This window comes from Paenibacillus gyeongsangnamensis, assembly GCF_027533625.1.
Classification (GTDB): Bacteria; Bacillota; Bacilli; order Paenibacillales; family NBRC-103111; genus Paenibacillus_G; species Paenibacillus_G gyeongsangnamensis.
On sequence record NZ_JAQAGZ010000018.1, the window covers coordinates 1 to 57531 of the forward strand.

Consider the following 57531-nt stretch of genomic DNA (forward strand, 5'->3'; position numbering starts at 1 on the left):
TTCAGATAGGACAGCGTAGTGAATTTCTTGACGTACTTATCTTGGTTCGTTTCCTTCACTTTTTCCGTGAACGATTTCGTACAAATGGGTGCTAACCATTTACCAAATGAAGAAAATAGAGTATCCTTGTCCATGGGCTTAATCCTTTTCAGTGGATTATGGACAGGAACTACCTGCCATTTCATTGTAAAGGATTTTTTTATGCCCTGATGATAGAAAGGCAGAAGATTATGAACATTCAGAGAAAATTAATGCAACGCCAGTGATTTAGATAATAAATAATTTTCTGATTATTTAATTTCAGAATCTTTACTTCTATTTAAAAAATCTTTACTTCTATTTAAAAAATCTTTACTTCTTTTCGATTCAAAAGCGAAAAAAAGCACAGCCCCTCAACCCTAGAGAGAAGCTGTGCTTTCTTACCTCATAATGAACCGGATACGATACTTCCGCGATAGATAACCGCTTGCCGTTCGGCTCTGCGCGCCACCGCTTGCGCTGAGCAGCTTGCATGAACCAGAACCATGCTGGCCTCGTCGCCGATAGCCGGCCAGACGCGTTCGCCTTCCTTCGTTAACGGAAGCTTGCCGCCTGTAATAAAGCCGAGTGCCTCTGACAGCGACCGCTCATCGCTCCAGCGGAAACGCTCTGCCAGACGCCCGGCTCTTTCCAAGCTGTCTCCTTGGCCGAATGGGGACCAATGATCCGTGATGCTGTCGTCGCCGAGCGAAACCGAGACTCCTTTTTGCTTGAGCAGCGGGAACGGAATCGTCGCCCGGTTGATCGGTACGGTCGATGTGACGGAAATGCCGAGCCGGGCAAACAACTCCGCCACCTCGCTCTGCAGTTCAACCGGAACATCGGCCAGACCAAGGGCGTGGCTCACCGTAACGCGTCCTTGCCAGCCCGCTTCCTCCGTCAGAGCGGCTAGTCTTTTGAAAGTAAACATGCCTAGATGACCCGGATCGTGAATGTGAATATCCACACCGGCGTTCGCCTCTACAGCCAATTCCATAATCGTGTCGAGCGATTTCTCGATGTTTTGATCGACGGTAGCCGGGTCTACGCCGCCCATGAAATTCGCCCCCATACGCAGCGCTTCCCGGGCCATATTCACTACGTTGCTGCGCAGCAGGCCATGCTGCGGGAAGACTACGATTTCATGGGAGAGCTTGCCCGAAAAAGTTTCCAGCGCTTGCAGGGTAGCTTCAAGATTTTTCAAGCCGATGTGGGGGTCAATATTGCAATGCGTTCGGATATGCGTACTCCCGTTCTTCTGCAAAAGACCCAATACCGCTTCCGCCCGCTCTCTGGCTGTCGGCAGCTGACGAGGAAGCAGTGTCTCTTCTTCCTTGATGCGTTTAAAGATATTCACTGGAGGCGTACATGCTTTCCACGGCCCTTCGTAATACGTTTTATCGATGTGAATATGCATATCGCGGAACGCTGGGAGCAGCAGCAGGTTCTTGGCATCCTGTCTCGGCGTTACGTCATCTATCACAGTATTCCCAGAGACGATCTTCGCAATCTTCCCATCTTCAATAAGCAGGTGGCAGATTTCCGTTTCCGTTTCGGCGATGATTCCATTCTCGTAACGGTAGCCGCTCTCCAGACGCACATTAGTCAACCAATAAGTCGAAGCCATGACCATGACTTTTACACCCTTTCTATTGAAGTTCTCTTACAGCAGCTCGGGATCAAAACGTTTCTCGTCCACATAAACCCGTGCATGGCCCCAAAAATATTTGGTCGGTTCCATATACTTCTGCAGGCCCGCACGCTCAATGGTCCGCTTCGCTTCATCATTTGCTTCATCGAGCGCCAGCAGCTCATCTACGGTGAGCACTTTGCGGTCTTCCATTACCAGCTGCCCATCCACAATGACGTTGTCGACGTCGTTCGCTACGGCTTGATACACCAACCGGTGCACATACATGTATTCAGGGGTCAAATGAGGCTGCCGCATGTTCACCGTAATGACATCCGCTTTCTTCCCTGCTTCCAGTGATCCCAGTTCATCATCCCACCCTACGCAGCGAGCTGCGTCTATGGTTACCATTTCCAGCAGCTTGCCGGGAGGCAAATAGTAGTAATCCTTTAGTGCCGCCTGATGCAGCATCTGCGTTTTGCGCATCGCTTGAAACATATCGAAGCTGGCCGATGGCGAAGTGCCGTCCGTCGTAATCGCCACAGTCGCTCCCATCTCGATAAGTTCAGTGATCGGCGTCCGTGCGTTGACTTGTCCAAAGCCTGGAGCGGAACTGACATTCGTGCCGGTTTCGGCCAGAATGCGCGCTTCGTCAAAGGAGATACCGCGGCAATGCTGCAGATGCACGTCAGGCCCCAGCAGCGCGTTCTCTTTATCCTGAATCGCCAAATGGATCATGCCTCCGAAAGCGTCGGAGTGAATCCGCGTGCCATACTTTCTGGCGATCTCGCGAATTTTTTTCGCTTGATATCGGTCATGCTCGGTCAAACCGTACAGCTGATCCGCCGGTGTCGGAGCCGAAGGGTTGACGGACGTGACGATGACAAACGGCGTGATAAAGGCGCGAATGCGATCGTTGTGCGCATGATTGAGCGCTTCAATGACCGCCTCGGCTCCATTCAGCACCTCTTGATACGTCACCTCTCTCGTTATACGCTTGCCGTCTACCCAGCGGCTGAACGGATGAGGCCACGGCGGATTACAAGGACCTGTGCACACAATTTCACGCACGCCGACCTCGGCATAGGCTTTGGCATGATTTAAGGCAAAGATCGGATCGTCCGAGCGCGGCATCGAGCCGAGTACACAGGCCCCCGTCGTCACCCCGGCCTTCAAGCGTTCAAGCGCATTGAGCTTCCCCTCGTAATACCAGAACTCATCCGTGACCATATGCTTATACGTGTGCGTCATAATCGGCATCCAAAAACTGATGTTGTCCATCGCGATCGTCTTGAACATCGAATGGCCGCCATGTCCGTGCGCATCAATCAGTCCGGGCAGCACACAATGATGATGGCAGTCGATTGTTTTGGTCGCTTCATACTTTTCCAGTAGCCGTGCTGTATCGTCTACTTCCAGAATTCTTCCATTATGAATGGCAACGGCACCATCCTCAAGAATGCGCCTTTGTTGATCCATCGTAATGACGACACCGTGAACAAGCTGCAAATCAATCATTCGCGCACCTCTCCCGCGACGATTTGTCCTTGGTAGAAGACAGCCCTGCGCTTCGCTCTTCTTGCGACCGCCTCCGCCGTACATGCGGCATCCACCAGCACCATGTTCGCTTCATCGCCAATCTTCGGCCATGCACGATTGCCTTCCCGATCCAGCGGCGTCTTGCCGCCGGTGATGAAACCGAGAGACTGCGATAAGGAGCGCTCATCAATCCAGCGGAACCGTTCCGCTAAGCGGGTTGCCCGCTCGAGGACGTCGCCGTTGCCGAAAGGCTGCCAGGTATCGAAAATATTGTCGCAGCCGGCGGCAACCGAAACCCCTTTTTCCTGCAGTAATGGAACCGGCGGAATTGTTCTGCTGTGAGGAACACTGGTGATAATCGTAATGCCTGCTTCCGCGAGCATGGCTGCCAGATCAGCCGCCTCTCCGGCAGGCACTTCACCCAGACCGAACGCGTGACTGATTGCCACTCTCCCTTGCATACCCGCTTCCATTGTTAACGCTGCCAAACGCCTCATCGTAAAAGTACCCAAGTAATCCGCATCATGCAGATGCAAATCCACGCCCGCATTCGCCTCAATCGCCAGCTCCATCATTTGCTGCAAAGACCTCTCGATGTCTCCGTCCACGGTTGCAGGATCGACGCCGCCGATTAAGGTAGCGCCTTCACGAAGTGCCGCTCTCACCAGTTCTCTGGACTTGGAACGCAGCAAACCATGCTGCGGAAAAGCCACGATTTCATAAGAAAGCTTCCCCTGATACTGCTCTAACGCCTGCTGCACCGCTTCCAGGTTGCTCAGCCCTGCTTCCGGATAAATATCCACATGCGTCCGCACTTCAGTCGAGCCGGCCCTCAGCAGCGTACCCAGCAGGCCCGCTGCCCGTTCCTTGGTTGTGGTCGGCAGCGAAGGCAGGATCCGTTTTTCCAATTCGCAGCGTTCCACAAGATTGGCTACAGGGATCACAGCGCGCCACTTATCCCCGATCAGGGTCTTATCCAAATGAACATGCTTCTCAATAAACGATGGCAGCAAAAGCAGCTTCTTTCCATCATGCCTCGGAAGATCGGTCTGCAAAGGTGTTTCAGCCGAAACGATTTCACGAATGATACCGCTCTCAATTCGTAAATGACAGATTTCTGTCTCTGTCCCGGCTATCGCCTCATTCTCATACAAATAGCCGCTTTCCAAACGAACGTTGGTTAACCAATAAGCAGAACTCACGAATTGTTCATCCTTCCTTTTCCAAAATTCGGTTTGATTCGCACGTACAACCTCAATTATAAAGAATATTCTGTGTTTTATTTTCAGTATCTTTACCTCTATTTTAAGTATCTTTACGAGTTCATCAAAGCTTATTTACTTCGCATCTTTTTCTGATAACTTTAACTTAACAAAGGAGGTTTGCTGTTATGAATGTTGATTATACCGCACAAAAGCAAGCGCTACCAAAACAGGAACGATCGGTTCGCACGAACAAATGGAGGACGTTTTATCTTAAGTTTCGAAAAAATAAGCTGGCCATGGTCGGCGGGTGCGTCATCCTTTTCTACATCTTTGTCGCGGTCTTCGCACCGCTGCTGGCTCCGCATGACCCTTATCAGATTGAATTAGCGAACAAATTAAAACCGCCCTCAGCCGAGCATTGGATGGGGACAGACGATAAGGGGCGGGACGTGTTAAGCCGGTTGATTTTCGGGACACGCCTCTCACTCTCAGTAGGGTTTGTCGCCGTCTTTATCGGTGCCTTCTTCGGCATCATTCTCGGGTTGTTTGCAGGCTATTACGGAAAATGGCTGGATACGATCATCATGCGCATCATCGACGTGCTGCTTGCCTTTCCCGGCATCTTGCTCGCCCTCGCCATCGTCAGTGCGCTAGGTCCAAACTTAATCAACGTGATGATTGCGATCGGCGTGTTTTCCATTCCGATGTTCGCCCGGATCGTCCGCGGATCCACCCTGTCGGTCAAAAAGCTGGAGTACATCGACGCCATTCGCTCATTGGGAGCCAGCGGTCTTCGGATCATTTTCGTTCACATTTTTCCGAATATTCTTTCTCCGATTATCGTTCAAATCACGCTCAGACTCGCAACCGCCATTCTGTCTGCAGCGGGCTTGTCCTTCCTGGGACTCGGCGCACAGCCGCCATTGCCTGAATGGGGCGCCATGCTGAGCAACGGACGCGATTTTCTTTTTTCAGTGCCATTTTTGGCTTTGTTTCCGGGACTTGCCATCTCGACGTTGGTTATTGGCTTTAACGTATTTGGCGACGGACTCCGGGACGCCTTGGATCCAAGAATGAAACATTAAGCTTATGCTTTCGAAGCAAGTTTTCTCACGAAAACTCTGAGGAGGATATCCATGTTCGTATACATCATTCGCCGGCTGCTTCAGATGATCCCGGTGTTGTTAGGCGTCATTTTAGTCGTATTCCTGATTATGCAGCTCGTTCCGGGGGATCCGGCCGTCTTACTGGCAGGGGAAGGGGCTTCAACAGAAACAGTCGAACGCATCCGCCATCAATTAGGGTTAGATCAGCCGCTTATCATTCAGTATTTCCAATATGTTGCCGATGTGCTTCGGGGTAACTTGGGCATTTCCCTGCGCTCCAATTTGCCTGTACTCAGCGAAATCATGACCCGTCTGCCAATTACGATCGAGCTTGCCGTGGCCAGTATTTTCATCACCATCGTGCTTGGGATGCTCGCAGGCATCATTTCGGCAACCAAGCAGTACACAACAGCTGATATTGCCATCATGATCATTGCATTACTCGGCGTATCCTTGCCCAGCTTCTGTCTCGGTCTTTCACTCATCTACTTTTTTTCCGTAAAATTGCACCTCTTTCCAGTCGCCGGCTGGGGAACATGGAAGCATGTCGTACTCCCTGCTATCACCTTAGGCGCTTCAGGCGCCGCTATTGTCGCCAGGATGACGCGCTCCACCATGCTGGATGTCATTCGCCAGGATTATATTCGCACCGCTAAAGCCAAAGGGTTAAAAGTTCGCGTCGTCATCTATAAGCACGCACTCAAAAATACCTTGATTCCTGTCATTACCGTTGTGGGACTGCAATTCGGAGTATTGCTCGGCGGAACGGTGCTGGTGGAATCCGTGTTTGCCATTAACGGACTCGGACGGCTCATTGTAGATGCCATTCGCATGCGCGACTTGCCTATGGTACAGGGCGGCGTGCTTGTCGCCTCGGTCATTTTCGTCATCGTCAACCTTGCCGTCGACGTACTTTATCGCAACTTCAACAAACGGATCGAGCTGGATTAAATGGGGGGAACAGGATGCTTAAACAACAAGAAAAGGTTTTGGAAGTCAGCAATCTTCAGACACATTTCTTTACCAGTGAAGGCGTAAGCAGAGCGGTCGACGGCATTGACTTTACGCTTTACAAAGGGGAAACCCTGGGGCTTGTCGGAGAATCCGGCTGCGGCAAAAGTATTACTTCGCTTTCCATCCTGCAGTTGATCGCAAGCCCTCCCGGAAAAATCGTGAACGGAGAAATTCGTTTCAAGGGAGAAGATTTAGTCAAAAAAACAGAAAACGAGATGCGCTCGATTCGCGGCAACAAAATCTCGATGATTTTTCAAGAACCAATGACTTCTTTGAACCCTGTTTACTCGGTCGGAGAGCAAATCGCGGAAGTGTTCCGTCATCACCAAAAGCTTGGAAGAAAGGAAGCCTGGGATAAAGCCGTAGACATGCTCCGCTTGGTAGGCATTCCATCCCCGGAGAAACGCGCCAAACAGGAGCCGTTTGAATTATCCGGCGGTATGCGGCAGCGGGTCATGATTGCCATGGCGATGGCTTGCAATCCGGAAATCCTGATTGCCGACGAGCCGACCACCGCTCTCGATGTCACCGTACAAGCGCAAATCCTGGATTTGATGAAGCTGCTGCAGAAGCAATTGGGCATGAGCATCATCATGATCACCCATGATTTGGGCGTCGTCTCCGAAACATGCGATCGTGTTGCCGTCATGTATGCCGGCAAGATCGTGGAATACAGCACAGCCGGCGAGCTGTTTGATAATCCCAAGCATCCCTATACGAAGGGATTGTTGAACTCGCTGCCTCGTCCGGACCAAGACCAGGAAGAACTGCAGGCTATTCAGGGGAGCGTTGCCCTACAACATGCCTGCCGGATGCCGCTTTGCTCCGCGCTGTCCCCACGCGACAGACCTATGCTTAAACAGACTTCCGGAACTTACCGAAGCCGACAACGGCAGCCAGGTCCGCTGCTGGATCTACACACCGGAGTGGGACGTACAGCCGGAAGCGAATACGATTACGAAGGGAGCACGCATATGACCTTACCTGTGGAGCATCGCCAAGACAAGCACCCTTTAGTCCAAATCAGCCATCTGAAACAATACTTTCCGATCAAAGGCGGCATCTTCGGGAGAACGGTCAACCATGTCAAGGCCGTAGACGATATCAGCTTTACCATCTATGAAGGAGAGACGCTAAGCATCGTAGGTGAATCCGGGTGTGGCAAATCAACCACAGGACGTGCTATATTACGACTGGACGAACCTACGGACGGGGATATCCGCTTTCAAGATCTGGATGTGCTTAACCTGAACAAGAGCGAGCTTAGAAAGCTTCGCAAGCACATGCAGGTCATTTTCCAGGATCCGTTCGCTTCGCTCAATCCTCGGCAAACCGTCAGACAAATCCTCAGCGAAGCGCTGGCGATTCAAGATGTCATTCCGAAGGAGAAACGGCTGGAGCGAATCCAGGAACTGCTGGCCCATGTAGGTTTACGCGATGACCATATCGACAGGTATCCGCACGAATTCAGCGGCGGCCAGCGCCAACGGATCGGTATCGCACGCGCACTGGCCGTGGAGCCTAAACTCATCATCTGCGATGAAGCCGTATCCGCCCTGGATGTATCCATCCAAGCCCAGGTGCTGAACCTGCTGAAAAAGCTGCAGAACCAATATAAGCTGACTTATTTGTTCATTTCTCATGATTTAGGCGTAGTGCGCCATATCTCGGACCGGGTGATGGTGATGTACCTGGGTAAAATCGTAGAAATCGCGGATAAAAAAACACTGTTCGACAATCCGCAGCATCCTTACACCCAAGCGTTGCTTTCCGCGATTCCCGTACTGGGCCAAAAGGAAAAGAAAGAGCGAATCCTGTTAACGGGCGATGTTCCCTCGCCGATCAATCCGCCGCTGGGATGCCGCTTCAATACACGCTGCCCGCATGCCGTCGAAGCGTGCAAAACCAAGGAACCTGAGCTTCGTTTTACCGAAGAAGGACATCAGGTCGCCTGTCATCTGGTAAACGGATAAAGCAGCTCATACTTTATAAACTAATTTAAGATAATATGGAAGCAACCATAACCTGTAAAGCAGAAGGGATCCCATGCTTAGCTTTGAGGGCTTTACCATACTCATTTTGTTTTTCATCTTGGCTCCAATTATTGGAGCTATTACTTTATTATTTCTGTTTGTTTTTGAAAAGCGCATTGACCTGTTGGAAAACAAAGCGAAAAAAATCGAGCTGGAAAAAGAGCTGCAGCAGTCGCTGTACAGTCAGTTAAATCAGCAGATCCAGCCCCATTTTTTATTCAATACCTTGAACGTTATTTTAACTTTGGCCCGTTTGGGACGTACGGAGGAATTAGTTCGGGCGCTGGAAGTCTTTTCCCAATTTCTTAAATTCAAGTACAAATCCACCGAACCCTTGATCCCTCTTCGGGAGGAGATTCGCTACACGGAGTACTACATCGAGATCCAGAAGCTGCGTTTCGGCTCCCGCCTCACGGTAACGCTAGAGTGTGATGAGGCCATCCTGGAAGCTTATATTCCACCCTATGTTTTGCAAACGATCGTCGAGAATGCGTTCAAACACGGGCTGGAGCGGCAAATGGGCGGGGTTGTTCTGAACATCCGCTTTCTCTGTGACAATGAATACGTTATTCTGCTGGTTTTCGATAATGGCCGGGTGGAACCGGAGGCGATGCCGGACGAGAATAAAAGCGGGCATGGCCTCGACAACATTCGGCGCCGGCTGCATTTATATTTCGGGGATCGGGCCGGCATATCCATGCAATCCATCTCTGAAACAGGTACCGAAGTGCAAGTGAAGTGGCCATACATCTCAGAGCTTAATGTAAAAGAGGTGCCCAAATGAATGTATTGCTGGTCGACGACGAGCCCCTTGAACTGGAACAGCTTGAATATCTGATTAATCCCTTATTCCCGTTTTGGAAGCTGTACAAAGCCTCTGACAGTTGTCAGGCTGTAGCGATTAGCCAGAAGGTTAAGATTCACCTTGCTTTTCTGGATATTAATTTGCCGGGAAAGTCAGGTTTGGAGCTTGGAGAAGAATTGCGCCAGCACAATCCGGACATCGAGCTGATCATCGTGACCGCTTATCAAAACTTTCATTATGCCAAGCAGTCTATCCGCCTAGGTGTGGTTGATTATATGACGAAACCGGTCATTCAAAGCGAATTGGTTGATATTCTGGGCAAATACCGTGACCGAATGCCTCATGCCAATTACTCGCACGTTATTTATGACGCCTTAACGATCATCCATGAAAAGTTTGCGGACAAGCTCTCGCTTGCCGACATTGCCGCCGAGGTGCACATTAACCCGACCTATTTAAGCCGCCGCTTTCATGATGAGGTAGGCGTTTCTTTCTCTGAGTATTTGATGCAATACCGCATTGATGTCTCCAAGAAATACCTGATCGCCCACCCGGACTGGAGCATATCTACCGTGGCTGAGAAAGCCGGTTTTAACAGCCAGCATTACTTTTGTACGATTTTCCGCAAGAGCTTGAACCTGACACCTAAAGAATATCGCGAGAGGGAGAAATAACCTTGCAGTACCAATCATTTCGTGAATATGTTCAGGGCGCCGCCAAGATCGGCATAGGTGTCGGTGTCATATCGATCCTGGCGAGATGGGTGACGGGCAATACCATCTTCGCTTCACCCGAGGCACTGGTCAAATATGGCATCTTCGGCGGAATCGGCTACGCACTGATGGGTGCGATCGCTCTCATGTCTTTTGGTTGGCTTGGAAAAAGAGTGCGCAAAGAGCTCGCTGAAGGACAGACGATCGGCGATTTTTTTCAAGTCAAGCTTCACCGACTTGGTTATTGGATGATGATCGCGATCCTGCTGATCATCAGTATCGAAGGCATGTTTGTACAGGGTATGGCCGCGGGCGTATTGACCAACATCTTGTTCGGCATCCCGATTTCCATCGGCATGCTCTGTTTTTTCCTCTGCTGCGTCTTGTACGTGGGGTTCGGCGGGATTGTACTTATTCATCGTTTGGCCTTCGTTCAAGTCATCTTTATGTTTACCGCGGCCATACTCCTTCCGCTTTACTTCTTTATTGAAAGAGGCGTGGAGCATGTATATCAGGGAATTCGCTTGTATCATCCCTACCTGCTTGTGCTGAACAATCATGAGGGGTTATTTTTTATCGTCACGGGCTTACTAATCGGCTTCGGGCAGGTATTTATCGACCAAGCATCCTGGCAGCGTCTCTACATGATTGAAGAGAAAAAAATCGTGCCCACTTTCCTGCTTTCCGGGCTCATTTGGGCAACCGTCCCTTTAGCCTTTTCATCGCTGATCATGATCGTTATTTTTACCGGCGGCTTTCACAACATCTACTCGCTGCTTTATGACCTGATCCGCAAAATCGATACGGTGTTCTTATTGGTCTTGTTCGTCCTCTGTTCTTTCGGGGCCATCATTTCCGCGTTCGGAGCCGGGCTGCATTCGATGATCAGTCTGATCGTGGGCAACGTGTATCCTTACTTTAATCCAGGCGCGGATGAAAAACAGAAGATGCGAATGGGCTACATGATTGCGATTGTTATCGGCGTGCTCTCCTTTGCGCTTACCTATTATTTCACACCGACGCTTTTGGAGCTGCTCCTCTTCTTTGGCATTATTTATGCGGCGCTCATCGTCCCTGTCCTGGCCATTGTGCTATACAAAGGCAAAACTGACAATTTCGTCCCTCTTAGCGCACTAATCGGAATGGCTTCAGGCTACGCTAGCTGGTATAAAGTCGGAAACCTGGATGCCGTGTGGGTTAGCATGATGGTGTCCAGCCTGCTCGTTATGATGCATTTGGGAAGCAAGCTGCTGAAGAAACAATTAGGAAATCATTGAGAGGAATTTACCTGTATGCTTCGTTCCTATTTGCTGTTAATGGTTTGCGTGACAATATGGGGGAGCAATTTTGTGTTCGGGAACCTGCTTGTTAAGCAGTTCTCCCCTCTTTTTCTATGCATGGGCCGCCTGTTTTTTATCTCCCTGTTTTTACTCAGCTATACATGGGTTCGGCGTCGTTTCATCGCTATACACCAACATGAGTGGAAACTGCTCATCCTCCTCGGCATAATCGGCGTATTTATCAACCAGTGGTCATTTTATCAAGGACTTCAAACGGCAGACCCGACCACATCGGCGCTTATTCTCGCATTAACCCCTATCACGACTGCCCTATTAGCCGTATTATTCTTAAAAGAAACCTTCACGATGGCCATGTTGATAGGCTCTCTCGCGGCCATTTCCGGTGTGTTTCTCGTCGTTTATAATGGCACGGAGCTTCACTTTACGATCGGCCATCTCTGGATTTTCGTAACGATGTTGACTTTTGCAATTTCCATTGTACTCGTAAGATTGCTTTCCCGAAGGCTCCCTCCCCTGATTACTACGGTATATTCCACATTGATTGGGTTCGGTACGATCGTACCGGTCGCATTGAGTCAAGGAACAGGCTGGGTGGTCAGTCATGAAGGTTGGGCGTGGGCCTTGTTATTGTTGACCGCCATCTTGATGCACGGCGTGGTTACCCTCATTTGGAACAGCCAGTTGCAAAAGGTCGGAGCAGCCAAAGCAGCGATGTTCTCAAATCTGGAGCCGTTCGTCGCCATGGTCGTCGGCTATCTGGTACTCGGCCAGCTCGTTACTTCGCAGCAGCTGCTTGGTTCCTTGTTCATCGTAGGCGGCGTTACGTTGGCATCATTAACGCTTCCCAAGAAGAAATCGCCAAGCGCGCTTCCGCATTAGCATGCGTGAAAATGCCCGCTTGATACGTTTTTCACGCCTTATGCGTAACCAACTTCAAAAAACTTGCCTTTACTTGTGGTACGGTTCACCGCGCTGTCTGTAACGGCAAGTCATTTGGGTTCTCTCCGTTGTTACTGGTCTACCGTTATAAAATAGCGATAGATTTTATTTAGTTTTTCCTTATGTCTTCCCCGTGGACTCTCCATGCTTCCAAACTCAAAGAACTTCACTTTTTTGATGCCTACAAAGTTAAAAAGCGCTTTTCGCATTAATGTTTTGTGGGCGTTATTCAACCAAATGAATGGATAATGAGTCGGTCCCTTCATACTCGAGATGCAAACTACCGACTTTCCCTTCAGAAGTCCTTCCGGAAAAAGTCCGCCAGTCTCTTTATAAGCAAATCCCGAAGCAAACATTTGGTCTATATATCCCAAGAGCATAGCCGGAGGGCGGCCCCACCAGATTGGATATACAAAAACAATTTTGTCAGCCCACCTAAGTTGATCTCGGTATTTAGCGAGGTCCGGGTCGGCATGCATATCTCTCCTGCGTTTGTTCTCGTTAAAAATCAGGACCGGGTTGAAGCCCTCCTCATACAAATCCAAGACTTTTACCTCTTCTATCTTCGCATTCTCCTTGCATCCTCTAATGACCTCCTGCAAAAATGCATAGCTTAAGCTCTGTTGATTCGGATGCGTGTAGATAACCAGCGTTTTCATCTTCTCGCCCCTTTTACTTATCATTTGATAAGCAAAGACTAGCACACCTCGTTTATACTTGTCAATTGATAATTGTTTTTTGATAAATAATTTGCTACTATGGCAGTAAGAGGTGAGCTTATGGATAACAACGCCATATTTCGTAAATTTGTGGCCTTCACAGCCGCCGTCCACCAAATAACGAACGAGTTGACAAAAGATGTTAAATCTGAAGCGATTACGTTGGTTCAATATAAAATACTCGAATATATTGCCGTCAGTCAGCCTGTTACTCTCAGTGAAATCAGTGAATGTATGCATATGTCCATGCCAAACACAAGTCGCGAGATGAGGAAATTAAGCGAAAAACAACTGTGTGAAAAAGTTACCGTTACCGAAGACAGGCGGAAGCAATTTATTCGGCTTTCCGAAAAAGGGGAAGCGATGATGAACGAGGCTTTTCGACGCATTGAAGCCCGGTTCGTCCAACGCATAGGAACGATTTCCGATGAAGAACTGGAGGAAATTGAGCGTGCGCTCGATCTTCTTCATACCAAAGTGTTTTATTAAAGACGAGCCGAAGGCTCACTTGCCGTTACGATTACGGTTCAGCCTATCATCTCTAAGACGAAATTTTCAGGGCACCCTGAGGCAAGGGTGCCCTGATTCAATCCACTCCATCCCCTCCGCGTGACTTATTTTGACCCTTCGAAGATACCGATCAATCATTGTTACCATCCCCACTAGCTCATGGACGAGGTCCCCCCCTCACCAATGCCACCTTCTAACCTTATCCAACGTTTTCGACATGCGCAGGGCGGTTACCGGCTTCTTCAGATAATCCAGCGCTCCCATCTCGAAAGCTTTGATCGCATAATCGTCACTTGCGGTTACGAAAACGACCTTTATGGAAGCATCGAGATCAAGCAACAAGCTGGACAGCCTAAACCCGCTCATTTCCCGCATGAGAATATCTACAAATACGATATCTATCGAATTCGCCTTTACATAATCATAGGCTTCCAGAGGATTCAAAAACACATGGCATATTTCGATATCGCTGCTCTTTTCCAGTATCTTCTTCAACTGCTTTGCCGATAAAGCTTTGTCATCCACGATCATGGCTCGCAACATGATTCAACCTCCAATACGCCTGATCGGCAGCAGGGGAATCCAGATCATTCAAAAACAAGGCTGCCTTGAATTTGACTTCAAAGCAGCCTTGCAAAATGTTCATTTACTTGCCCTTGTGCGCCAGCATTTTCAGCAGCACCGTAACCGCCTCTGCTCTTGTCGTTTTATCGCCCGGAGCAAATTGGTTCGCGCCTTTTCCTTCGATAATGCCGAGCTATTTCATGGCCGCCACAGAGCCTTTCGCCCAGTCCGGGATGTCCTTGTCGTCCGCGAAGCCTGTTGCCATAGTCGCTGTGCCGACCCATCTCAACGAATCGTCCGGAAAACGACTGACGATACCGGCGCTTGCATCTTGCCGTCAGTCGCCCCAATAACCGTTAATGATGGAGTCAGGTCATCTTTAATCAAGATACCCCGGATAAACGATCATCTCCGGAGCAGCCCTGTTTCAGCTTGGAATTCTACGAATTTCCGCTGTCGATCAGCTTGGCCTTGATCAGCATCCGCTGCACGATGGCCGCCGTCTCCGCTCGGGTGATGTTGCTGGCCGGCTGCAGTCCCGCATCCGAGCCTGAGACGAGTCCGATCTTCACCGTCGCCGCAACCGCCTGCTTCGCCCATGCGTCTACCGCCGAGCCATCCGCAAAGGAGGCAAGCACGGCGTCTGCGTCCGCTTTACTGACGCTTGCATCAAGTCCTGTGATCTTTATCGCCCGCGTGATGATCGCCATTGCTTCTTCGCGGGTGATCGTTTGGCCCGGGCGGAATGTTCCGTCCTCGTATCCGTCGATGATGCCGTACTCCTGAGCTTTCGCCACCGCGCCGGCATACCAATCGCCAAACTTCACATCTTTAAAAGCAGTGGCGTTTCCATCCTCGGCCAGTCCCAGCGCCCGCACGATGATCGCCGCGAACTCGGCGCGGGTGATGGCCGCATCCGGTTTGAAATGCGTTGCATCTGCGCCAGTGACAATCATCCGTGATGCCATATCGTTCACAGCGGCTTGGGACCAGTGTCCTGCCACGTCCGCGAACGTCACCGGGTGCCAGATCAGCGTATACGTGCTGTTCGTCAAACTGTTTACGACCGCGTAGTATTTTCCGTCGCGAAGCGTGATGCGGGTTGGGACATGATGAACGGTTCCATCCGCCGCAAGCACGGTTGCGGTTGTAACCTTCTTCGGATCTACGCCCTCCGGCAGCGGAATTTCGCGCTCCACGTAGGAGCTGAACTTGTCTACCATCACCGTCTTGCCATTATACGTGGCGGTCACTGTGAAATCAACCGGCGGCACGACGATACTGAACTCGCCTTTCCCCGCCGAGCTTTCCACCAGCTTGACTTTCTCCGCATCGCTTTTCGCAATTTCCACATGGACGACAATGTCCGAAAGCTTCGCTTGCCCGCCAAGCTGCGAGGCCAAGCGGTCGATCACGATCTGCTCTGCAGGCAGCTTGTAATTCCCGTTGGGCGTCTGCACTTCCAACGTCGCCTGCTTGTTTTCCATGGCTTTTACCGTATCCCCGGTCAGAACCGCATCCACTTTGTCTGCGTTCACCGTGGCTGCCGGAATCGTGACGACCGGTCTGTCCCCCTCTTGCGCCAGCTGCGCCGCTAAACTGTCGGCATCTACTTTGGCCGTCAGTACGGTCTTCCCGTTCTCTTCGGTTGTAGTACCTGTAGCTATTTGATTATATTCCTTGCCGTTCACCAAGAGGTGGAATGCTGCAGGGATGTCAGACGGGCTGCTGCCCGTTGAGGTCGAGCCGGACGATGACGAATGGGCCGCTTTGCGCGTCACCGCCACGGTGTACGTCTTTGTCGTGCCATCCTGTGCGGTTATAATGATGTTGATTGTGTTAGACCCGACATTCAGGTTTAATGCGCCGCTTGCCTGACCGCTCGCAACCGCTGCGTTGTTCACTGTCATCGTTGCGTTGCTGTCATAGACGCTGGCCGTTACCGTTATGGTGGATACGCTATTCCCCACACTTGCAAGATACTCGCTTGTTCCGGTTGAAAACGCAGGGGTTAGCGTACCGCTCGACAGCGTCAATCCGCTTAGGTCGGTATTGCTGCTCTTTGCACGGTTGAGAGTAAGAGTATACGTATTCTGCGTCAGATCCTGCGCTGTCACCACAATCTGAATCGGGTTAGACCCGACAACCAAGTTTGAAGCATTATAAGCATACACATTGCCCGTTACTGAACTGTAAGTCGCACCAGTAACCGTGAGCGTTTGGTTGGGATCTCCTTTGGTCACGAACATATTGAGACTCGAAACGGTGTACGGCACGCTTACACTATAATTCGATTGCGATGTCGAAAATGCCGTTGTTAACGTTCCTTGATCTACGGACAAGCCCGACAACAACGCATTTGCAGATTGCCATTGAGCATACAACGTCACATTCGACGCACCCATCGGGAACGATGCACCGGGAGAATAGCTCGTTCCGCTTCCATCCGCCGCCGTGTTCCAACCTGCGAACGTGTAGCCCACCTTCACCAGATTTCCGTTGTTGCCATATACCGACACTGTGACTCCCGGCGTATAGGTGCCGCTATCGGTCGGCGCACTGCCGGACGTAGCGCCGTTGCTGTTATAAACCACTGAAAGGTTGGGTTCGGGAGTTGCGCTCGCTTCGCTGGAGTTGCCGCTACTTCCTCCCGCGTTGCTTGCTTTGACCACGAAGTAATAGGTCGTCCCGTTCGTCAGGCCTGTTGCCTGGTAACTGTAGGTCGAACCTGTCACTGTCGCGACAGGGGTGGAGCCATACGAACCAGAAGCCATTCCCTCGTACACACTGTAGGTGACCGCCCCTGAAACACCGCTCCAAGTTAGCGTCACTTGCCCGTTCCCGGCAGTTGCTGAAAGTGCTGTGGGCGCTGAAGGCGTCGCCGGGTTCACCGTCACCGCCACGACGTTGCTCCTCGCGATCGCCGTCCGCCCGTTGTTCGTGTTTATCACTACGACATAGTAGTACGTCGTGCCGACTACAGTGGTCGGTGCCGCGTACGAAGCGTTCGTCGCCCCGCTGACCGCAGTGCCTTCTATATTGCTGTTCGTCGCGTACCACTGGTAGCTCAGCGTTCCGCCGTCGTTCACCGTAGCCGTTATGCTGAGCGACGGGCTCGTGGCGCCCACGTTCACCGTTGCTCCCTTCGGCTGCGCCGTGATGCTCGGCCTCGCCGGGTTCACCGTCACCGCCACGGCGTTGCTCGTCGCGGTCGACGTCTGCCCGTTGGTCGTGTTCGTCACTACGACATAGTAGTAAGTCGTGCTGCCGACTACAGTGGTCGGTGCCGCGTACGAGGCGTTCGTCGCCCCGCTGACCACGATGCCTCCCGCGTTGCTGTTCGTCGTGTTGCTGTACCACTGGTAGCTCAGCGTTCCGCCGTCGCTCACCGTAGCCGTTACGCTGAGCGACGGGCTCGTGGCGCCTACGTTCACCGTTGCTCCCGTCGGCTGCGCCGTGATGTTCGGCGTCGCCGGGTTCACCGTCACCGCCACGGCGTTGCTCGTCGCGGTCGACGTCTGCCCATTGTTCGTGTTCGTCACCACGACATAGTAGTACGTCGTGCCGACTACAGTGGTCGGTGCCGCGTACGAGGCGTTCGTCGCCCCGCTGACCGCGATGCCTCCCGCGTTGCTGTTCGTCGTGTTGCTGTACCACTGGTAGCTCAGCGTTCCGCCGTCGCTCACCGTAGCCGTTACGCTGAGCGACGGGCTCGTGGCGCCCACGTTCACCGTTGCTCCCGTCGGCTGCGCCGTGATGCTCGGCCTCGCTTGGCTCGCGTCTGACTGAAGACTCGTTAGGTAACTCTGCCCATCTCCGTTCGCTGTGACTTTAAATGTATATTTTCCCGTTCCATTGCTCGTAATCAGTGATGAAAAATCGGTTGTGTTTACATTCGATCCTACTAAAACTGGTGAGCCTACAGCGGTGCCATCCTTGTACAGTTGAATGCTGTAACCTGACGCATTTACTACTGAATTCCATACGGCATTTGTTCCATTCCAGCTTAAATTTGTAGGTGGTGCAAGTCTGGTAAACGCTGTCTGAGCTGTCAAGTTTGCAGGAAAAGTGCTGTCAAAAGATGCTTTTAAAGTATAACTTCCTGTACTTAGAGACGGTATGTTGATGGGTGCTGTGAAATTATTAGTCCCGTCTTTAGTGATGGTCGCACTGGCGATATTCCCTACAGGCTGTCCGTTGGAATCAAAAAATTGATAGTAAATGGTAGTTGAAGTGCCTGTATAATACCCCGACGCGGTTGCTGTTATCCCATCAGGATTCATTGAAACTGCTAACGGCGACATCAACGTGTTGAACTTTACAGCCGCTAAGACATTCCCTACTGCGTCATTATCGGGAGAACTCGGAGAAGTACTTTGGTAAACAAAATAGGTATAATTTTGTCCAGCTGGCACAACATAAGTGCCAGATATTAGCTGCCATGTTCCGGCAGGCACTATATCCGTTGTTTTCGTAATATTGCCCCCACTGGTAGCCGCTAAATTCCCAAGTGCCGTGAAATTATCATAAGTGGGATTCGCATCTAGGGAAGAGTCGAAGCCGATAATCGCATTCAATGTTTGTGTCTGACTAATATTTCGTCCCCCATGGTAAAAAGACCACTGAATGACTTCTCCGGGCGTTGTCTTAACTTTTTGGTATAATGCCGTTTGTGTTGTACCATTTGCCTCAGCGACTTGATTAACCACCAGACCATTGGGTAAAGTAGTACTTAAACCATAAATGCCTGGGGCATTGGTTTCGAGACTATGATTGTGATTAAAGTTAGAACCAGTATCAGGCTTCAAAGTATTCCCAGAATTAAGATTTGGTGCGACATACCACCCTAGATTAGGATCGCTCCCGTCTGCAACAGAAAAATGTGGAAAAAAGGTATTATTGGAATAAGAAAAATCCCCATTCACTAGTGCTGCTGGGGTAAAACTTGTTGCTGCTTGCGCCACTCCCCCACCTGGTACAAACGGTAACACTGACAAAGTCAAAGCAGCGGCTACAAGTGTTGATAAAAATCGTTTTCTTTTCATTTTTTCCTCCTCTTTGAAGGTCATTGGTCACTTTCAGCCTTTTTACATCCTCTGGCGATGTTTTAGTTAAGTCCGCTTTTTTGGAAATCATCATTTTGAGGAAGTTCCACTTGGAAATTTTGGAGCCTTCATACTCAACTTTTACGTTATCAAGTCCGGAACCAAACTTTGGTATAACTTAGTTTTCACAAAATTCTTGACAGACTCTTCAAAACCAGTGGCACAAAACGACAATTTCTCTCTATTTCCAAGCCTTTCGAACCATTACCTTCATCTTAAACTGTTCTGGACAAAAAAAATACTACCCGAATGGGTAGGTATGAGGGAGAAAAGGGCTCGCTTATATCCGTTTATTTAATTCCATGACACGCTGCAGAGCCTGCAACCGGTTGTTGACATTCAGCTTTCTGTATATATTCTTAAGATGAAATTTAACCGTTTCCGTCGTGATGTTCAGATGATCCGCCATTTCCTTGTTCGAGAAGCCATCGGTAATCAACTGTATAACCCTTGTCTCCTGTTCGGTCAGCATGACTTGTTCAAATCGTTCTTCAGCCGGTAGTGCAGAATATGAATCGGAGGGCCTCACCGTCTCGTGCCGATGTCTTCTTCTGATCCTGTCCAGCGTCTTTGACATTCGCTCAGTGGTTACAGGCTTCAACAGATAATCCAGCGCGCCCATATCAAAGGCTTGAACTGCATAGTTGTCGTACCCGGTGACAAAAACCACATCTAGGGAAGGATGGAGATCAAGCAGCAGGCTGGACAGCCTTATCCCGTTTATTTCCGGCATAGAGATATCCAGAAACGCGATGTCGACGCGATTCGTCTTCGCGTATTCATACGCATCCCACGGGTTCAGAGAGGTGCAGCATATGTCAATATCGCCGACAGCGGACAGGATCATCTCCATACGTTCCACCGCCAATTGTTCGTCATCCACAATCAAGGCTCGCATCATCCGCTTTATCCTCCATTCCGCACCTGACTGGCTTGCATAGGAAGGTCGAAATAAATCTTGGTGCCTTTTCCTTCCACGCTTTCAATATGTACGCTTGTTCCGTATATCAGTTTGATGCGCTGAATAATATTCCTTAGCCCAACGCCCTTCTTGTTGCCATTCGGTTGGAGGATTTCCGCCAGCTGCCCCTTGCTCATACCGCAACCGTTATCTTCTACGGCAATGCCGACGGCAGCATCCGTCATCCGTTTAACCGATATTTTTACCGTTCCCCCAGTCAGATTGGACATCAGTCCGTGCCTTACGGCATTTTCCACCAGTGGCTGCAGGATCAGCGGGGGCATCCGGATGTCGAGATTCGTATCCACGTCATATTCCGCATTCAATTTCGCACCGAAACGCACCTTTTCGATGTTGAGGTACGCTTGCACCAACACCAACTCATCTTCAAGAGTCGACAAAGAATCCAGATGCTTGAAGTCAAAGCTTCTTCTCAAATACTGTGCAAACTCCAGCGTCAGCTCTTCCGCTTTACCAGAGTCTTTGACGCACAACGCGGCAATCGAATTCAGCGTGTTGTACAGGAAATGAGGTTTGATTTGGGAACGCAAAAAGGCGATTTCCGCCTCCCTGACATCATCTTGCAATTGCTTATTCTTGCTCACCATTTCCCTTATCATCTCGTTCAGTGAGGTGAAGAATAGCACCGCTATTATATTAATAACAATATGAATGGAATGAATATGAAGCTCCGTTAGCAATGAAATCCCTCTGACCGCGCACACAGTTGTTATGCCAACCAGACTATAGAAGGTCAGTAGCGCAAGAGCAATTTGTATCCTTTTGCTCTTATTTGCGAGGGCAAAGAATTTTTGAAAGTATAGGATGACCGGCATGCTGAATAATAAGGTCAGCGTTGTCGTGACAAGCCCCAAATCGATCCCGATAAAGGTTCGGTATAAGATGATAAACGCAGAAAGCGCGAGCCCTGCTCCGCAGCCTGCATATAACGTCCCTAGCAGCAGTGGAACGATTCTGATATCCACACGATAATCGAAAGCAAAAATATCAGGGAATGACATGCACAAAAGGACGGATAACCCATATAATACAGTTAATGTAATCTTCTCGTATTTCTTTCGCTCATACTTCTCAGCAAAAAAAATATGGTAGGAGAATATGAGAATCGCATTAAGCGCCAGTTGCAGCAAAAAGTCTTTCAGTATCGTTATCACTGTTGATCGCCCCCAGTCCGCTTATATTATAGCTGATAGAATCCCGCAATAGCCATAATAACTGTGACCTCTGCGCGAGCAGAACGTGGAAATTTGTCGAAAGGTGTGATTCTTCCATTATTTTTCATGCGATGGCCAAGGAATGCGCGAAGATTGTTATTGTAGACATTAATGAGGAGCAGGGACTGTTCTACGGAGCAAGAGCTTAATGGAATCAGTCAAGAAAAATTGTTGCATGTTACCTTGCTTGGGAGGATTTCCGCAAGATCTCATGTAGCGGTCAATAGGAGGGCCCTGCAAAAGTCCAAGTTTGTCTGTTTAACAAATCAAAATGCCCGTTTCAAGCCACTAAGGTGGCTTTGAACGGGCACTTCGGTATTTTTCAGGTTCGGAAAAGAAAGTCTGATTTCTGTGTCTGCTATTGTATCCCTTCGTTACTTACGTCTCGACTCCAAGCGAATTTTGACTTCTTTATAGGAAGCATAAGGCAGAATGCTAGGGACTTGAATGAGAATGATCCGTGAATCCGCCTGTTCCTCGGACTGTATATGCAAGGTTTGCATGTTTTCCGCTTCGCAAACTGTGAACTCATTGGCGCTTACTTGATGCGAATCGATCCCAAATTGCCAAGTGGACTCACCCTCTACGGCAAGCCCCGCAATAGAATATCCTTCGGGAATCACATGCTCAAACGACTGCCCCGCAGGAAGTATAAGATCCCACATTTGGGCGTCAGCTACCATTCGAACCGGGGAGCCTGCACCTAGAATCGTTTTGACTCTTGCCTTGTTTCGGATTTGAACAGGAAAATCCCGGTCTTCATAATCCGCATAAGTTGGCGTTGCATAGCTCGCCTCACCCATAAAGGGTTCAAACCAGATTTGAAACCCGGAAGTTTCTTTCCCGTACTTTTCGGCATGCTGAACCCCGGTGCCCGTTTGCATAAGTTGCAAACCACCCGCTTGGATCGATCGCTCATTCCCAAGCGTATCCCGATGATGAACGGAGCCCGCTAGCAAATAGGACAAGATCTCAAATCCACGATGGGGGTGCATAGGGAGATTCGCCTCTTCCTTTGTGCGAAACCACGCCCAGTAAAACAACGTTCCAACGCGATCAACGGCTGACCCTTCCCCGGGAAACCCGATCGGCTTTTGCTCCACAATCTTACCTTCATCGAATTGTCCAGAAGCTTGTTCATCAACTGAATAAATCCGAATTGTCACCACAATCATCCTTCCTCTAAAAGATTCTAAATCGTTCCAAAAAGTTGTCCTGTGTCTCTTGTCGCATGGTAACATGATCACAGAACAACGACACACACTCCCTCAATCTATGGACACATTATCAAATTATGATAAAACTTACAATGCAATCGGTTTAAGTATGCACCGATAACGACGCTTGTATAATTAATTGTCAAACTTCGGGGATACTCGGTTGGATGCAAAAAAACTGAACAAAGGGGATATGGACGATGTTGGAGATAAAAAAAGACGAGAACTCTTTTTATATCGGTGAAGCAAGTGACAAAACAGCCGAAATTCACTTTGTACCGAACGGAAATAACCAAATCACCGTGGATCATACATTCGTTTCCGAGAGCCTACGAGGCCAGAAAGTCGGGGATGCGCTTGTGAAACGCATCGTTGATTACGCCCGAGAGGAACAGCTTAAGATCTTACCTCTTTGCCCGTTTGCAAAAAGTCAGTTTGATCGGCACTCGGAATACCATGACGTTTTAGCGTAAGCACCGAACATCTTACCCCTATCAGCATGCTTAGCGGAAGGCAATCGCCTTCCGCCATTTCTTTTATGCATATGTTTCAATACACGATACGTGGGGTAACCAGTTATGCTTCAACCATTGATGCTATACCGACACTTATCCCCCTCTTAATCCAACCCACTCAATTTCGCCTACTTGTGATAGGGTCCAAGAACGCCGTCATCCTGCCAAGCTGACAATAGGTGATAATGCTCGGCACCAGGTAGTAGCAGCCCTCTGCGAGCTTTTCAAGCCTTACCAAACAGAAACCACAGCTTGCGCCCAATACGCCGCTTTCCTCGCCAAATAAGGGTTTCCACCCAAAAAAATCGCCGTTACTTGTGGTAGGGTCCTCCATGTTGATGAAGCAAATATATTGGCTATAAATTGAAGGGTTTTCCAAACAAACCATGATCCTTCAATGTTTTTATCACTCGGGAGGGAAATAATCGCTATTACATTTTGCTTATCTTCGTCAAGCTCCAAATACTTTTGTAGCATCCTTGCGTCAGTATGAACTTCTGAATTTAAAGTCTTATAAGCGGAAAGTCAGAATTGTTCCGCTTAGCGCCAATAAGGTTGCAACCCAGAATGCTGCATTAACACCTTCAATCATATCCCCTGGGGTAGGCTTACCGATTGCCGTAATTGAGTTGGACATTATCGTAACCAAAATAGCGGTGCCAATCGAGCCGCCAACCATACGCATCGTATTGTTCATGGCCGTGCCGTGAGAGATCAGTTTGCGATCCAGACTGTTGATGCCCGCTGTCGCCAGCGGCATCATGATAAGTGAAATGCCCACCATTCGAATCATATAAACCGTCAGTACATACGGGAAGGAAGTGGCGGCTTCCAACCGGGTAAACAGATAACCTGTAATCGTAATGATCGTAAAGCCTACGATAGCTAGCCAGCGGATACCGAATTTATCGAACAGTCGGCCCGTAATGGGCATCATCACTCCCATAAGGACAGCCCCCGGCATCAGCGCAAGCCCAGACTCCAGCGCACTGTAGCCAAGCATGTTTTGCATAAATACTGGGATCAATGTTTCCGCGGCGATCATGGATGTAAAGGAAATCACACTAAGAATCGTCGTTAATGAAAAGTTTGGATCGCGGAACACCCTGAACTCCAGAATCGGCTGTTTCAACCGATTCTGCCGTAGAATAAATGCCGTGAGAGCAATGACACCCAATATCAGGGCCACTATGACCACTGTGCTGCTCCAGCCGCTCGTGCCAGCCTCACTAAAGCCATAGAGTAAGCCGCCAAACCCGATGGTCGAAAGAACAATCGACAACAGATCGAGCTTTGGATACGTACGCTCGGTGACGTTTCTCATGATAAAGACGGCAAAAAGTATATTCAGTACAACAATCGGGAGAACGATATAGAAGAGCGAACGCCAAGGAAAATGCTCCACCATCACTCCTGCAAGCGTCGGACCGATAGCCGGACCCAAGCCGATGACCAATCCGACAAGTCCCATGGCCGCCCCGCGCTTATTGACCGGGTACAGAGACAGAATAACAACTTGACCAAGCGGCATCATGACCCCGGCTCCAAAAGCCTGAAGAATACGCCCAATTAAAAGCATCGTAAAATCTGGTGATATGGCTGCGACCAGTGTTCCCAGACCAAAAAATGTCATAGCGCCGATAAACAGTTGTCTCGTGGAATAAGTACCGATCAGATAAGCGGTAATCGGAATCATTATTCCATTCACGAGCATAAATGAGGTCGTTAGCCATTGCGCCGTGCTTAAATCAATTTGTAAATCTTGCATAATCCGAGGAAGCGCCGTCGCAAGCAAGGTTTGATTTAAGACGGCAACAAAAGATCCGATTAACAATACGAATAGGATAGGACCTTTCTTAAAAGCCGATGGTGTTTCTATTTCACTCATGTTTCGTTACACCCTCTGCCTTATTGAATTTCACGTATTCCATTTAAAACATTACGTCGTCTTTACTGAAGAAAAACAATGATTAGCATGATAACCATCAGTCCAAATGGCGCGATTAGGGACTTGGCTGGGTCTTTGATTCGAACATGAGCAAGCATGCCGAAGAACATCGTAATCGCTAACCACAATCCTGCCCAGAGTACCAGCTTTTCCTCCCAAATGCCAATGATTAAACCTGCTACGCCGACGAGTTGCACGAGTCCAGTTATGAAACGAAACCACTGCGGCAAGCGAAGATGATCAAAAATTTGAACCTGCATTTTATTGCCCGTAACCTTCGAAAGGCCAGTCATCAAAAAAACGAGTCCCATCAATATCTGTAATACCACCGACAAAACGTGCATGATGTTAATCCTCCAGTTTGTATTTGCTTCTTGGCAAGAAACGTGTACACTTAATGAGAGTCACAAAAAATATTAGGGTTTGTAAAAGTGAGGGCCCTCACTAATATTGAAATCAAGCTTACATTGTCTATTAATAATTGTCAAGGGAGACTTTTCATATGGCTAATGAAGATGCCAACGCACCCAAGGCAGCAGAGCTTATTCAGCTTCTATTGCGCGCGTCACACTATATACAACATGAATTCGAGGCCCAGCTTGTTGCGTTAGATATGCCAGTACAGCTATCCGGACCGCGACTCCGTCTTCTGCTTACCGTATGGAAATCCGATACTATCCGAATGAATGAGCTTGCCATCAAATTAGGATTAAAGGCAAGAACAATAACCGAACATGTGGATTCGCTTGAAAGTGACGGGCTTATCACCCGAATTCCGGATCCGAAGGACCGCCGCGCGACGCTGCTGCAGCTTACTGAAGAGGCATTGACTCACGTCAGCCGTGTAAGATACATTCAGGAGCAAATTTCGGAGAGATTACTTCAGAGCTTCTCAGCTGAGCAAAGTAAAGATTTGTACGAACTTCTCACATTATTTTTCGACGGTAAAGAAATTGATTTTGTTTGCTGAATTTTGCAGATTTCGAAATGGGTTCCCTACAACACTCCCCCGCTATATCAACAACGAAATTTTCCACCGTTACTTGTGATAAGGTTCACCTTAACGGTCATAACGGCGAAAAATGCGAAAGGAGCTGTTCGCGAACAGCTCCTTTGAATTTCTCCCAAAATTCGGTTATTTATTTGTTTGCGTATCGGCATTGGTCAAACCAATTTCTTGGAAACTGTCACAGCACGCCATATTTATTCAACCTTTTCAGAAACAGTCCGTGTTCGGCAGCATCAAGCGATCCGTAGCGTTCATCCCAAAAAATGATATATTCCCCCTTATTCATGATCCTTTGGCCGAGGACCCATTCTTTATAAGGTATTGCTTCAATGATAAAGTCTTTTCTAATCACTTCTTCGTGATTTCTTCGCAAATAATTCAGGACCATTTGAAGAGAACAACTATGTTTGCCAATCGGATTTTGCTTATGTTCCTCTATTATTTTCTTTGTGACAAGAGGCTTAATATGCTGTTCCCAAATTTGTTTATCGTTCGATAAATAAACTTCTTTTTCTTTTTCTTTAACAGTCCTAGTTTTGCCATACATAAAATCACTCCTCACTGAATATAGATATGAGTCTATGTTCATGTTTGTGAATTGGAAAAAGTGGATACGTTCTTTAGGGTACGAGTTATTTCCGAGGTGACATCTATGCAAACAAACAGCAAAATTTGGACGAATTGCGCATGCTGTTTACCCACGCTCCCGACCTGCTTGTACGGCCATTTACTTAGTGCGCTGGCCAAGCGGACATTCATGTTTCCGTCAAAGTAACCATAGAAGATGTGGGGGCATCGCGTAGTATCGGGTATTTCCACTCAACGGAGAAAATATAGTTATTGTGGGAACGAAAAAGGATTGATAAAAGGAGCAGCCGCAGATGACGATTACGGGTTATGCCGATAATTTGAGTGTGGAGCAGGGAAAAACAATAACGTTTATGGTGAATTGTGATGGCCATTCGAAATATACCACGACTATCGTCCGGCTCATTCATGGGGATACGAATCCGGCGGGACCCGGATTTAAAGCTGAATCGGTTAAGGCTCATGTGAATGGAGAATATCAAGGGAGAGCACAATCAATCTGGACCGGTTCCTACGTTATCGTTCCTGACAATTCGATATTAAGGGAACTGAAAAGCATGTCCCTTCAGGCGATGATTTTCCCGACCACTCCTGACAAAGGCGTACAAGGATTGCTTACCAAATGGTCCGATGCCGAACAAGCGGGATACGGGCTGTTTATCGATGACAAAAACTGCGTGTCTTTCTGGAGCGGGGACGGCAGAGGCCAAGTTGCAAAGGTCAGTACGGGAAAACCGATAACCGCGAAGCATTGGTATTTTGTTGGCGCTTCATTCGACGCCGCCACCGGTAAAGTAGCGGTTTTTCAGAAGCCTGTTGTCAGAAAAGCAGATGGAATATTGATACAGCCGTATGCTTTGGAAGCTATGAGCGGACATGTTGAACGGCACATCGAAATTTTGCCTCGGACTAATGATCATATCCCTTTGATTATGGCTGGTTACGTAAAACATATAGACCGGAAAACAACGATCATAGATGGACTGTATAATGGGAAAATAGATAGACCTCGCATGGCGAATGTAGCGCTCACTTATGAAGAGATGAAGCTTTGTGCAGAAAATCCCGTCAGAAAAGGAATCGTTGCCGCTTGGGATTTTGCCGCGGGAGGCACTCCGCACGGTTTTTCTCGTCCGAGCGACATCATTGACATTTCGCCAAATCGGATGCACGGAAAGGCGGTTAATCTCCCAACCCGCGCGGTTACGGGGTATAACTGGAACGGCACGGAGCACAATTTTATTCATGCCCCTGAACAATATGGCGCGATTCATTTTCATGATGATGATCTCTCCGATGCCAAATGGGAGGCAGACTTTGAGTTTCACGTTCCGGACGATTTCAGGAGCGGAGTTTATGCAGCCCATTTAATAGCCGAGGATGAGGAAGAATATATTCCCTTCTTCGTTAGACCAAAAAAGGGGACGCATACTGCCGACATTGTTTGGATCGCGCCTACAGCCACCTATTTAGCTTATGCCAATAGTCGCTTTCAAGATCTTCCAATCACTGAAGTTATGTTCGGCCGAGCGCCTGTTGTTACTGGTACAGACCTGTTTCTTCAAAAACATATGGAATACGGTCTATCCACCTATGAAGTGCACTCCGATGGAAGCGGGGTATGTTACTCTTCAGCTCTTAGACCCATACTTACTATGCGCCCCAAATATAGAGCCAATATATCCCCGTCGGTATGGGGGTTGCCCGCTGATCTTCACCTCATCGATTGGCTGACAGTTAAGGGATATTCGTTTGACGTCATTACCGATCAGGACCTTCATTTGGAAGGCGTTGGTATATTGGAATCTTACAAAGTGGCGCTTACCGGAACTCATCCTGAATATAGCTCCGGACCGATGCTGGACGCCATCCAAGCGTACCAACATATGGGGGGGCGGGTTATGTATATGGGGGCAAACGGATTTTATTGGGTCACGCAATTTCATCCTGAAAATCCCAATATTATTGAGGTCCGGAAAAACTATGGCTCCCAAGCATGGAGAGCAAATCCCGGCGAGTTGCATTTAAGCTTTACGGGTGAATTGGGCGGTCTATGGCGCCATAGAGGCAGACCTCCGCAAACCATCTGTGGAACAGGTTGGGCTTCAGAGGGATTTGACGTGTCGTCCTACTACCGCAGAAATCCAGATAGCTTCGATTCAAGAGTTGCCTGGATTTTTAGAGGAATCGGAGACGACGAACTGCTTGGTGATTTTGGACTAGTTGGAGGAGGAGCGGCAGGACTCGAATTGGATATTTGCGACAGTGAACTAGGGACCCCCTCACACGCTTTCATACTAGCTTCTTCCGAAAATCATAGCAACGTTTACATGATAGTCCTAGAGGAACTTTATTTTAATTTGTCCGGAGTAAACGGCATTGAACATCCCAGGGTGCGAGGCGACATGGTATACTACCCGACCCGAAATGGCGGCGCGGTGTTTTCGGTAAGTTCTATCGCGTACTGCGGCAGCTTGTCCCATAACAATTACAACAATAACATTTCAACCATAACGCAAAACGTATTAGATAAATTTAGTTCCATAGTCAAGTATAGAGAACGTGATCCGATATAGTCATCTATCCCTCCTTTGCTCCTTCATCGCGTAAGGGCTGTCTCAAAGCGAATGGCCATTTGGGGATGAATCCCGCGAGCGGCGGAAGTTTTAGGAAAAATAGAGGTTAGCAGAAGCTAAATGGATTATTTGAATGCCCGCCGCACTTCGCGACTTACACTTCTTAATAATTCCTCAGTCCCCACAACATTCCGAATTTTTCGCCCACAAAAATTTTCGCCGTTACTTGTGATACGGTTCCCCCCGCAAAATCTTAAACGCGCGGTACACCTGCTTCACCAGCGCCATACGCCCGAACGAGCCTCGATCGCAAGCACTCATCATTACCTAAACAACGAAAAACAACCTCCCGAGATTTTCCCGGGAGGTTGTTCATTATCAAACATAAGGATTGTTCTCACGCTCGTAGCCGATCGTCGTCTTGGGTCCGTGACCCGGATACACGATCGTCTCGTCCGGCAGCTTGAACAGCTTGTCGTGGATCGAGTCCAGCAGCTCCTGCTGGTCGCCTCCAGGCAGGTCCGTACGCCCGACCGACAGCCGGAACAGCACGTCGCCGCCGAACAAATGGCTTCCGTACAGTAAGCTCACACTGCCGGGGGAATGCCCCGGAGTATGGAACACCTTGAACACCAGGCCGAGCAGCTTCAGCTCCTGGCCTTGGTCCAGTGCGTATTCCGCCGGCTCCGTCAAGATCGGCGCTCCGAGCTCCGGCCAGCGGGCTGAGCCGTTGTATTTCGGATTCGTCAGCCATTCCGCTTCCGCATCGTGCAAATACACCGGGCAGCCCTTGAGCTTCCGCAGCTCATCCACGCCCCCGATATGATCGAAGTGCGCGTGCGTCAGCACGATCGCCTCGATCTCCATATCCGCCACCCGCTTCAGCAGCGGCTTCGGGTTCATGCCGGGATCAATGACGATCCCTTTGTTTTCGCCCGGACGGGAGAGCAGGTAGCAGTTCGTCTGCAGCGGCCCGAGCGAGAACGCTTCGATTTTCAAGTCTGCGTTGTCCATGAAGCCTTGATGCTCCTTTTCGTCTGCGGCGGATGCGGCCTCTTAGAACGAGGACAGCAGCTCGCGCAGTTCTTTGACGATGACCGTCTGATAGCCGGTGCCTTCGCCGTATTGACGGCCCATCTCTTCACGGGCCACTTTAATTTTATCTTGGTAGTCCGGCGCTTCGCGGTCCGGGTTTTCCTTCTTGAATTGGTTCATGACAGCCTGAACGTGAGCCGGACGCGGTCCCCAATGTCCGAGCACATGGCCGCTGAAATCGGTGAAGATGACGATCGGAATCGCTTCGCCGCCGCCGGTGAGGAACTGTGCCATCACATCCGGATGCTCTTCCTTGATCAGTACCTCCGTCGTGATGCCAGAAATTTCCAGCGCACGGAATACGGCCGGCACGTTGCGAACGACGTCGCCGCACCAGTCGGCGCACAGAATCAGGCAGCGCAGGTCGTCCCTGTTGTTGAGCGATTCGAAGAAATCCTTGTCGTCCTCGTTCTCCCAGGAAAACGCATTGTACCATTCCTGAAACTTCTCCTGATTCTTGGTCATGCCGTCCGTAAACTGCTGCGGGGTAATCCCCTTCTTCAGTTTGTCCGCCAAGCTCTTGCTCATGGCATCCTGCCTCCTTTGCGATATGAACCTATGGGTTATTGTACCAAAAAAAAGACGCCGCTCCAACTCACAGCAGACGTCTTGAACCATTTAGCTTTTGACCGGCTTCTTCCGGGCCAGCACCTTCCACAGCACATAGCCTGCCGTCAGGAGCACCGATAAAAGAATGATCGGTTTAATATAGGGAGCCGCAGCCTGATTGATTTGCTCCCAGTTTTCGCCAAGCGTACGCCCTATGTAGACGAGAATAATCGCCCATGGAATCGTACCCAGCAGCGTATAAAACAAAAAGCGTACCATCGACATCCTTGCCATCCCCGCAGGAATGGAAATCGCCTGCCGCAGCACGGGAATGAAGCGCGCCGTAAATACCATGCCTGCACCGTAACGGTTGAACCAGCCCTCCGCAATGTCCAGATGCTTAGGCTTTAAGTGAAGGAACTTGCCGAACTTGTCCAGAAAGGGTCTGCCTCCGTAGCGGCCGATCCAATACAGAATGACCTGCTGCAGCAAGCAGCCGATCGTACCGAAGATAATCGCTCCTACAAGGGAAATCTCTCCTCGGGATACCAGGTAACCGGCGAAAGCCAGTACGATCTCGCTGGGGATCACTTCCAGCATGAGCCCGAGCAGAATGCCCCATACGCCCAAGCCTTCGATAAAATGCAGCGCGGATTGCACCAAATCATGCAATATACTCATAAGTAGGCAGCCTCTTCCTCTCCAAGCCTCACGGCTCTTGCTTATCTCTTAACTTTCTCTATTCTATCATAAGCTTGCGCCTGCTGCACCCCACGGCCTTTCCCGCACGATATGCTCCCCGCAGCGCTGGCGGTGAACCCGGCAAGGGCCGGCCGATCGTGCCGAGCCCCGTATCCCCGGATGCCGGGCTCCCGCCCCTGTCGCACCCTTCTTCCCGCCAGCATAAGATAACCCAGGAAGGAAGGTGTCGTCAGGATGAACAAAGCGAATCAAATGAAGCACAGCCATCCCTTGCCCAGCGCCCGCGGCATACGCCGGACATGCAGCAAAGAGCTGTACCGCGCGCGAAAAAAAATCAACCAGTGGATCTCTCCCGAACTGGTTGATAAAGCGGATGAGCTCTATTATAAGAAGGTGCTGCTGAATTTGCCTTACATTGTCGAGAACGCCAGCAACCGCAGGCTTTTGGCCGACTGGTTTGAAGAGAACGTCTGCCCTGAAATCGCCGCGCTCTGGAACGTCAGCCCCCAGGTGCTGGGAAAAGCGTTCCGCGAATCCTTCGGCGGATAACCGGTGCAAGCAAATAATCGCATTTCGCTTCGAACCGGACTTTTTGAGATGCGTCAAGCCTGCTTGCCGTGATATCGCCTCGGCGGCGGGCTTGACGCATGAAGAGAGCAGCCGCCGACGGATGGTGACGACGGTCGCGTGCGAGATGCCTGTGACATGGCTTGCCAAGTACGTTCACCGGGGCGGGCGCCCTGCTCCATTGCGTCAAATTTGATGCGAGGAGTATACCATGACTCCTTCACGACCGCTCTTGGCCGCCCGGATCATGCCCTCCGCTACCGAGAGCGCGGGGATAGGCCGGTAAGGCCGCAAGCTTCCGACCATGATCTTCGACAGGATGCCGCTTAACGACTGCGCTACCCGCTCCCCAAGCCTGAACTCGCTTCGGTTCCCTAGCAGGAACGACGGTCTGAAGATGTGCAGCGACTTCAGACCCATCTCTTGCAAGCCTTCCTCCACCTCTCCCTTCACCCGGCTGTAAAAGATACCGGACCGCCGGTTCGCCCCCATCGCCGATACGAGCAGGTAGCAGGAAGCGCCGTGCTTCGCCGCCATCCGTCCGAGCAGCAGGGGGTATTCCAGATCAACCTTACGGAACTGCTCCTGAGTCTTGGCCTTCTTGATCGTCGTGCCGAGCGCGCAGAAGACATGGGCATGCCGAAGCTCGTCCCGGAGGGAACGCTCGATGTCTTCGGGCGTCCAGTCCGTAACGATCTGCCGAAGCTTGTCCTGCGGTTCGAAGGCCGGACGGCGTACCAGCGCGATGACCTTGTCATAGTCCGGGTCCTGCAGCAGCAGCCGCATCAGCTCCGTGCCAATCAACCCGGTTGCGCCTGCAACTATGGCGGTATAGGCTGCCACCCGTAATTCATCTCCTTTTTACAAAGTCCACTTCCCTTATTATTCCACGAATATCTCCGGAACACAAAAAAAAAGCCGATTCTCACCATGGCCCGGAAGGCGGTGGGAACCGGCTGCGCCGTCTCTTTACATTAAACGGCCGATAGGACCGTTCGGATCGATCAACTCCTGTACCTCGGCGAATGGAATCTCGAACGTCAGAAATCCATATACATACGGCGCATACTCGTACAGCTGAAAATAAATGACGATCGACTTAGGCGTCAGGTAAAAATCCTGGTTCGGCCGGATTTCCTTGAAAGGTGTCAGCAGCGGAATATCCCGCGCCTTCATTTCCTTCGCGATGATGGCCGAGAGCCTCCCGACATAGTTGCTGCCGGGCTTGAACAGATCGGCCAGCGTATACAGCTGCCCGGTCAAGAGATCAAAGGTTTGCGAGCTCTGATATGTCATGCCGTGCGCTGCGCCCTGGGCATACCCATAGTTGCTGTAGAGCAGGCTCAGCAGCTCCTTCTCATGCAGCTCCACCTTGTAATCGCCGGTGACCGTTTTGGTCGGATCCTGAACATACCCCTGGGTACGAATCAAACCGTATACCGCATCCAGAATGGCGCCGTTGATCATTTGCTGGACAAATGAGTTCTTCAGCCCCGTCACCTTCGGATACTTCACATCTAGCCGGGGCTTCACCAACCGAAGCGTAATGATTTTTTCCTTGAACAGGCGAACCGAACGCGCCTCCTGTTCCATCTTCCGTTCACTCCCCGCTGCACTGCCTAATGTCGGCTACAGCAGTGTATGCGGGCAGCGGCCTAAACGTTCGCCGGTTGGAACAGCTCCAGCCGCTCGCCGTCCGGTCCGAAGAAGAAAGCCAGCTTGGCTCCATTCAGGATCGTCTTCGGCGTTTCGTCGATCATAGTGACGCCGTGCGCCTTCAGCCGCTCGATCTCCGCTTCGATCTCGCTCACCGTGAAGGCGATGTGGTGTACCTTGCCGCTGTCGGACAAGCCGTCCGAGCCGCGGCCGATCAGTTCGATCTCGACGTCGTCCGATCCCGGAAACGATAAGAATCCAAGCTCCACGCCATCCGCCAGCGGGGCCCGCTTAACGAGCTTCATTCCCAGCACTTCCGTGTAGAAGCGGATGGAAGCATCCATGTCATTGACGCGGACGCCGATATGTTCCAATTTATGTATCATGAGATACACCTCCTCGGTTTGACGATACCACGTGCTTGACTCCAGCGCAACGAGTGATTTGAGAAACCGGCGTGCCCGGTACGCGGAAAAGGGAAAATGAAGGATTGTCGGATGGGCTTCTATTCTTTATACTGAACCTATTGTTCATTTATAAAGCGACAAGGGAGAGCTTCACATCATGGAACTACCTGCACTCGATATGCTCCTATTTTTGATCGGCATGGGCTTTGTGGCCGGCTTCATCGACGCTTCCGTAGGCGGAGGAGGGCTAATCTCCGTTCCGGCGCTGCTGCTGACCGGACTGCCGCCGAATATGGTGCTCGGCACGAACAAGCTCGGCGGCACGTTGTCTTCTTTGACAAGCACGGCATCCTTCCTCGCCTCCGGCAAGGTCAGCGGCAAGCTGGTCATCATCCTGTTCCCGCTCTCGTTCGTGGGCTCGGCGCTCGGAACCTATACCGTGCACCTGCTCCCGTCGGATTTTCTAAGGCCGATCGTAGTCGGTCTCCTGATCGTCGTGCTGATCTACAGCCTCATGAAGAAGCAATGGGACGGTACCGGCGCGGGGGTCACCTTCAATTGGAGCCGCAAGCTGGCCGCAGGCGTATGCGCATTGGTACTCGGGTATTATGACGGCTTCTTCGGGCCGGGAACGGGCTCGTTCCTAATGTTCTTCTTCCTGCTGCTCGGCTTCGACTTCGTCCGCGCCACCGCCAACGCAAAGGTGCTGAATCTGGCAAGCAATCTGGCGAGCCTGGGCTCGTTCTTCTTGTTTAAATCCGTAAACATCGGTTACGGGCTCCCCATGGGCTTGTCCATGATCTTCGGCGCCTTGGCCGGGTCGCAATTTGCCATTCGCCGAGGCTCCCGTTACGTGAAACCGCTGTTCATCATCGTCACCACGGTGCTCATCGGCAAGCAGCTGTGGGATTTATGGCGCCCCTAAGCCCGGCGGCGCCGGCTTCGTCGGAATTTTCTTCGTCTGGTTGCTGCGCAGCTCCGCCTCGGGATCGTCTACGAGGTGCGGGTTGCCGACCGGACGAACATCCTCCCACAAGCATTCCACCCCAAGTCCTCCCGCATCCCCCGCATACATCCGGCATCCGGCGCAGAACAGGCTCCGATGCTCCTTATCCAGCACAACCACCTTGTTGCGAAGACAACAATAAATGCGACCGCTGCTATCCGTACGATTGATATGTCTAACCTGCGGCAACTTTACCCTCTCCTTTCACAAGCTGCTTTTCCGAAGGTAATAACCATTATATATGCGCCGCTTCCGAGATATGTGAATTCCTTAAAGGAGCTTGTATACTTTGGTGCTCACCCGGATAACTTAACCGGATAAAGCAAGGGCTTGCGGTTAACGCATTCCGGATGTATAATGAAAGTTGCCTAACGATCGTTAGTTAGGAAAAAAGGAGGCTTCCGCCATGTCGGCGCAAACCATTAAAGCGGCAGCGCTTCGCCTGTTTGCAGGCAGCGGGTACGACGGCGTTCCCTTATCGGAAATCGCCAAGGAGGTCGGGATCAAGACCCCTTCCTTATATGCCCATTTCACAAGCAAGGACGACCTGTTCATGGCCGTTTTCGAGGATGTGCTTGCAGAGCACGCCGAACGGCTGGAAGACCTGATGCGCCGGCTCGAAGGACGCAGCGTGGAGGAGCGGCTGCATACGATTTTGCATGATACGTGCCATACGTATTTGCTGTCAGAGAACCATGTCACCTTCCTGAAACGCACGATGCTGTTCCCTCCGGCTGCACTGAAGGAGAAGCTGCTGGAGCGGTTCGAGGAATCGGAGAAACGGCTTAACGTACTGCTGAAGCAAATTTTTCAAGACGGCCTGCGCTCGGGTCATCTTAGAACGGCGGAATCGGCCGACGATTTGGTCATGTCCTTCTATTGCTTGCTGGACGGCATGTTCATTCAGCAGTTTTATTACCGTCCGGACGACTGGGAGCACCGGCTGCAGACGGTTTGGAGAATTTACTGGCAAGGACTGGCCGCGAAATAATAGGAAGTGCCATCTCAGGAGAGCTTCCGTGTAAAGGAGGCACAATCATCATGATGCAAGCCATTATTCAATACAAATGGGCTATTCTACTGGGCCTGGAGGTGCTCGCGTGGGCGTCCACGTTCTTTATGCTCTATGCCCGCTACCGGGCTCAATCCAATATCCTGTTCCGAATCGGGGCGGCGCTGACCGTGCTGACGGGGGTTATCCCTCAAGTGCTGCTGGGCATTGTCAACCTGGTCTCTTCGCAGACGCTCGACCTGTTCACCGCCATTATTGTTCTCTTGATTCTGTACGGCGCCACGATCGGGCGGAAGCAAATCAAGAGGCTGGATAAGTGGGCCCAAACGAAATTTGCCAAGAGGGAGCAGCATCCCGGCAATGTGTAGGGCAGGCCAAGAAGAAAAGGCGAAGCCCGTGATAAGCGGGATTCGCCTTTTTGGCAGTTCGCCAAATGTTATTTGCGGTCTCATGCTGCCTAGACAAGGGACCGGCCCCGCCGACAGGAAATCTTACGCCGTCCTGCGGACCGACGAGAACTGCTGAAGAATTGCCTGCCCGAGGACGGGGCTCCTGCCGGCTACTCCCCCGCTGCAGGAGTCTGCGCCGCCGCAGCGGCTTCCGCCTTGGCGAACTGCGTCCGGTACAGCCGCGCGTACAAGCCGTCCAGAGCGAGCAGCTCGAGGTGGTGCCCCGTCTCTGCGACGCGTCCGTTCTCGAGCACAACGATGCGGTCCGCGGATAAAATCGTCGACAGGCGGTGTGCGATGACGAGCGTCGTGCGGCCTTGCATCAGCTTGTCGAGCGCCGCCTGGACGTAAGCCTCCGACTCCGAGTCCAGGTGCGACGTCGCTTCGTCGAGAATGAGGATGCGCGGATTTTTCAGAATCGCCCGCGCAATGGCAAGACGCTGCCGCTCTCCGCCGGAGAGCCGGTGGCCGCGTTCGCCCACCGTCGTATCATAGCCTTCCGGCAGCGCGGCGATGACGTCATGGATGTAAGCCTGCCGGCAAGCCTCCTCGATTTCCTCCCGTGAGGCGTCCTGCCTGGCGAAGCTCAGATTCTCCAGCACCGAGGCATGGAACAGGAACGACTCCTGTGTGACGAACGCCACCTGCCGCCGCAGACTCTCCAGCGTGATGCCGCGCAAATCGCGGCCGTCGACCGAAACGACCCCTTCGGTCGGATCGTACAAGCGGGCCAGCATCCCGATCAGCGTCGATTTGCCCGCGCCGCTAGGCCCGACAATGGCGACCATCTCGCCGGGCTCCGCCCGGAAGCTAACGCCGCGGAGCGCATACAGCCCCGGCTGGTACGCATAGCTGACATTGCGGTATTCCACAAGCCCTGCCGTCGTCGGGAGCGAAAGCGCTTGCGGCGCATCGGACACCTCCGGCTCCAGATCGGCGTACTCGAACAGCCGCTGAAATACGCCCAGCGCCGTGCCGACCTCGACATGCAGGTTAAGCAGTGTGCCTACCGGACCGTACAAACGGCCGAGATAAGCCGTAAACGCCACGATGCTTCCAAGACTCATCGAGCCTTCGATCACATTCCATCCGCCGTACAAATAAATGAGCGCCGTTCCCAGCGGTCCGAGCACGCCCAGCGCCATGCCATACCAACGACCTACCAGATTCAGCCGGAGCTCCAGGTCCATGACCCTCTGGTTGAGTCCCGTGAATTGCTTCTGCTGATAGGGCTCCTGTTGGAAAATCCGCGTCAGCAGCGCTCCCGATACGCCGAAGATTTCGCCGAGCTGCGCCGACATATCTCCGCGAACCCGCTGCGTCTCGCCCCGGAGCCGCTTGCGAACCTCGGATACTTTCCGTACCGGCAAAATAAACAGCGGCAAAATGATCGTCGATAGGATCGCCAGCCGCCAGTCCAGCCAGAAGAGAATCGCCACGCTCGTCAGAACGATGACCGATTGCGTCACGGCGGAAACGACGAGCGTCGTGACCACATTTTGCACCGCTTGCACGTCGCCTGTCAGGCGCTGAATGATTTCTCCGGACTTCGCGTCCGTGAAGAAGCTCATCGACTGCCGCTGCAGATTAGCGAACAGCGACTGCCGCAAATCCCGCATGACGCCCTGGGCTACCTTCGTATTCTCGTGATTCTGCCAGATGCCGAGCAGTCCGCTGATCACGGGCAGCGCCACCATGAGCACCACCAGGTACAGCAGCTGCGCTTTGTCCTTATTCGCGAGCGCCTTGTCAATGATTTCTTTCATGACCAAGGGCGGGAACAGCCCGATCACCGCACTCAGTAGCGCCAACAGAAGAATCGCGCCGAGCTGCCAGCGGTAGCCGTTAAACAACCGGTAAATCCGCTTCAGCGATACGTCTCCAAGCTTCGCTCTTCCTCTGGTTTGAAGCGCATGCCTGCCGCCTCCGCCGGAGCCTTCGCCCCAACGCATGCCTCCGTCTCTCATTGCGCTTCTTCCCCCCGATCCCGATTCCGTTCGAGGCCGGCCGGCGCCTCTATAGGAAAGGCTCCGAGGATGGCTTCGACGATCTCGCGCGCCATCGTCATCACCCGATAGAGCGAGGTGCTCTGCAAAATCGCATACTTCTGCCCCGCGTCCACATTGACGATGGCGGCAATCGAGTAGTCTCCGACCTGCGGCAGCTGCTTGCCTACCGATTTCCCCGGCTCAAGCGGCCGGTTAGATACTTGATACCAGCCGAGAGAAGACGATTGGCCGAGGCACGCGTCAATGGCAATGACCCTTCGTCCGCCCGGCATCGTCAGCAGCCTCTCCCGCATATTGCTTGCATCGAACGGATAGGCCAGCGTTCCGATCACCTCCGGATACCCAGCTTCCTCCAGCATGGTGCCAACCAGCGGTCCGAGCGCATCGCCGGTGGAACGGTCCGTTCCGATGCACAGAAACAGCAGCTCCTCCGCCCGAACCCCTCCCTCCCGGATATGGCGAAGAAATTCCGGAAGCTCCGTTCCTTTGATTTTCTTGCGGTACAACGGCACCGGCTGACTTCCTGTCATCCGTTCATCCCCTTTCCTCAGCCTAGCTTTCCCTCCATTGTAGCATACCGCCGGATTTGTTGTCTTTGCATACGGCATGCTATAATTTCAAATAAAGAACAGGCTGCGGCGACCGTCATTTTCGCTCATACGTAAGGGGGCTAGCCCGATGCGCTTTATCGAGGTCTGGGCGCTGATATCGCTGACCTACTGGGTTCTCATGCTTGCCGATACACTTCGCGCCAGGCAGTGGATGCTGAAGCTGCCGGCTTCGGACCCGGGCAAGACGGACTCTGAACAACCGATTGTCTCCGTCATCATAGCGGCCAAGGAAGAAGAGGCTTCCATCGCCGATACCGTGAAGCATCTGCTGAACCAATCCTACCCCCGCGTGGAAATCATCGCCGTGAACGACCGGTCCAAGGACGCTACCGGACGCAAGCTGGACGAGCTCCGCCGCTGGTCCGAGGGCAAACGGGACATTCCGATTCCGCTGCGCATCATTCATATTACTTCGCTCCCCTCCGGCTGGCTCGGCAAAAACCACGCGCTCTACCAAGGCTATCTTCAGGCGCGAGGCTCCTATCTGCTGTTCACCGATGCGGACATCCGCTTCGAGCCGGACACGATCAGGGACGCCGTGCAATATATGCAGCAGCAGCATGCGGATCACTTGACGCTGGCTCCGCGAATGATTTCCCGGGGCTTCTGGCTGAAGGCGTTCGTACAATTCTTCTTCTTCACCTTCAGCTTGTACGTCCGGCCTTGGCGGGCCAACGACGATTTCCAGCACAAGCACGGCATGGGCGTCGGCGCATTCAATATGCTGACTCGCCACGCTTACGAGCGAATCGGCACCCACCGGGCCATCGCCCTCCGTCCTGACGACGATTTGCAGCTTGGCATGCTGGTGAAGCAGGCCCGGCTCCGCCAGCGTTTGGCTGCAGGCACCGACCACATTGCCGTAGAGTGGTATCCCTCTCTGCGGGAAGCGGTTCGCGGCCTCGAGAAGAACATGTTCTCCGGCTTCGGCTACCGGATCAGCGTCGCGCTTCTCGGTGCGGTCGGACTGCTCGGCTTATTCTTGTTCCCGGTCATCGGCATGCTGACGCTCGGAGGCTGGACCGCATGGGCCTTCGGCCTCTCGGCCGTGCTCCTGGAGACGGTTTACTTCTTACTGATCCGCTCGATCCTGGGCCAGAGCGGCCGCGAGATCCTCGTTTTTCCGGCTACGGCCTGCCTGATGTGCTGGGTCGTCCTACGCTCGGTGTGGCTGACGCTTCGTCAAGGGGGCATCTACTGGCGCGGCACCTTTTATTCGTTGAAGGAGCTTAAACGGATGAAGCAGGCCTCTTCATAAAACCTTAACACCGGAACGCGGGCGGATAAGTTACTATGATAGATAGAGAGACAAATTCGGCTATTCTTCGATCTTAAAGGGAGTGAAACGGGAAATGAACTTTACCCAAAAGCAATGGAAATATGCGCTCACTAGCATGCTTCTTACGTTTTTCCTGATCGTTGCATATCAGGGCATGCAGATCTTTCATTAATATGCTGGCGGCCTTGCTCCGAAGGCCGCAGCAAGGCCAAGAAGACGAACACATTGGTGTTCGTCTTCTTGGTTTTTGCAGGCTGTAGAGAAACCAATGAAATAGAGAAATCTGCGTTGGTACCCCGGTGTGATATCCCCCTCCGGCCGCTGTTGTTATCGGAAAATTTTCAATTGATACGCTTTGCAGCGGTCATTTTCCGATAACAAAGGCGGGCGCTATCGCTCCTACAGGGGATACCCCACCTACCTTTTGCATTTTTCTGAATCTCCGGGTTTCTCTTCAATCTGGCAGGACCAAAGAAAACACATTGGTGTTCGTCTTCTTGGTCTTTGGACTCTGTTAAACTTCAGTTTCCGTTGCGAAGGACGGCTTCACCAAGGGGCAGCCCTCAGCCGACTCGGCCCCAGGCAAATATAGCGAGAGCTTACGCATGAAATAGCAGCTCTCGGGCAGATGGTGTTCCAGAAAGCGTAGCGTCGTTCGCGTCAGCACTTTCGCCTCCTGGTAACGGGCGATCACCCGCTGAACATAATCGTAGAACTCCTTCACAAGAGTCAGCACCTCCCCGGCGAACTGCTGCTGAGCAGGAAAGCCCGACGGGGTAAAGCGTTCGTACGATTTCATCTCCCTGTTCTTCACCATCATCCCCTGGAACGCCTCCGCGTAAGCGTCCGCCTGCGCCGACAGCCTCAGCTCGACCGGGTCAAGCACATTGCGAAGCAGCACGGCATGGCCCAGCTGATCCTCCAGCCACAGGTCCAGCAGCGCCGTCAACGGCAGCTCCACCGGCCGTTCGCCGCGGCGGTAAAAGGACAGCAGTCTGAGGTATTCCTGATTCTCGTTCAAGGTGCCGTTGAAGTAGGTCGGCGTCAGGTTCACGTTCACGCAGTTCCACAGCCGCAGGCTCTGCATGCGTCCTTCCAGCCGGAAGTAGCCGGCTACGGCGGGATATACCGCCCCGCTCACTTCCTTCATCTCCGGAGAGCCCTCGGTCAGCCCCGGATCCAGAAGCTCCAGCCGCCTTACGGCTTCCCGGAAGGCACGGATGTAATCGGCAGCCTGCCGAATCCATTCCTGTTCCTGGGGCGCCAAATGGTCATGCAGGAAGATGGCGTGATCCTCCAGTACCTCCAGCCAGAACAGATGCTCTTCATATGGACTCAATTTCCCGTAACCTTTAGCCCTTGCCCCCATCGAATCCAACGCTTCCATACGAATCCAGTCCTCCCCGGTGGACGTATGGAACCAATGTATGACAGCCTCGCCCGTTTCATGACAGGTAAGTCCGTCCCAGCTCCCGTGAAAACGGCCCCCGGCCGCGTATCGGCATTTATCGATCCGCGGTCCGGCTGCGCCTATCCGGCATGCCTATCGGACTTGCTTCGGCTGCTGCGTGTTGGAGTCGACGACGTCGACGCTTTGCTGCATTTGCCCGAGCTGATCCTGAACCTGCGTCAGCTCCAGATGGTGATGGTCGTTATCCTTCGCATCCAGCTGACTCTGCGCCTTGTGCAGCGCATGCTGCGCCGCTTCCAGCTCCGCCAGCGCCGCTCTCAGCTGATTGGGATCGGATTGTACCTGCGCATGCCGCACGGCCATCTCCGCATCCTTGGCGATTTGCATCGCTTTCTCCGCATTGTCGATCACATGGCGCAGCGGCATTTGATGCTGATTTACTTCGGTCATAGTCAAGCATCTCCCTTGTGCATTTCTTGGGATGGTTCCCAGCAATTCAATTCTTAAGATGCACAACAAAGGAACGCCTCATTCCTGCCGGCCGTGCCAAAATGAAACGGACCCCGAAGCATCGGAGTCCGTAAGACGGCTTATTTTCTCTCATACGTGACAAAGGTATAATCGTAAGGATTTTTTTCGTCCTTTACGCCCGGTTCACGCGATACCGCAATCCACTCGCCCGCATCGATCTCCGGGAAAAATACTTCCGCATCGAACGTATGGGCAATCTCCGTAACATACATCCGGTCCGCATAAGGAATTAGCAGCTTGAAAATTTCGGCTCCGCCGATCACGAAGAGCTCTTCGTCCCGGTGGGGTCCGGTCTGGCCGTACAGCTCGGCAGTCTCCTCCGGAGAATGAAGCACCTCGACGCCTTCGGCGGCAAAGCTTCTATCCCGTGTGAGCACTACGTTGTGCCGCTTCGGGAGCGGCTTGCCGATGGAATCGTACGTCTTGCGCCCCATCAGAATCGTATGGCCCGTTGTTTTCTTGCGGAAGTACGCCAGGTCGGCCGGCAAATGCCACGGCAGCCGGTTATTGGTCCCGATGCCCCGGGACTGGTCCATGGCAACGATATAGGAAATGGTCATCGGCAATCGTCCTTTGGCTTTAGAATTTAAACGGCAATCGGAGCTTTTATGGAAGGATGACTTTGGTAGCCGACGATTTCAAAATCCTCATACTTGTAATCGAACAGCGAATCGGGCTTGCGCTTGATGACCAGCTGCGGCGAAGCGTAAGGCTCCCGGGTCAGCTGCAGCTTCACCTGCTCCACATGGTTGGAGTAGATGTGCACGTCGCCGCCGGTCCATACAAGCTCTCCTGGCTCCAAACCGCATTGCTGCGCCATCATATGGGTCAGGAAGGCATAGCTGGCAATATTGAACGGCAGCCCCAGGAACGTATCGACGGACCGCATCTGAAACATGCAGGACAGCTTGCCGTTCGCTACATAGAATTGAAAAGCGTAATGACACGGCGGCAGCGCCATCCGGTCCACTTCGGCAGGGTTCCAGGCGACGACCAGATGGCGTCGGGAATCAGGGTTCGTCTTGATCTGCCCGACCACCTGCGCCAGCTGATCGATATGCCGTCCGTCCGGCGCCGGCCAGGAGCGCCACTGCGAGCCGTAGACGGGTCCGAGGTCGCCGTTTTCGTCCGCCCATTCGTCCCAGATCGAGACGCCGTTTTCCTTCAAATAACCGATATTCGTATCCCCGCTGATAAACCACAACAATTCATGAAGGATCGAGCGGATATGGAGCTTCTTGGTCGTGAGGAGCGGGAAGCCCTGGGCCAAATCGAAGCGAAGCTGCCTGCCGAATACGGAGATCGTGCCCGTGCCGGTCCGGTCCCCCTTCGCCACCCCGTGATCCATAATATCTTGCAATAAGTCCAGATAAGCTTTCATGCGCGAGCCACCTCAAAATTATGACGTTACGCCGCTGCAGAACAAGCAGCAGCCTCTTCTTATTCCTACATTATAGCAGAGGCGCCATCATTACGGAACGATAGAGGTTAAGCCCATTGGGCGGTTAAAGGATTTCCTGTTTTACCCGAATATATACCGTCGTCAATAAAAAAGCAGGTTCACATCAACACGGTGACCTGCCTCTTCATCCTGTTATATGCGTACCGTTTTCCACTTTCCCCGCTTGAATCTCGCATAAATCAGGATCGACCGGATAAATTGGTCGGCAGCAGCCGCCACCCAAATCCCCGCAATATCCCAGTGCAGCCCATACACGAATAGGAGGCTGAGCAGCACGCGGAAGCCCCAGACACCGATGAAGGTGGAATACAGCGGGTAGCGAGTGTCTCCCGCGCCGCGCAGCGCGCCGCCCAGGATGAACTGCGTCGCCTGGGAGACCTGGATGCAGCCCATGATCCTCAGGCCTACGGCCCCTTTTTGAATCACATTCGGTTCCGGTGTATACATCATCATCATATAAGGAGCGAACAGGATGAAGACGATGCCCATGAGACCCGCCACGATCATCCCGATCTTGCGCACCTGCCAGCCGTAATTCTCCGCAAGCTCCGGCTTGCCGGCTCCCAAGGCTTGCCCGACCAGCGTCGAGGCGGCGATGGAGAACGCCATTCCCGGCATGAACGTCAGCCCGAAGACATTGAAGGCGATCTGAGTGGCCGCCAGCGCAATCGTGCCGAGGCTCGCCGCCACCTTCACGAACACGAGCATGCCTAGGCGCATAATGATTTGCTCCACCGCCGTAGGCAGCCCGATCTTCAGAATTCTGCCGATCATGGCGCGGTCCGGCTTCAACAGCCCTTCCTTTGAAAGCTGCACCGCATACTTTCCGCTGAACAGCACCCCGGTTACCCACAGCATCGAGATGAACTGCGAGACGATGGTCGCGACCGCCGCTCCCGTCACGCCCATGGCCGGGAGACTGAACAAGCCGTAGATAAGCGGGAACCCTATCGCCACGACCAGCAGGTTCGACAGCACGTTGATTTTCATCGGCGTGCGGGTATCCCCCGCCCCTCGCAGGATGGCCGTCAGCGCCATCGAGATCGCGTTGAAGCCGATCGACAAGAAGAGGATCCGGGCATAATTCAGACCGATCCCCATCACTTCCTCTGTCGCACCCATCAGACGGAGCAGGTCCTTCGCATAGAAGAAGCCTCCCGCGGCAATGACGGCCGACAGCAGGACGTTCAAAGCGAACGCCTGCGCCGCCGCCCGGTTCGCCTCTGCCAGTTGGCCCGCGCCGACCGAACGGGCCACGATGACCGTCGTGCCGACATTCAGCGTCATGAAGACGGCGATCAGCAGGAAGTACGGCTGGCTCGCCAGGCCTACCGCTGCAACCGCTTCCGGTCCGACCCGGCCGACCAGAATCATGTTCAGCATCTGCATGAAATTGATCAGCAGCATCTCGACCAGCGAAGGGCCTGCAAGCTGCAGAATCGTTTTGCGGACGGCCTTCAAATCCCGGGGATCCGCCAGAGATACACCGGCGCCTGCCGCTACCGCTCCTCCGGCGGCCGAAGGATGATGCCGTTTCGTTTGCCTGCTTCCATTCATCTGCACACCCGCTTCCTATTCCGACTGAATCGCGAGAACAAAAACAGGCTGCCGCCTGCAGCCTGCTCCAACCTTTACCATCCATTATTTATCTTATTTGGCCGTTCCGTCAACCATGACATTTGGATCATATTCCCATTAAGCCATCACTTCCCACATATTCTCACTGACCTCGTAAGCGGTTTTCTCCGCCTCCAGGCTGCGGATGATGTCCTCGACCACTTCCTCCATCAGGGATAGATGCCCCTGTACCGACGCTCCCGCGATATGCGGAGTCAGCAGCACGTTCGGCAACGACCGGAGCGGATGCTCCGGCGCCAGCGGCTCCTTCTCGAACACGTCGAGCGCCGCGAAGAACCGTCCGGTCTGCAGCTTTTCCAGAAACGCCTCCGAATCGAGCACGCTCCCCCGGGAGGAGTTGATGAAGACGGCGCCGTCCGGGATCAAGGCGATCAGCTCGCGCGTCAGCATCCGTTCGGTAGCCGGCAGTTTGGGCGCATGCACCGAGATGATCGGACAGCTCATCACTTCCTCGAGGGTCGCCCTCTGCGCATTGAGGCGCGAGGCCGCTTCCTCCGTCAAATACGGATCGTAGATCAGCACCTTCACGCCGAAGGGCGCGAGCAGCTTGATGAAGGCCCTCGCCGTCGAGCTGGCGGAGATGATGCCTACCGTGCTGCCTGCCAGCTCTCTTCCCTTCAGCCCCTTTTCGCGCCATAGGCCCATCTTCAGATCGGCGTCGAACGTGTTGAGATGGCGCAGCGAGGCCAGAAGCGCCGCCAGGCAGTATTCGCCGACGCTCTGCGCAATCCGGGGGGCGGCGGAGAACACCTTCACCCCGCGGTCGAAAATTTGCCTCGGCACGAGGTTCTTGACCGTTCCCGCCGCATGGCCGATCGCTCGCAGCTTGACGGCCTTCTCCAGCGCCTCGGGCGTCAGCGGCGGCGATCCCCAGGAGGTGATAATCACCTCGGCGTCTTCCACCAAGCCGGCCAGCTCCTCCTTCGTATAATCCCGGCCCGTTTCGTTCCATTTGGTATCGAAATAGCCATTCAGCCTTTGCCTGCAAGCCTGCGAGCATACCTCATTCAGACGTGATTCAGGGGACAGCACCAACGCCTTCAATTTCATGGCAAATTCCTCCTTGAAAGGTTCTAGGATTGAAGCGTGACGACCCGGTTCGTACGCATCGACTCGAAGCAGGCGTCGATTACTTTCATCACATGAATGATTTCCCGGCCCGAGGCCAGCGGCTGCCGCCCTTTCCGGATCGCCCCGGCGAACTCTTCCAGCTGCCAAGTAAAATTCGCGGTCGTCCGCTCGGTCTCGGCGATCTTGTCTCCGTTCAGCAGCAGCTCATATTCATCCTTCAGCTGCATCATCCCGTTCGTGCCGATCAAATAGCGGTCGTAAATGCTGTTCTGCGTCGACCAAATCCGCTTGCCAGTAAGCCCCTCTTCATCCGTCGGGCGGCAGCCGGCATTGAAGGACATGAGCACGTTCGCCATCCGGTCCCCGCCGAAATTCAGCGAGATCGCCACTTCGTCCTCCCCGCTCCAGTTCGGATTGTTGGAATGCCCCTGCGCGTAGACCGATACCGGCAGCCTTCCATAGGCCCAGAGCACGTAATCTAAAATGTGACTGCCCCACAGCGGAATGATGAAGCCGCCGATCTTCGCCTCATCCTTCCACCACTCGGTCGCAGGCTGATCCATGTGCGCCAGCAGCAGCGCGTTGATGTTGATCAATTCGCCGATGTCCCTGCTGCGGACCCGCCGGACCGACTCCATAACAGTCCCAAAGAAACGGCGGCTTTGTCCGACCATCAGCACGGCTCCGCTCGCATCCGCCGCGGCCGCCATCGCCTCCGCCTCCGCGACGTTCATGGCCATCGGCTTCTCGACCAGCACATGCTTGCCGGCGTGCAGCGCCCGGATCGAATACTCCGCATGAAGATCGTGCGGGAGCAGCAGAAGGACTGCGTCGATTCCCGGATCCTTCAGCGCCTCGTCGTACGAGGTATAAGTTCTAACCTGCCCTTCCCACTGCTCCGCTTCCTGACGAAGCTTGGTTTCATCGCGGGATACGAGCGCCGCCAGCTCAATGGCGGACGACAATGCGCGTACGGCGGGCAAATGCGACTTGGACACGCGTCCGAGCCCGACAACGGCAAGCCGTAATTTCTGTTCCATGGCAAGGCTCCTTTCCAGCCTAATTATTTTCCGTTCAGGCAATCCTGGTACGCTTTATTCATCTCTTCGATAATCTTCTGGTAATTGGCATCAGCCTTCAGCTGCTTCACATAGTTGTCCCAGGACTCGATCGGCTCTTTGCCCATAATTTGGAAAGAACCGGACGAAATGCTCGAGCCCGACCCATTCGCTGTGCAGGACGCGTTAATCCAGGTTCATTACTACGGAACCTGGATTCACTACGAGAGCGTCGGCCTTCATGCGGCAGGCCGTAGTGAACCTCCGGGTATATCGTGTGAACCTTAGGTTCACTTGTAGAGAACGGAGGGTCACTACGGCACGCTAATCGGTCGGCAGCCGGATTCCAGGTTCGATACAATGGAACCTGGATTCACTACGAGAGCGCCGGCTAACATACGCCACGCAAAACTACTTATTTTCCGCTCAACTTGTCCTGGATCAGCTTATTCATATCATCATCCGCTTCCCGAAGCGCTGTGTTTAAGTCCTTCTCATCCACAATATACGCGTTGAACGCTTTGGTAAGGACCTTGTCGACATCGCCGTCAGGCAAATAGTTGAACGGCGTCATGACGGCAAATTTCAGTTTGGTCATGGCGAGCAGATTTTTGCCCTTGAATTCATCCATCGCTTTCCCGAATTCCTGCTTGATCTTATCTTCCTTCAGCACGGTGAAGCGGCCGTTGCGCGTCATATCGGTCTGCACTTCCTCGGAAAGAAGCGTATCGAGAACGAGGAACGCCGCATCCTTGACCTTGCTCGGCTCGGTAATCGACATGATGACGGCATCGAGCCGCTGTCCGATTCCGGGGGCCTTGCGGTGCTGAGGATACACGACCATGTCCCAGTTCAGCTGCGGCGCCTGGCGTAAGGAAGTGAGCAGATTGCTGTGGCTCGCGATCATCGCCAGCGTGCCTTCGGTAAACGCCTTCTGGTTCTTGCCGGCATTCGGCGCTTTGAAGTCCCCTTCCGTCAAGCCCCGAATTTTAAACTGCTGCCCCCAGAGGGTGAACGCTTCCTTCCAAGCTTCATTCTGAAGCAGCGATTTATTGGTTTTGAAATCCGCGAAAGGAATGGACAGCTGCTGCTGAATCCGCCCGATGCCGTCAGGGAAGACCCCCCGGTACTGCACGCCGTTGTCCATGCGGGTCAGCTTCTGCGCGAGGCCCGCCACTTCGTCCCAATACATTCCATCCTTCGGATAGGGGACTCCGAATTTATCGAAAATATCCTTGTTGTAAAATAAAGCGAAGGTGTTCGTATACGCCGGCAAACCGGCGATATAATCTTGTCCTCCGGCAATTTTAAGCGTTTCCAGCACTTCGGGGGCAAACCGGGACTGATCGAACTTATACTTCTTCATCAGAGGCTCCATGTTGTACACGAGCTTGTAATCCCTCAGATTGCTGCCCATCGGCCCCGGATAGTTGGATACGATATCCGGAATCTCGCCCGCGGAGATCAAATCTTGCAGCTTTTGGCCTTGCCCTACCCGCTGTGCCGTAATTTGCGGATACTTCTTGCTGACGGGATCGGCGATGTATTTCTTAAATTCATCGTCGTTAAGCCCGCCCATCATGATTTTCACCGTCACGGGATCTTTGCTGAGCACGGGAGCCGTATCGGCGCTCTTGCTATCCTCCGGCGCTTTGGCCCCGCCGCTGCAGCCCGCCATGGAAACGGTACAGCTTAGGGCAACAGCCCATAATAACCCTTTGTTCATTGAAACAACCCCCTTATTTTCATTTAAAAACCGCTGTGCAGATGACCTGATAAGTTACGCAGCAAATGATAGCGCTTTCTATTGTTCACACTCCATCATAACTGGTAATGGAAGGGATAAAAATAATCAAAGTTCAGATGTTTTTATCCTGAATTCAGTCCTTTGTGAAATGGAACTTGTATCCTCTTGGATCATAACCGCGGTTGCCTTGGACCCCTTTCACATGATAAACGGAGTAACATGCTTAAGTATCAGCAGAAGAAGCCGATGGTTCTGACGTCCTATAACTTTTGCAAACTCTCCTATACCTGGCCTTTTGTTTCATGTTGCAACACCTAAAAATTAAGGTACAATGAAACTGCAGTTTCCGAACGCGGAAAAGATTAGGCAAGGAGCCGTGACAGCATGTTAAAGTTAACGATAGACGAACCGGATCGATTGATCAAAGTTGCGCATGCGTTATCCTCGGAAGTCCGCGTTAATATTTTAAAGCTTTTAAATCATCAAAACAAAAATATTGTGGATATTGCAGAAAAATTAAATCTCCCTGTATCAACCGTCGCTTCCAATGTCAAGGTTATGGAGGATGCGGGGATCATTATGACGGAGATCCGGCGCGCTTCGAGAGGAACAATGAAAGTTTGCGCTAGAACGTTTGATGATGTCCACATGAATCTCAATGTGAATGTCGGCTATAATAACCCAAACTGTTACCAAATTGAAATGCCCGTAGGATGTTATACGGATTGCGAGATCCACCCGACGTGCGGGTTGATCACAAATAACGGGATTATAACGCCTGATGACGAACCGTCGGCTTTTTTCAATCCGACACGGATATCCGCTCAACTGATTTGGTTCCGCCGAGGCTACGTTGAGTATAAATTCCCCACTTTGACGGTACCTAACGCCAAAATACAATCCATTCAATTTTCCATGGAGCTGTGTTCGGAAGCGCCGAAATATGATCACAACTGGCCTTCGGATATAACCGTATGGATCAATCATCATGAAATCGGCACATGGACCTGTCCGGGAGATTTCGGTGATCGAAGGGGAAAATTAAACCCTCATTGGTTCCCTGATCATCACACGCAATACGGTTTATTAAAAACCTGGAAGGTAGATCAATCCGGAAGCTATCTTGATGACGTTAAAATATCGGATGTAACTTTAAACGATATTCAACTGGGAATGAATAAATTTATTCAATTTCGAGTAGGCAATAAGCCGAATGCCGAGCATATTGGGGGGATTAACCTTTTTGGAAAAGAGCTCGGCGATCACGATCAGGATATCATCATGAGAATGATTTACACCTAACGGAGCAGATCATCGTTTCTTTTATATTCCAAAGTGATAAGAAGGCCCTTGAGTTATACCTTAGGTGTAACCCAGGGGCTCTTTTTGTCCAATCTCATGAGATAGATTTGATTAATAACGATTAACCATTACAGATATTTTGTAACAAACAAAAATTCAAGAAAAAACCGTTGACACATTAGATATACTTGGGTAATGTTGGATTAATGCAATGTAAGCGAATTCAATTTTAACGGAAGGTAGTGGTAGAACATGTCGTTAATTGAAACCTGTCCGAACGTACAAAATCAAATTCCAAGACCTGAGTATCCAAGGCCTGATTGGCAAAGAAACGACTGGCTGAATTTAAACGGCAGCTGGGATTTTATTTTTGACGGCGAGGATCAAGGCAGGAAGGAAGAATGGTATTTGGCAGGCGGGCCGGCTTTTCCGCAGCGGATCAACGTGCCTTTTTCCTGGGTAAGCCCTCTTTCGGGAATCGGACAAGATGTGAAGGGAATCGCCTGGTACGGCAGAACGATACGATGGAAGCCCCGGCAGCAGGAAAGCCGCATGTTCCTCCGTTTCGGCGCGGTGGATTACCGTTGCGACGTATGGGTCAATCAAATTCTGGTAGGTACGCACGAAGGCGGTTATGGCGCATTCGAATTTGATATTACGGATGAATGGAAGCAGGAAGAAGAGAACCGAATTATAATTCGCGTTCAGGATGATGATGAAGCTTATCAAACTCGCGGAAAGCAAGGCTATGGCGAGCTTCGCGGCATTTGGCAGACGGTTTGGCTGGAATCCCGCCCGCAAAATTATATTGCATCGGCGCGATTCTATACCCGCATCGACGGTTCCGTTGAAGTTGCAGGCACGGTGCAGTCCCATCATTCGGGGAATGCCGTTCTTCGGTTCCTCTTTGATAACGGCGCTGTAGACCATCGCCTTCCGTTGGAGCTGTCCGAAGGGATCAATCCGTTCCGGACCTCCTTTCAAGTCGGTTCCCCGAACCTGTGGAGCACCGAGTCGCCGTATCTCTATGAAGGCACGATAGAACTTGAAAGTGAGTCCGCCATTAATGGAAAAGATACGATCTCGACCTACTTCGGCATTCGCGAGATCGGTACGGCGAAGTTCGACGGACGGGAGCATAAGTGGATTACATTAAACGGAAAGCCGGTATTTCTGAATGGCACGCTGGACCAATCGTTTATCCCGGACGGGTACTTTACGTTCCCAAGCGAAGACTACATTCGGGATGAAATATGGAGACTGAAGCGTCTAGGCTTAAACTTCGTTCGCATTCACATCAAGCCGGAGGAACCGAGTAAGCTTTATTGGGCCGACAAGCTTGGTATGCTAGTGATGGAGGATATGCCTTGTTTTTGGGGTGAACCGGATGAGAGAGCCCGAGATGCCTACGAAAGAGAGGCACAAGAGATCATGCAGCGCGATTTCAACCATCCTTCGATCATTGCCTGGGTTGTCTTCAATGAAACTTGGGGCCTGTTCACGAAAGCGGCGGAAGGCAAAAGAAAATATCTCCCGGAAACACAAGAATGGGTGCGCTCCGTCTACAAATGGGCGAAGCAGGAAGACGCGACAAGGCTTGTCGAGGATAATTCCCCCTGCAATTATGACCATGTAGAGACCGATTTAAATACTTGGCATTTCTATATCAACGGATACGAAGCCGTCCGTAATCATGTGCAGGAAATAGTGGATAAGACGTTCCCGGGATCTGATTTTAACTACATCGGGGGCAATGTGCAGAGCGACGCTCCCCTCATGAACAGCGAATGCGGAGCTGTATGGGGGATTGAAGGCAGTGCAGGAGACAGCGATCTGGCATGGCATTACCGGTACATGATCAATGAGTTCCGCCGGCATGACAAGATGTGCGGGTTTATTTTCACCGAATTTCATGATGTCATAAACGAATTTAACGGTTATTACAGGATGGACCGTCAGGAGAAGGATTTCGGCTACGGCTCGTTCTTGCCGGACATGAGCTTGCAAGATTTGCATTCGCCTGATTTTATTGTGATCGACGCTCCTCCATGCCGTACGGTAGCGCCGGGCCAAACCGTTGAAGTGCCGCTCTTGGCATCAAGCTACTCCGACCGTTATCACGGACAATCGCTGCAATTGAAGTGGGAATTATCCTACGACAATTTCGGTGTTAAAACGATTGCCGGGACAGAAACGATCTTTATTGAATGGAACGGATACGGGGTACACCCATCGGAACGGCTGCACCTTACGATGCCGCGGTTTGATGCCGTTGCTGATCTTGCCGTATCTTTGCAAACCTTGGGAGGAACGGTCATTACGCGCAACTTCATTACTTTCGATGTGAAAAGCGGTAATCCTAATGGAATCTACGACATGTCTGGTGAGTGGCTAAGCATTTGCCCGGCGGCCTATACATCGTCCCAATGGAAATTTGAATGGAAGGCGCTTGCCGATCATAAAGTGAACGGCGGCCCGACGGGCTTTTTCGAATATGACATCGCTCTGCCTGAGAGCTTGAGTCATGCGTCGGTAAACGAAATCGAAGTGATATTCGAGGCCGGAGCCAAAGCTGTGCTCGGTAAAGATATGGAGATGGTTGCGTTCAAGCCGAGCGATATTTCCTACATGCATGGAGCCAAAATGGATCCGGGCATGAATATCAATTCTTATTTCATGACGGATGAAATATGCCACCCGTCCCATGTCGATGTATCGGTGGATGGGGAACATCTCCGTACAATTTACTTGCAAGACGATCCTGCGGACAGCAGAGGCGTGCTATCGTGGCATTATCAGTCGAATAACCGCAAGCTGGAAGAGGCCGGATCCTACGGTTACCTTCAGCGTATTCGTATCCCTAGCCGTCTGATCCCGTCTATTCTTGAGAAAAACAGCTTTACTTTACGGCTGTCCGTTCCGGACGGCACGCCTGAAGGCGAAGGCGGACTCGCCATATACGGCCGTAATTCGGGACGCTATCCGATTGACATCATCGTTCGCTGGAAGTAAATACTCAAAAAGGGAAGACCGTTCATTAAAGGACGGTCTTCCCTTTTTGCCTTCCTTCCGCCGGGAAGCTCGGTCTATCGCTCGAACGGAATCCCGTACAAGCGCCAAGGCTTCGGTACGCCGAAATAATTGCGCAGGTGCTTCACGGCCTCGACCGGGCGGATCGTCAGCTCGTCCTCCGAAGCGTCTCCGCACACGATGACGGCTTCTTCCCCAAGGGCCAGGCCGAGCTCCAGCATGCCGCCCTCCTGCAGCATCCAGCGTACCGGCCGGTCCGACTCCAAACGGAGCGAGTTCCCCACTCCAGTCCGTTTTCAGCCTGCACGGCTCTCCCGCTAGTCTCTTTACCCGGATCAGCCGGGTTTTCCCGTTCTTCCGGATACATAATAATAGCAAAATCGCTCCGTTTGTATATGTCCGTTTTTAAGCGACTATTCGCTTGCTTGCGATTCCATGGGCCGGCCTGCCGATTATGGTAGGCAGAGATGAGGCCCCATGAGTTTTATATTCCTCGGACCTTCCTGTATACTTTATTGAAACGAGCTAGAGACCCGCACAACAGGATAAACGGCTGCTCCTATTTCTGCAAAACAAGAAAGGCGGAACCTACGGTGCATTCCTCTATAATCGAACCGACAACATACCACGTGTTTGAGAACGAAGCCGCACAGCTGGAACAATGCAAGGAATGGAACCTGCTTTCGGAGAAAGCGTCCAAGGCCAAAGTCTTTTTCTACAAAAGAAACGGGCTAAGCCTGCCCTGCAGCATCATCGGCTACGTCGATAAAATGACCGCAGTCATTGAGCTTGAAAACAAGCAGCTGCACTGCATCCACCCCTCCTACCTGAAGGAAATGCAGGCAGCGAATTACGGCCAGAGGCCGGCCGCCGCAGCGGAAGAAGCGGCGGAAACGGCGGGCTCGGAGCCGGTAGGCGCGGAACCCGAAGGATCGGCGACGGAGACGCCACAGGAAGAGGCATCGCCCGCTGCCGAGCCCGTTAAGCTTGAAGCGATGGAGGCTGATGCTGCGGGGAACCAAGCCGAGGAGACGGCGCCGGAAGAACCATCGCCGAAGGGAAAGGCCAAGAAAGAGAAGGCATCGAAGCTTCAGCTTCCCGAAGACAAGGTGAAAATGACCGCTACCGTCAAGGAATTTACTACGGTGCCGAACAATTTCTCCGACAACGACGATGAAGTGATCATTTACGAGGCTGTTTCCATTCTTGAGCCGGAAACCGAAATCGGCGACGCCTGGTCGAGCAACAGCGCCACGCTGAAGAAGCTGGAGCTGGAAATCGGCGACAAGATCGCCTTCGAGGCGAAGATCGTTTCCAAGAAGCTGACGAGGCATCCCGTGCCTTACAAAATCAACAATCCGTCCAAGATCCAAAAGGAACCGTCCTGAAGAATCGAAGGGGAACAAGATAAAGGAGCAAAAGCGGGATGAGCAGCAGATGCTGGTCATAGGTGCTCTGAAGCAAGCGGCAAGAACGGACGCAAATCCGTTCTTGCCGTTTTTTTTCAGCTTTGTCGGATTATGTAGAGCGGCCGCTTATGATATAATGGTACCAGTACTTTTGAACGGGGGAAATCTTCTATGGGAGAACCGCTTCGCAGACCGCCGGGCCGACCGCGCCTGGACGATTCGGAGGAGCCTCTGACGGAGACCGTCCTTCAGACCGCCATTCAGCTGTTTTTACGGTTTGGATATGACGGGGTATCGATGGATCAAGTGGCTAAGGAGAGCGGGGTCACGAAAGCAACGGTTTATTATTACTATGCCAACAAAGCGGCGCTTCTGACAGCCTCCATGCTGCACCGTATGGAACAAGTGCGCTGTGAGACCGAATCGTCTTTGAAAGCGGATAAGCCCCTTCGGGAGAGGTTAATCGATAACGCCGCAGGCATGCTCGCCTCGCAATCCGGTTCCTTCGACGATTTGATGCAAAAGGCCGAGCGGATGCTGTCCGAAGCCCAGCTTGATCAGATGCGCGAAGCGAAGGAGCGGATGCTCCTGCTGCTCTCCGATGAGCTCGCTTCCGCCTCGCAGCGGGGAGAAATCGGAAGCATCGATCCTTTTGTAACGGCGAACGCGTTTTTTGCCCTGATGCAGATGGGACGGATGAAACAAGCCGACGGCCTCCCCCTCTTCTCTTCTCCTGACGAAGCGGCGGAGCACATTGTCGGCTTGCTTTGGTACGGCATGTTCCCTAAGGCGGGCAACGGGTAGCGGCCTCCCGCAGCGAGTGCTAAGCAGCGGCCCGCCTACCCGATCGGCTCCTGTGCCGCCGCCGGCTGCAGCCGGTCGTAATCCGCAACAACCAGCACGTCGATATGCCTTGCCCGGCGAAGCAGCCGCTTCACGATGGAGCCTTTCCGCAGCTCCCTCCAAAACGAGAGTCTCGACTGGCCGATAATGATCTGAGTCGCTTGATGTTCGTCCGCCCGGCGCACGAGCAGCTCGGGAATCTCCTTGCGACGGACCGCCCCGAGCACCTCGAACGTACCGCCTAGCCGGTCCGTCAGCTTCTTCAGCTGCTCTAGCCGCAGACTGAGCTCCTCGGTCAGCGCGGCATGCTCCTGCTGCACGTAAGTGACATACCACGCGGCTTTCAGCCGGTAAGCGATCCGGAAGCCCCGGCGAATGAGCCGCTCCGCGTGAGGCGACGAATCGATGCAGACGCAGATCACTTCCTTCCTTCGCCACGGACCGCGCAGAGAGCTGCTCCGCTCCCACGATTCCAGACGCTCATCCACGTCGTCGGCAATCTCGCGCAGGGCGAGCTCCCGCAGAGCGATCAGGTTGCCCGTCTTGAAGAAATGGCCGAGCGCCTGGTCGACTTTATCCATCGCGTAAATTTTCCCTTCCCGCATGCGCTGCTGCAGCGACTGGGGCGTCACGTCGATCAGCTGCACCTCGTCGGCGAGGCGCAGAATATGATCCGGCACCGTCTCGCGCACCCTGACACCGGTAATTTGCTCCACCGCATCGTTTAGACTCTCGAGATGCTGCACGTTGACCGTGGAGATGACCGATATGCCCGCAGCCAAAATTTCAAGCACATCCTCGTATCGCTTCTTGTTCTTGCTTCCCGGCACGTTCGTATGCGCCAGCTCATCGATCAGCACCACCTCTGGATTGAGCCGGATGATCTCCTCGGTATCCATCTCCTCCAGCCGCGTCCCGCGGTAGTCGATCACCTTGCGCGGAATCAGCTCAAGGCCTCCGACCTGGGCGAGTGTTTCCTTGCGGCCGTGCGTCTCCAGCAGCCCGACCAGCACCTTGATCCCCTTCTTCAACAGATCGTTGCCTTCCCGCAGCATGGTGTACGTCTTCCCGACGCCAGGCGCGGCTCCGATGTATACCTTGAACCGCCCGCGCCGGATTTGCTGAATCTTCCGCTCTACCTCCAGCGAGCTGAGCCGCCGGAACAGCTCCGCTTCCTCCTGCGGCTTCGTCAGCTTCGCCGGAAGAATCCGCTCCCCCTCGTGCTCCGCCCGGTCCGCGACTACGAAGACGTCGATATTGCGCGTCTGCTTCAGCATGTCGTGAACGATAGAGCCCTGCCATAGCTCCTGCCACCGGTTTTGCTTCGAATGGCCGAGCACGATTCGGGTCACCTTATGGTCCAGCGCGTAACGGACCAGGATTTTCGGAAGCGAACGCCGGGAGCACAGAGGCAGCTCCTCGAATTCGCCGCCCACC

General features: G+C 52.2%; 54 protein-coding genes and 3 pseudogenes (1 of these 57 only partly in view). 22 read left to right on the forward strand and 35 right to left on the reverse strand.

The window, feature by feature from the left end; genetic code table 11:
- Nucleotides 1-424: 424 nt before the first annotated feature.
- Genes O9H85_RS24450 through O9H85_RS24460 form a run of 3 tightly spaced genes read right to left on the reverse strand, consistent with a single transcriptional unit; the run spans nucleotide 425 to nucleotide 4389 of the window.
- Nucleotides 425-1651, reverse strand: coding sequence for an amidohydrolase family protein (locus O9H85_RS24450; RefSeq protein ID WP_269884031.1), 1227 nt, complete (start codon nucleotides 1649-1651; stop codon nucleotides 425-427).
- A gap of 30 nt (nucleotides 1652-1681) precedes the next feature.
- Complete coding sequence (locus tag O9H85_RS24455; protein ID WP_269884032.1) at nucleotides 1682-3166, reverse strand: amidohydrolase family protein; 1485 nt, start codon at nucleotides 3164-3166, stop codon at nucleotides 1682-1684.
- The gene (locus tag O9H85_RS24460; RefSeq protein WP_269884033.1) at nucleotides 3163-4389 is read right to left on the reverse strand and encodes an amidohydrolase; all 1227 of its coding nucleotides are present in this window, start codon (nucleotides 4387-4389) and stop codon (nucleotides 3163-3165) included. Before O9H85_RS24460 ends, O9H85_RS24455 begins: the two co-directional genes overlap by 4 nt.
- 188 nt (nucleotides 4390-4577) lie before the next feature.
- Here O9H85_RS24460 and nikC point away from each other — a divergent pair, with 188 nt between their 5' ends.
- The 8 genes and pseudogenes from nikC (at nucleotide 4578) to O9H85_RS24500 (ending at nucleotide 12243) form a co-directional block, all read left to right on the forward strand.
- On the forward strand, nucleotides 4578-5477 hold the full coding sequence (gene nikC / locus O9H85_RS24465; protein ID WP_269884034.1) for a nickel transporter permease: 900 nt from the start codon (nucleotides 4578-4580) through the stop codon (nucleotides 5475-5477).
- 51 nt (nucleotides 5478-5528) lie between these two features.
- Nucleotides 5529-6449, forward strand: coding sequence for an ABC transporter permease (locus O9H85_RS24470; protein ID WP_269884035.1), 921 nt, complete (start codon nucleotides 5529-5531; stop codon nucleotides 6447-6449).
- A 14-nt stretch (nucleotides 6450-6463) separates the two neighbouring features.
- Nucleotides 6464-7490: pseudogene (locus tag O9H85_RS24475) on the forward strand (ABC transporter ATP-binding protein).
- 26 nt (nucleotides 7491-7516) lie between these two features.
- Nucleotides 7517-8485 (forward strand): annotated as a pseudogene (locus tag O9H85_RS24480) (ABC transporter ATP-binding protein); the annotation flags it as partial.
- Nucleotides 8486-8558: 73 nt separating this feature from the next.
- A complete protein-coding gene (locus tag O9H85_RS24485) occupies nucleotides 8559-9329 on the forward strand; it encodes a sensor histidine kinase (RefSeq protein WP_269884037.1) in 771 nt (256 codons plus the stop codon).
- Complete coding sequence (locus O9H85_RS24490) at nucleotides 9326-10024, forward strand: response regulator transcription factor (RefSeq protein ID WP_269884038.1); 699 nt, start codon at nucleotides 9326-9328, stop codon at nucleotides 10022-10024. Before O9H85_RS24485 ends, O9H85_RS24490 begins: the two co-directional genes overlap by 4 nt.
- 2 nt (nucleotides 10025-10026) lie before the next feature.
- Nucleotides 10027-11340, forward strand: a complete 1314-nt coding sequence (locus tag O9H85_RS24495) for a sodium:solute symporter family transporter (RefSeq protein ID WP_269884039.1) — start codon at nucleotides 10027-10029, stop codon at nucleotides 11338-11340.
- Between the two features lie 15 nt (nucleotides 11341-11355).
- A complete protein-coding gene (locus tag O9H85_RS24500; RefSeq protein WP_269884040.1) occupies nucleotides 11356-12243 on the forward strand; it encodes a DMT family transporter in 888 nt (295 codons plus the stop codon).
- Between the two features lie 131 nt (nucleotides 12244-12374).
- Here O9H85_RS24500 and O9H85_RS24505 read toward each other — a convergent pair whose 3' ends face one another.
- On the reverse strand, nucleotides 12375-12962 hold the full coding sequence (locus O9H85_RS24505; protein ID WP_269884041.1) for an NAD(P)H-dependent oxidoreductase: 588 nt from the start codon (nucleotides 12960-12962) through the stop codon (nucleotides 12375-12377).
- A gap of 120 nt (nucleotides 12963-13082) precedes the next feature.
- Between O9H85_RS24505 and O9H85_RS24510 the strand changes: the two genes are divergently transcribed.
- Nucleotides 13083-13511 (forward strand): MarR family winged helix-turn-helix transcriptional regulator, encoded by a 429-nt coding sequence (locus O9H85_RS24510; protein ID WP_269884042.1) that lies wholly within the window; start codon nucleotides 13083-13085, stop codon nucleotides 13509-13511.
- Between the two features lie 198 nt (nucleotides 13512-13709).
- On the opposite strand, the gene O9H85_RS24515 is transcribed toward O9H85_RS24510, so the two are convergent.
- Nucleotides 13710-14075, reverse strand: coding sequence for a LytR/AlgR family response regulator transcription factor (locus tag O9H85_RS24515; protein WP_269884043.1), 366 nt, complete (start codon nucleotides 14073-14075; stop codon nucleotides 13710-13712).
- A 95-nt stretch (nucleotides 14076-14170) separates the two neighbouring features.
- Between O9H85_RS24515 and O9H85_RS38220 the strand changes: the two genes are divergently transcribed.
- On the forward strand, nucleotides 14171-14449 hold the full coding sequence (locus O9H85_RS38220; protein WP_269884044.1) for a hypothetical protein: 279 nt from the start codon (nucleotides 14171-14173) through the stop codon (nucleotides 14447-14449).
- Nucleotides 14450-14536: 87 nt separating this feature from the next.
- Here O9H85_RS38220 and O9H85_RS24525 read toward each other — a convergent pair whose 3' ends face one another.
- From O9H85_RS24525 to O9H85_RS24545, 5 genes are all read right to left on the reverse strand, one after another.
- On the reverse strand, nucleotides 14537-17821 hold the full coding sequence (locus tag O9H85_RS24525) for an S-layer homology domain-containing protein (protein ID WP_269884045.1): 3285 nt from the start codon (nucleotides 17819-17821) through the stop codon (nucleotides 14537-14539).
- Nucleotides 17822-18992: 1171 nt separating this feature from the next.
- Nucleotides 18993-19235 carry a hypothetical protein gene (locus O9H85_RS24530; RefSeq protein ID WP_269884046.1) on the reverse strand — a complete coding sequence of 81 codons (243 nt, stop codon included), beginning with the start codon at nucleotides 19233-19235 and terminating at the stop codon, nucleotides 18993-18995.
- Nucleotides 19236-19481: 246 nt separating this feature from the next.
- Entirely contained in the window at nucleotides 19482-20102 is a 621-nt protein-coding gene (locus tag O9H85_RS24535; protein ID WP_269884047.1) for a response regulator transcription factor, read from the reverse strand.
- A gap of 5 nt (nucleotides 20103-20107) precedes the next feature.
- Nucleotides 20108-21313 (reverse strand): sensor histidine kinase, encoded by a 1206-nt coding sequence (locus tag O9H85_RS24540; protein WP_269884048.1) that lies wholly within the window; start codon nucleotides 21311-21313, stop codon nucleotides 20108-20110.
- 458 nt (nucleotides 21314-21771) lie between these two features.
- Entirely contained in the window at nucleotides 21772-22563 is a 792-nt protein-coding gene (locus O9H85_RS24545) for a pirin family protein (protein WP_269884049.1), read from the reverse strand.
- Nucleotides 22564-22814: 251 nt separating this feature from the next.
- On the opposite strand from O9H85_RS24545, the gene O9H85_RS24550 reads away from it, so the two are divergent.
- A complete protein-coding gene (locus tag O9H85_RS24550; protein WP_269884050.1) occupies nucleotides 22815-23087 on the forward strand; it encodes a GNAT family N-acetyltransferase in 273 nt (90 codons plus the stop codon).
- 273 nt (nucleotides 23088-23360) lie between these two features.
- Here the strand turns inward: O9H85_RS24550 and O9H85_RS24555 are convergent, their stop codons facing one another.
- From O9H85_RS24555 to O9H85_RS24565, 3 genes are all read right to left on the reverse strand, one after another.
- Nucleotides 23361-23591 (reverse strand): hypothetical protein, encoded by a 231-nt coding sequence (locus O9H85_RS24555; RefSeq protein ID WP_269884051.1) that lies wholly within the window; start codon nucleotides 23589-23591, stop codon nucleotides 23361-23363.
- Between the two features lie 49 nt (nucleotides 23592-23640).
- On the reverse strand, nucleotides 23641-25017 hold the full coding sequence (locus O9H85_RS24560) for an MDR family MFS transporter (RefSeq protein WP_269884052.1): 1377 nt from the start codon (nucleotides 25015-25017) through the stop codon (nucleotides 23641-23643).
- A 62-nt stretch (nucleotides 25018-25079) separates the two neighbouring features.
- Entirely contained in the window at nucleotides 25080-25421 is a 342-nt protein-coding gene (locus O9H85_RS24565) for a DoxX family protein (protein WP_269884053.1), read from the reverse strand.
- Between the two features lie 158 nt (nucleotides 25422-25579).
- Here O9H85_RS24565 and O9H85_RS24570 point away from each other — a divergent pair, with 158 nt between their 5' ends.
- Complete coding sequence (locus tag O9H85_RS24570) at nucleotides 25580-26047, forward strand: MarR family winged helix-turn-helix transcriptional regulator (protein WP_269884054.1); 468 nt, start codon at nucleotides 25580-25582, stop codon at nucleotides 26045-26047.
- A gap of 217 nt (nucleotides 26048-26264) precedes the next feature.
- On the opposite strand, the gene O9H85_RS24575 is transcribed toward O9H85_RS24570, so the two are convergent.
- Nucleotides 26265-26633 (reverse strand): hypothetical protein, encoded by a 369-nt coding sequence (locus O9H85_RS24575; RefSeq protein WP_269884055.1) that lies wholly within the window; start codon nucleotides 26631-26633, stop codon nucleotides 26265-26267.
- Between the two features lie 334 nt (nucleotides 26634-26967).
- Between O9H85_RS24575 and O9H85_RS24580 the strand changes: the two genes are divergently transcribed.
- Nucleotides 26968-29250 carry a N,N-dimethylformamidase beta subunit family domain-containing protein gene (locus O9H85_RS24580; protein ID WP_269884056.1) on the forward strand — a complete coding sequence of 761 codons (2283 nt, stop codon included), beginning with the start codon at nucleotides 26968-26970 and terminating at the stop codon, nucleotides 29248-29250.
- 222 nt (nucleotides 29251-29472) lie between these two features.
- Here the strand turns inward: O9H85_RS24580 and O9H85_RS37905 are convergent.
- The 4 genes and pseudogenes from O9H85_RS37905 to O9H85_RS24595 form a co-directional block, all read right to left on the reverse strand.
- Nucleotides 29473-29577: pseudogene (locus O9H85_RS37905) on the reverse strand (23S rRNA (pseudouridine(1915)-N(3))-methyltransferase RlmH); the annotation flags it as partial.
- A gap of 51 nt (nucleotides 29578-29628) precedes the next feature.
- On the reverse strand, nucleotides 29629-30264 hold the full coding sequence (locus tag O9H85_RS24585; protein ID WP_269884057.1) for an MBL fold metallo-hydrolase: 636 nt from the start codon (nucleotides 30262-30264) through the stop codon (nucleotides 29629-29631).
- Between the two features lie 42 nt (nucleotides 30265-30306).
- Nucleotides 30307-30873 carry a thioredoxin family protein gene (locus tag O9H85_RS24590; RefSeq protein WP_269884058.1) on the reverse strand — a complete coding sequence of 189 codons (567 nt, stop codon included), beginning with the start codon at nucleotides 30871-30873 and terminating at the stop codon, nucleotides 30307-30309.
- A gap of 90 nt (nucleotides 30874-30963) precedes the next feature.
- Nucleotides 30964-31569 carry a DedA family protein gene (locus O9H85_RS24595; RefSeq protein ID WP_269884192.1) on the reverse strand — a complete coding sequence of 202 codons (606 nt, stop codon included), beginning with the start codon at nucleotides 31567-31569 and terminating at the stop codon, nucleotides 30964-30966.
- A 261-nt stretch (nucleotides 31570-31830) separates the two neighbouring features.
- Here O9H85_RS24595 and O9H85_RS24600 point away from each other — a divergent pair, with 261 nt between their 5' ends.
- Entirely contained in the window at nucleotides 31831-32145 is a 315-nt protein-coding gene (locus O9H85_RS24600) for a dehydrogenase (RefSeq protein WP_269884059.1), read from the forward strand.
- A 204-nt stretch (nucleotides 32146-32349) separates the two neighbouring features.
- Here O9H85_RS24600 and O9H85_RS24605 read toward each other — a convergent pair whose 3' ends face one another.
- From O9H85_RS24605 to O9H85_RS24615, 3 genes are all read right to left on the reverse strand, one after another.
- Nucleotides 32350-33006, reverse strand: coding sequence for an oxidoreductase (locus O9H85_RS24605; RefSeq protein WP_269884060.1), 657 nt, complete (start codon nucleotides 33004-33006; stop codon nucleotides 32350-32352).
- Nucleotides 33007-33132: 126 nt separating this feature from the next.
- A complete protein-coding gene (locus O9H85_RS24610) occupies nucleotides 33133-33756 on the reverse strand; it encodes a DUF3298 and DUF4163 domain-containing protein (RefSeq protein ID WP_269884061.1) in 624 nt (207 codons plus the stop codon).
- Nucleotides 33757-33818: 62 nt separating this feature from the next.
- Nucleotides 33819-34205: a VOC family protein gene (locus tag O9H85_RS24615; protein WP_269884062.1), complete on the reverse strand. Its 387-nt coding sequence runs from the start codon at nucleotides 34203-34205 to the stop codon at nucleotides 33819-33821.
- Between the two features lie 178 nt (nucleotides 34206-34383).
- Between O9H85_RS24615 and O9H85_RS24620 the strand changes: the two genes are divergently transcribed.
- A complete protein-coding gene (locus tag O9H85_RS24620) occupies nucleotides 34384-35151 on the forward strand; it encodes a sulfite exporter TauE/SafE family protein (RefSeq protein WP_269884063.1) in 768 nt (255 codons plus the stop codon).
- On the opposite strand, the gene O9H85_RS24625 is transcribed toward O9H85_RS24620, so the two are convergent.
- A complete protein-coding gene (locus O9H85_RS24625) occupies nucleotides 35137-35421 on the reverse strand; it encodes a hypothetical protein (protein WP_269884064.1) in 285 nt (94 codons plus the stop codon). The two genes, O9H85_RS24620 and O9H85_RS24625, sit on opposite strands and share 15 nt — an antisense overlap.
- Before the next feature lie 217 nt (nucleotides 35422-35638).
- On the opposite strand from O9H85_RS24625, the gene O9H85_RS24630 reads away from it, so the two are divergent.
- Together O9H85_RS24630 and O9H85_RS24635 are read left to right on the forward strand one after the other, a co-directional pair.
- Nucleotides 35639-36223, forward strand: coding sequence for a TetR/AcrR family transcriptional regulator (locus O9H85_RS24630; protein WP_269884065.1), 585 nt, complete (start codon nucleotides 35639-35641; stop codon nucleotides 36221-36223).
- 50 nt (nucleotides 36224-36273) lie between these two features.
- A complete protein-coding gene (locus O9H85_RS24635) occupies nucleotides 36274-36612 on the forward strand; it encodes a hypothetical protein (protein WP_269884066.1) in 339 nt (112 codons plus the stop codon).
- Nucleotides 36613-36803: 191 nt separating this feature from the next.
- Here the strand turns inward: O9H85_RS24635 and O9H85_RS24640 are convergent, their stop codons facing one another.
- Nucleotides 36804-38660 (reverse strand): ABC transporter ATP-binding protein, encoded by a 1857-nt coding sequence (locus O9H85_RS24640; RefSeq protein ID WP_269884067.1) that lies wholly within the window; start codon nucleotides 38658-38660, stop codon nucleotides 36804-36806.
- The gene (gene yyaC / locus O9H85_RS24645) at nucleotides 38657-39232 is read right to left on the reverse strand and encodes a spore protease YyaC (protein WP_269884068.1); all 576 of its coding nucleotides are present in this window, start codon (nucleotides 39230-39232) and stop codon (nucleotides 38657-38659) included. The genes O9H85_RS24640 and yyaC overlap by 4 nt, the downstream gene beginning before the upstream one ends.
- 148 nt (nucleotides 39233-39380) lie before the next feature.
- On the opposite strand from yyaC, the gene O9H85_RS24650 reads away from it, so the two are divergent.
- On the forward strand, nucleotides 39381-40571 hold the full coding sequence (locus O9H85_RS24650; RefSeq protein WP_269884069.1) for a glycosyltransferase family 2 protein: 1191 nt from the start codon (nucleotides 39381-39383) through the stop codon (nucleotides 40569-40571).
- A gap of 535 nt (nucleotides 40572-41106) precedes the next feature.
- On the opposite strand, the gene O9H85_RS24655 is transcribed toward O9H85_RS24650, so the two are convergent.
- The 9 genes from O9H85_RS24655 to O9H85_RS24695 all read right to left on the reverse strand — a co-directional run bounded on the left by O9H85_RS24655 (nucleotide 41107) and on the right by O9H85_RS24695 (nucleotide 49489).
- A complete protein-coding gene (locus O9H85_RS24655) occupies nucleotides 41107-41979 on the reverse strand; it encodes a DUF2935 domain-containing protein (protein WP_269884070.1) in 873 nt (290 codons plus the stop codon).
- 156 nt (nucleotides 41980-42135) lie between these two features.
- Nucleotides 42136-42453 carry a hypothetical protein gene (locus O9H85_RS24660; protein WP_269884071.1) on the reverse strand — a complete coding sequence of 106 codons (318 nt, stop codon included), beginning with the start codon at nucleotides 42451-42453 and terminating at the stop codon, nucleotides 42136-42138.
- 140 nt (nucleotides 42454-42593) lie between these two features.
- A complete protein-coding gene (locus O9H85_RS24665) occupies nucleotides 42594-43094 on the reverse strand; it encodes a dihydrofolate reductase (protein ID WP_269884072.1) in 501 nt (166 codons plus the stop codon).
- A gap of 26 nt (nucleotides 43095-43120) precedes the next feature.
- Complete coding sequence (locus tag O9H85_RS24670; RefSeq protein WP_269884073.1) at nucleotides 43121-43915, reverse strand: thymidylate synthase; 795 nt, start codon at nucleotides 43913-43915, stop codon at nucleotides 43121-43123.
- A gap of 213 nt (nucleotides 43916-44128) precedes the next feature.
- The gene (locus tag O9H85_RS24675) at nucleotides 44129-45553 is read right to left on the reverse strand and encodes an MATE family efflux transporter (protein ID WP_269884074.1); all 1425 of its coding nucleotides are present in this window, start codon (nucleotides 45551-45553) and stop codon (nucleotides 44129-44131) included.
- Nucleotides 45554-45691: 138 nt separating this feature from the next.
- Complete coding sequence (locus O9H85_RS24680) at nucleotides 45692-46684, reverse strand: hydroxyacid dehydrogenase (RefSeq protein WP_269884075.1); 993 nt, start codon at nucleotides 46682-46684, stop codon at nucleotides 45692-45694.
- Between the two features lie 23 nt (nucleotides 46685-46707).
- Nucleotides 46708-47745: a Gfo/Idh/MocA family protein gene (locus O9H85_RS24685; protein WP_269884076.1), complete on the reverse strand. Its 1038-nt coding sequence runs from the start codon at nucleotides 47743-47745 to the stop codon at nucleotides 46708-46710.
- Between the two features lie 23 nt (nucleotides 47746-47768).
- Nucleotides 47769-47891, reverse strand: a complete 123-nt coding sequence (locus O9H85_RS24690) for a hypothetical protein (protein WP_269884077.1) — start codon at nucleotides 47889-47891, stop codon at nucleotides 47769-47771.
- Between the two features lie 287 nt (nucleotides 47892-48178).
- Entirely contained in the window at nucleotides 48179-49489 is a 1311-nt protein-coding gene (locus O9H85_RS24695; protein ID WP_269884078.1) for an ABC transporter substrate-binding protein, read from the reverse strand.
- 405 nt (nucleotides 49490-49894) lie between these two features.
- On the opposite strand from O9H85_RS24695, the gene O9H85_RS24700 reads away from it, so the two are divergent.
- Both O9H85_RS24700 and O9H85_RS24705 read left to right on the forward strand, forming a co-directional pair.
- Nucleotides 49895-50812, forward strand: coding sequence for an ArsR/SmtB family transcription factor (locus O9H85_RS24700; RefSeq protein ID WP_269884079.1), 918 nt, complete (start codon nucleotides 49895-49897; stop codon nucleotides 50810-50812).
- A 252-nt stretch (nucleotides 50813-51064) separates the two neighbouring features.
- The gene (locus O9H85_RS24705; RefSeq protein ID WP_269884080.1) at nucleotides 51065-53824 is read left to right on the forward strand and encodes a glycoside hydrolase family 2 protein; all 2760 of its coding nucleotides are present in this window, start codon (nucleotides 51065-51067) and stop codon (nucleotides 53822-53824) included.
- A 74-nt stretch (nucleotides 53825-53898) separates the two neighbouring features.
- Here O9H85_RS24705 and O9H85_RS24710 read toward each other — a convergent pair whose 3' ends face one another.
- Nucleotides 53899-54108, reverse strand: coding sequence for a hypothetical protein (locus O9H85_RS24710; RefSeq protein ID WP_269884081.1), 210 nt, complete (start codon nucleotides 54106-54108; stop codon nucleotides 53899-53901).
- 327 nt (nucleotides 54109-54435) lie between these two features.
- Between O9H85_RS24710 and O9H85_RS24715 the strand changes: the two genes are divergently transcribed.
- Nucleotides 54436-55230 carry a hypothetical protein gene (locus O9H85_RS24715; RefSeq protein ID WP_269884082.1) on the forward strand — a complete coding sequence of 265 codons (795 nt, stop codon included), beginning with the start codon at nucleotides 54436-54438 and terminating at the stop codon, nucleotides 55228-55230.
- Nucleotides 55231-55422: 192 nt separating this feature from the next.
- On the forward strand, nucleotides 55423-56055 hold the full coding sequence (locus O9H85_RS24720; RefSeq protein ID WP_269884084.1) for a TetR/AcrR family transcriptional regulator: 633 nt from the start codon (nucleotides 55423-55425) through the stop codon (nucleotides 56053-56055).
- A gap of 35 nt (nucleotides 56056-56090) precedes the next feature.
- On the opposite strand, the gene O9H85_RS24725 is transcribed toward O9H85_RS24720, so the two are convergent.
- Nucleotides 56091-57531, reverse strand: partial view of a universal stress protein gene (locus O9H85_RS24725; RefSeq protein ID WP_269884085.1) — the 3' portion only. It continues 911 nt past the right edge of the window; 1441 of the gene's 2352 nt are visible here — the last part of the coding sequence; its start codon lies beyond the right edge, outside the window; it ends in the stop codon at nucleotides 56091-56093.

Excerpts from the sequence above, each read along its gene's own strand:
- O9H85_RS24450 (WP_269884031.1), bottom strand. The coding sequence starts at position 1,651 with ATGGTCATGGCTTCGACTTATTGGTTGACTAATGTGCGTCTGGAGAGC.
- O9H85_RS24455 (WP_269884032.1), bottom strand. The coding sequence starts at position 3,166 with ATGATTGATTTGCAGCTTGTTCACGGTGTCGTCATTACGATGGATCAA.
- nikC (WP_269884034.1), top strand. The coding sequence starts at position 4,578 with ATGAATGTTGATTATACCGCACAAAAGCAAGCGCTACCAAAACAGGAA.
- O9H85_RS24470 (WP_269884035.1), top strand. The coding sequence starts at position 5,529 with ATGTTCGTATACATCATTCGCCGGCTGCTTCAGATGATCCCGGTGTTG.
- O9H85_RS24485 (WP_269884037.1), top strand. The coding sequence starts at position 8,559 with ATGCTTAGCTTTGAGGGCTTTACCATACTCATTTTGTTTTTCATCTTG.
- O9H85_RS24490 (WP_269884038.1), top strand. The coding sequence starts at position 9,326 with ATGAATGTATTGCTGGTCGACGACGAGCCCCTTGAACTGGAACAGCTT.
- O9H85_RS24500 (WP_269884040.1), top strand. The coding sequence starts at position 11,356 with ATGCTTCGTTCCTATTTGCTGTTAATGGTTTGCGTGACAATATGGGGG.
- O9H85_RS24505 (WP_269884041.1), bottom strand. The coding sequence starts at position 12,962 with ATGAAAACGCTGGTTATCTACACGCATCCGAATCAACAGAGCTTAAGC.
- O9H85_RS24510 (WP_269884042.1), top strand. The coding sequence starts at position 13,083 with ATGGATAACAACGCCATATTTCGTAAATTTGTGGCCTTCACAGCCGCC.
- O9H85_RS24515 (WP_269884043.1), bottom strand. The coding sequence starts at position 14,075 with ATGTTGCGAGCCATGATCGTGGATGACAAAGCTTTATCGGCAAAGCAG.
- O9H85_RS38220 (WP_269884044.1), top strand. The coding sequence starts at position 14,171 with ATGTTCATTTACTTGCCCTTGTGCGCCAGCATTTTCAGCAGCACCGTA.
- O9H85_RS24530 (WP_269884046.1), bottom strand. The coding sequence starts at position 19,235 with ATGATGATTTCCAAAAAAGCGGACTTAACTAAAACATCGCCAGAGGAT.
- O9H85_RS24535 (WP_269884047.1), bottom strand. The coding sequence starts at position 20,102 with ATGATGCGAGCCTTGATTGTGGATGACGAACAATTGGCGGTGGAACGT.
- O9H85_RS24550 (WP_269884050.1), top strand. The coding sequence starts at position 22,815 with ATGTTGGAGATAAAAAAAGACGAGAACTCTTTTTATATCGGTGAAGCA.
- O9H85_RS24560 (WP_269884052.1), bottom strand. The coding sequence starts at position 25,017 with ATGAGTGAAATAGAAACACCATCGGCTTTTAAGAAAGGTCCTATCCTA.
- O9H85_RS24565 (WP_269884053.1), bottom strand. The coding sequence starts at position 25,421 with ATGCACGTTTTGTCGGTGGTATTACAGATATTGATGGGACTCGTTTTT.
- O9H85_RS24570 (WP_269884054.1), top strand. The coding sequence starts at position 25,580 with ATGGCTAATGAAGATGCCAACGCACCCAAGGCAGCAGAGCTTATTCAG.
- O9H85_RS24575 (WP_269884055.1), bottom strand. The coding sequence starts at position 26,633 with ATGTATGGCAAAACTAGGACTGTTAAAGAAAAAGAAAAAGAAGTTTAT.
- O9H85_RS24580 (WP_269884056.1), top strand. The coding sequence starts at position 26,968 with ATGACGATTACGGGTTATGCCGATAATTTGAGTGTGGAGCAGGGAAAA.
- O9H85_RS24585 (WP_269884057.1), bottom strand. The coding sequence starts at position 30,264 with ATGGACAACGCAGACTTGAAAATCGAAGCGTTCTCGCTCGGGCCGCTG.
- O9H85_RS24590 (WP_269884058.1), bottom strand. The coding sequence starts at position 30,873 with ATGAGCAAGAGCTTGGCGGACAAACTGAAGAAGGGGATTACCCCGCAG.
- O9H85_RS24600 (WP_269884059.1), top strand. The coding sequence starts at position 31,831 with ATGAACAAAGCGAATCAAATGAAGCACAGCCATCCCTTGCCCAGCGCC.
- O9H85_RS24610 (WP_269884061.1), bottom strand. The coding sequence starts at position 33,756 with ATGGAACAGGAGGCGCGTTCGGTTCGCCTGTTCAAGGAAAAAATCATT.
- O9H85_RS24615 (WP_269884062.1), bottom strand. The coding sequence starts at position 34,205 with ATGATACATAAATTGGAACATATCGGCGTCCGCGTCAATGACATGGAT.
- O9H85_RS24620 (WP_269884063.1), top strand. The coding sequence starts at position 34,384 with ATGGAACTACCTGCACTCGATATGCTCCTATTTTTGATCGGCATGGGC.
- O9H85_RS24630 (WP_269884065.1), top strand. The coding sequence starts at position 35,639 with ATGTCGGCGCAAACCATTAAAGCGGCAGCGCTTCGCCTGTTTGCAGGC.
- O9H85_RS24635 (WP_269884066.1), top strand. The coding sequence starts at position 36,274 with ATGATGCAAGCCATTATTCAATACAAATGGGCTATTCTACTGGGCCTG.
- O9H85_RS24640 (WP_269884067.1), bottom strand. The coding sequence starts at position 38,660 with ATGAGAGACGGAGGCATGCGTTGGGGCGAAGGCTCCGGCGGAGGCGGC.
- yyaC (WP_269884068.1), bottom strand. The coding sequence starts at position 39,232 with ATGACAGGAAGTCAGCCGGTGCCGTTGTACCGCAAGAAAATCAAAGGA.
- O9H85_RS24650 (WP_269884069.1), top strand. The coding sequence starts at position 39,381 with ATGCGCTTTATCGAGGTCTGGGCGCTGATATCGCTGACCTACTGGGTT.
- O9H85_RS24655 (WP_269884070.1), bottom strand. The coding sequence starts at position 41,979 with ATGGAAGCGTTGGATTCGATGGGGGCAAGGGCTAAAGGTTACGGGAAA.
- O9H85_RS24660 (WP_269884071.1), bottom strand. The coding sequence starts at position 42,453 with ATGACCGAAGTAAATCAGCATCAAATGCCGCTGCGCCATGTGATCGAC.
- O9H85_RS24665 (WP_269884072.1), bottom strand. The coding sequence starts at position 43,094 with ATGACCATTTCCTATATCGTTGCCATGGACCAGTCCCGGGGCATCGGG.
- O9H85_RS24670 (WP_269884073.1), bottom strand. The coding sequence starts at position 43,915 with ATGAAAGCTTATCTGGACTTATTGCAAGATATTATGGATCACGGGGTG.
- O9H85_RS24675 (WP_269884074.1), bottom strand. The coding sequence starts at position 45,553 with ATGAATGGAAGCAGGCAAACGAAACGGCATCATCCTTCGGCCGCCGGA.
- O9H85_RS24680 (WP_269884075.1), bottom strand. The coding sequence starts at position 46,684 with ATGAAATTGAAGGCGTTGGTGCTGTCCCCTGAATCACGTCTGAATGAG.
- O9H85_RS24685 (WP_269884076.1), bottom strand. The coding sequence starts at position 47,745 with ATGGAACAGAAATTACGGCTTGCCGTTGTCGGGCTCGGACGCGTGTCC.
- O9H85_RS24690 (WP_269884077.1), bottom strand. The coding sequence starts at position 47,891 with ATGGGCAAAGAGCCGATCGAGTCCTGGGACAACTATGTGAAGCAGCTG.
- O9H85_RS24695 (WP_269884078.1), bottom strand. The coding sequence starts at position 49,489 with ATGAACAAAGGGTTATTATGGGCTGTTGCCCTAAGCTGTACCGTTTCC.
- O9H85_RS24700 (WP_269884079.1), top strand. The coding sequence starts at position 49,895 with ATGTTAAAGTTAACGATAGACGAACCGGATCGATTGATCAAAGTTGCG.
- O9H85_RS24705 (WP_269884080.1), top strand. The coding sequence starts at position 51,065 with ATGTCGTTAATTGAAACCTGTCCGAACGTACAAAATCAAATTCCAAGA.
- O9H85_RS24720 (WP_269884084.1), top strand. The coding sequence starts at position 55,423 with ATGGGAGAACCGCTTCGCAGACCGCCGGGCCGACCGCGCCTGGACGAT.